Source organism: Pseudonocardia sp. ICBG601 (genome assembly GCF_020496245.1).
The window spans coordinates 1-57,671 of the sequence record NZ_JAHLJA010000004.1 but is presented as its reverse complement, the minus strand read 5'-3'; the positions used below and the strand labels follow the sequence as shown (position 1 = coordinate 57,671).

The following is a 57,671-nucleotide window of genomic DNA, read 5'->3' as shown; positions in this document are numbered from 1 at the left end:
TCACCAGGCGCAGCCCGGTCCGCTGTGCGGCCGTCGCCAGCGTCCGGGAGACCGGTCCGCGGTCGGAGTCGTCGTGCATCTGCTGCAGCGACTCGCGCACCGCGCCGGCGGAGTAGCGGCGCATCTCCGCCTCGTAACCGCCGACGGCGGTGCGCAGGTCCAGGTCGCCGTGGTGCACCCGGACCAGACGTTCTCCGAGCTCACGGGCGTCGCGCAGGGCGGTGTTGGCGCCGGCACCGCGACCGGGGGTCATGGTGTGCGCGGCGTCGCCGAGCAGCGTGACCGGGCCGGGCTCCCAGTGGGGCAGCGGGTCGGAGGTGCGGATGTCGATCCACAACGCCGACGCCGGGTCCGAGCGGCCGAGGAGCGCGCGCCAGCGCGGATCCCAGTCCGTGGTGACCCGTTGCGCCAGGGTTAGCAGAGCGGAGCCGTCCGCGGACACCGGCCGCCCGCCCGGCAGCGCGGTGTGGGAGACGGTGACGCCCCAGGAGACGAAGTCGCCCGTCGGATCCCCGGCCAGGCCGGGCCAGCCGCGTAGCGCCGCGGCGCGGTCCGGGTCGATCCCGGGGCGCGGGACGCGGTCGTCGTCCCAGGGCATCCGCATGACGTGGCTGATCCCCATCGTCCCGGTGCGGTCGAACACCAGGGCCATGCCGTCGGCGCTCGGCAGCAGCGCGGTCGTGGTGGCGTCGAGCGGGGCGCGGCCACCGATCGCCACGAGCCCGGTGGAGGTGAGGCCCGCACCGGGCAGGAACCGCCCGCGGACCCGGGAGTGCGCGCCGTCGGCGCCGACGAGCAGGTCACCGGTGACCGTGTCCCCGTCGCCGGTGTGCGCGACGACCGTGCCGTCGTCGTCCACCTCGTGGCCGACGTACGGGCTGCCCCAGCGCACGGTGTCCTCGATGCCGGTCAGCAGCACCCGGCGCAGCGTGCTGCGGCTGACGTTGAACTCCTCGGCCCCGCCGCCGGGCAGCTCGGCGAAGGGCAGCGACAGCAGCTCGCGGTACTGCTCGGTGCACATCAGCAGCCGGTCGTACGGCGCGGCCGTACTCGCCTCGAACACCGCGTACAGCTCCGCTGGCAGACAGGCCCGCAGGGCGCGGGCGCCGTCGGGGGAGATGCCGACCCGGTAGCCGCGCAGCCCGGCGGGCCCGGGTCGACGTCGCGCTCCAGGACGACGACCTCGGCTCCGGCCCGGTGCAGCAGCTGTGCCAGGCACAGGCCGCCGGTGCCGGCACCGGCGACGATCACTCGGACGGACATGGTGGACCTCCGTGTCGGAGCAGGGCGGATCGCGGCCGGTCGCGGATGCGACGGCCGTGCGTGCGGTGTGGTCGGAGGCGCCGGGCGCCCGGTCAGGGGCGGTCGGGCGAGGCGAGGCCGCTGTGCGAGGTCAGGCGGAGCAGCTCCTCGCGGTTCCAGGTGAGGCGGCCGCCGCGGACGTCGTCGACGAGTGCGGCGACCCAGGAGGTCTCGGCCTCCAGCATCGCGATGGTGTAGTCGAGCTCGACGAGCAGGACCCGCGGCAGCAGGCCCGCCACCGCCTCGTGGCTGGCCCGGGCTCCGGCCAGCCGTCGTCGCAGGGTGTCGAGGCGGCTCTCCACCGCCGCGGCGGCGTCGGCCGGGGTGAGCTGGGGCAGGTGCGCGAGGCCGACGACGAACTCGGGGAACTCCGGCCGCGGTACGGCCAGCATCTCCCGGGTCCACTCCTCGGCTGTCTCGCGGCCCGCGTCGGTGACGGGTACAGGGTGCGCTCCGGGCGGGCGGTCTCCCGCTCGGTGGCGTGCTCGACGATCAGGCCGTCGCGTGCGAGACGGTCGATCGTCTTGTAGAGCTGTGACCGCTGCCCGACGTTGACCACGTCGTCCTTGCCCCGCTCCCGGATGAGCTGCTGCATCCGGTAGGGGTGCATGGGCTCCTCGGTGAGCAGGGACAGCACGGCGAGGGCGAGGCCGGACCGCTGGGTCATGGTGTCGACGATACTAGTGTCGAAGACACTATGGCAAGGATGGGACTCAGCCGGCGGGCCCCAGCACGACGAGCTCGCTGCCGCGCAGCTCGACCAGCAGGGCGCCCTGGGCGGCGAGCAGCACCGGTCCGGCCACCGGGCCGCGGTCCACCGGCAGGGTCCGGGCGACGACGCCGGTGGCCGGGTCGACGTCGGCGATCCCGCCGGGGACGGGCACGAGCAGCCGGTCGCCGTAGCGGGTGCCGGGGCCGAGGGTGCCGGGCAGGCTCCAGCGCGGCTGGAGGCTGCGGGTGTCCAGCGCGACGGTCGCCCGCCGGTCCACCAGTAGCGGTTCCGGTCGTCGGCGGTCGTGCGGGCGACGCCGTCGGCCGGGGCGGCGACCGTCGCACCCGCCTCGACCGGGAACTCCCCGATGCCGCGCCCGCCTCCGTCGTAGAGAGCCAGGCGGGGGACGCCCGGCAGCAGGACGGCGACGCGCTCGGACGACGCGGCGATCACCTGCGCACCGTCGGTCCCGATGACCGACGACGAGTCGAACGCGGGCCGGTCGCCCTCGGTGCGGCTGGGACGCAGCACCGTCAACCGTTCGGAGGGCTCGCCGGGACAGCGCTCCAGGATCACGGCGCGGTCCTCGGCGGCGGCGAAGGACCCGAACGTGCATCCCGACCGCGGCTGCGAGCCGGGCTCCTCCAGCGCGCGCACCGTGCCGTACTCGGCGGTGCGGACCAGGTCGGAGCGGAAGGTCTCGACGTAGTCCTGGCCGGTCGCGAGCACCGGGTCCTGGCCGATCAACCGGGTGCCGGGCCGGGCGTCGAGGGTTCTGGCCGGGCCACGGGCGCCGGAGTCGGGCTGGAGCGTGGAGAGCTCCGAGCAGTACTCGTCGTTGCGGTAGAGCGCGAGCACGCGACCGTCGGCGAACCCGGTGGTGCACAGCGGGAGGTCGCGTTCGTAGCTCCAGCGCTCGGCGCCGGTGCGCGCGTCGCGCCCGGAGACCCGCGACCCCTCGGCGACGACGACGCCGTCCCCGACCGCCAGCGGCACCGGGGTGTCCGGGCTGGCCGCCCGCCACAGCTCGGTGAACCCGGCCGGGACCGGGCCGACCGGTGGTGGCGGGGCGGGGGCGGTCGCGGCCGTCACCGACTCGGTGTGCGCGGCCGGGCTCTGCACCGCGTAGAGCACCGCGACCTCGGCCAGCAGCAGCACGAGCACCGCGGCGACCAGTCGGTCGCCGCGGTGTCGTCGTTCGGCGGGGATGCCCGGGAGCGGGAGCCGGTCCCGCAGGGGGCGGCCGCGCAGCACGCGTGGTGTCAGCTGGCGGCCGCGTCGGCCCGTCGGCGGACTCGCCGCCACCGGGTCCGCGCCGCGACCCGCCGCGACGGCGACGACGGCGCGGCGTGGCCGCCCCGCCCTCGGCCGACGCGCCGGCGTCCGGCCCGTTCTGCGGGGCGCCCTCGGCGGAGCCCGCGCGGCGGCACCCTCGGCGGTGGTCGAGGCGCCCGCCTCGACCGCGACGCCGCCCCGGGTCCGGGAACGGGAGCGGTTGCGCCGCGGACGGCGACCGCCCTCGTCGCCGTCGCCGTTGCGGCCGGCCTCGCGGCTGCCACCGTCACGGCCACCACCGTCGCGACCGCCACCGTCGCGACGGCTGCCGCGCGGCTTGCGGGCGCCCTGGTGGTCGCCGTCGGAGTCGATGTACTCGGCGTCGAGCCCGGCACGGGTGCGCGCGGACAGCGGGAGCCGCCCGGACGCCGTCGTCGGGATGTCGAGGTCGGTGAACAGGTGGTCCGAGGTCGAGTAGGTCTCGACCGGCTCGTCGATGCCCAGCGACAGGTCGTCGGAGATCATCTTCCAGCGCGGGGTCTCGTCCCAGTCCACCAGCGTGACCGCGACGCCCTCGCGTCCGGCGCGGCCGGTGCGGCCGATCCGGTGCACGTAGGTCTTGGCGTCCTCGGGGCACTGGTAGTTGATGACGTGCGTGACGCCGGTGACGTCGATGCCGCGGGCCGCGACGTCGGTCGCGACCAGCACGTCGACCTTCTCCGCGCGGAACGCGCGCAGTGCCTGCTCGCGAGCGCCCTGGCCGAGGTCACCGTGCACCGCCGCGGCGGCGAAGCCGCGCTCGGCGAGGTCGTCGGCGACGCGCTGGGCGGTCCGCTTGGTCCGGGTGAAGATCATGGTGAGGCCGCGGTCCTTGGCCTGCAGGGCCCGGGTGACCAGCTCGACCTTGTCCATCGCGTGCGCGCGGTAAACCAGCTGCTTGGTCCGCTCGTGGATGGAGCCCTGGTCGGCCTCCTCCGCGCGGATGTGCGTCGGGCGGGTCAGGAACGCCCGCGAGAGCTGCACGATCGGGCCCGGCATGGTCGCCGAGAACAGCATCGTGTGCCGCTCCTCGGGGAGCATGCGCAGGATCCGCTCGACGTCGGGCAGGAAGCCCAGGTCGAGCATCTCGTCGGCCTCGTCCAGGACGAGTGCCTTGACCCGGCCGAGGACCAGGTGGCGCTGCTCGGCGAGGTCGAGCAGCCGGCCCGGGGTGCCGACGATGACGTCGACGCCCTTGCGCAGGGCCTCCAGCTGCGGCTCGTAGGCCCGGCCGCCGTAGATGGCGACGACGCGCACGCCCAGGCTTGCCCGCGGCGGCGATATCCCGGGCGACCTGCACGCACAGCTCGCGGGTCGGGACGACGACGAGCGCCTGCGGGACGTCCTTGGTGCGGTCGGCGGCCTCGCCCTCGGCGGTGGCGGCGGGCGCTCACCGGGCGGGGTGATCCGCTGCAGCAGCGGGACGCCGAAGCCCAGCGTCTTGCCGGTGCCGGTGCGGGCCTGGCCGATGACGTCCTCGCCGGCGAGTGCCAGCGGGAGGGTGAGCTCCTGGATCGCGAACGTGCGCACGATGTCGTTCTCCGCGAGCGCGGAGACGATCTCGGGCCGGACGCCGAGCTCGGCGAAGGTCGGGGGGAGCTTCTCGCCGCCGGGGTTGGTCACGCCGAGCGGGGTCTCGCTGGGGGTGATGCCGGTGGGCAGGAAGCCCGGGTCGGCCTCGGGGGTGTCGGTGCTGTCGCTTCGGGACAGTGTGATCGCCTCTCTCCGCGCACAGGAGCCGTGGCGTGGCTCGTCGACCGGCCCCGGGCCGTCGGGACGGTCCGGGCGGGAGAGCAGTCGAGGCGCTGCGCGCACCAGTACGGGTGCGGGTCCCGGTGAGACGTGCTCGGCCGGGTCGGCCGCTCGTCCCGTTACCCGGTCCCCGCGCGGTGGGCGCGTCCCCGTGGAGTCCCATGAGCCCGAAATCCGGTGACGCGCTGACCGCATGGTACCCGCCGCGGCGCCCGAACACGACGGCGCGGCCGTCGCCGGGTGGGGTGAGATGCCTCGCGCCGTGGTCGCGACGGCCGTCGCGGGCCGCCCGGCCGGCCGGTAGGGCCCGGTTAGGGTGGCGTCCATGACCACTGGAGGCGACGCGCCGACGGCCGCGACCGTGGAGCTGCTCGGCGTGCTGGCCTACGGCGAGCTGTCGGCGTTCGACCGGCTCGCCGAGGACGCCCGGGCCGCGCCGACGCTGGCCGGCCGCGCGCAGCTGTCGACGATGGCCGCCGCCGAGATCGGCCACTTCCGCCTCATCGAGGACCACCTGGGCCGCAGCGGGATCGCCGTCGCGGACGCGATGGCGCCGTTCGTCGCGCTGATCGACAGCTACCACGCCTCGACCGCCCCGCGGAGCTGGCTGGAATCGCTGGTCAAGGCCTATCTCGGCGACGGTCTCGGCGCCGACTTCTACCGCGAGGTCGCGGGCTGGGTGGATCCCGGCACCGGTGACCTGGTGCAGCGGGTGCTCGCCGACACCGGGCACTCCGCCTTCGCCGAGCGCGAGGTGCAGGCCGCCTGCGCACCCCCAACCCGGCGCAGCGCGACCGGCTGGCCCTGTGGGGCAGGCGGCTGCTCGGCGAGGCCGTCACCCACGCCCAGCGGGTCGTCGCCGAGCGCGACGAGCTGGCCGAGTTCATCGTGCTCGGCTCGGGAGAGAAGGGCGGCGTGGCCGGACTCATCCGGACGGTGCAGACCGCGCACGGCCGCCGGATGGGCAGGCTCGGACTCTCCTGAGTCCCGGCCCGGTGGTCGGGGTCGCGGCTCGCCGATGCTCCGGCCCGATCTCGACTAGCCTGGCGCGGGCAAGGTGATCAGAAGTGACGGATCGGGAGGACCACCGGTGAAGGTCAAGATCGGCATCGCGGAGACCCCGCGGGAGCTCGTGGTGTCCAGCGACCGCACGCCGGACGAGGTGGCCCAGCTCGTGAGCGGGGCGATGAAGTCCGACGACGGGCTGCTGGACCTCACCGACGACGAGGGCCGTCGCTACGTCGTCCCGGTCGCGCGCATCTCGTACGTGGAGATCGGCCCGTCCGAGGAGCGCCGGGTCGGGTTCGGCCTCAGCGGCTGAGCGCACCCACGGTCGTCCGGGCCCGGTACCCGTCCGCGGGGCCGGGCCCGACGCGTGTCCGGGGGAGGGGGCCGGTCAGTCGGTCTCCGCGGGGGCGGCCCGTCCAGCGCGAACGGCGGCCTGCCGGTGCCGGTGATCCGGAACCGGTCCCAGACGTCCGGCTCGGACAGCGTGCCGACGGCCGTGTGCCCTGGCGTCCGGACCTCTGCGGTGCCGCCGCGGCTGCCAGCAGTGCGGTGAGCCGGGGGTGCGCGGCGACCCGGCCCGACCAGTGCAGCCTGCCGTCGAAGGGCTCGTGCCGGGCGTCGAGGAGCACCTCGACCTCGACCGTCTCCTCGCCCAGCACCAGGGTGGCGGGGCCGCGGTAGCCCTCGTCGTGATCGTGGTCGTGGTCGGCGCTCACCGGTCCTGCACCGACCCCTCGTGCACCTGTGGCTCGGGGACCAGCCGCAGGATGTCGGCGGTCGCGGTGGGGGAGTCGAGCCCGGCGACGCCGGCGATCCCGCCCCAGATCAGCGCGGACAGGTAGTTGGTGAGCGCGTCACGGCTCATCGTCCGGCGCTCCAGCCACCACTCGCCCGCGGTCTGGACCATCCCGATGATCCCGTGCGCCCACGCCTCGGCGCCGCCGGAGTCGCGGCCCTGGGCGCGCAGCCGCTCCCGAACAGCGTGGTCAGCAGGGCGCCGATCTGGCCGCGCACGTCCTGCGCGATCTCGGCGCCCGGCACCGGCTCGGCCGGGTTCGCGACGACGAACCGGTACAGCTGGGGCTCTCCTCGATCATCCCGAGGTAGGCGTCGATGACGGCGGCGACGTGCTCGATCGGCTCGGCGTCGATCGCCAGCACCGGGTAGATCCGCTGCATCAGCATGTCCGCGGCGTGCTCACTGACGGCGCGCTGCAGGTCGGCGCGGTCGGCGAAGTGCCGGTAGAGCACCGGCTTGGTGATGCCGGCCGCGCGGCGATCTGGGCGACCGAGACCCCGGCACCGTGTTCGCGGATCGCGTCGACGGCGGCGGCGACCATCTCGGTCCGCCGTTCCTCCCGTCGGCGGCTGCGCGCATCGGGCTTGACATCCCTCGGCTCCTGGGGCACGTTACCAGTGGTAACTGTTACTGGCGGTAACAGCAAGGGTTCCGGGTGTGGAACCCGCCACCGCAGGCCCCTCGTCAGGAAGGCGCGACCGATGAGCGCTCCCGCCCGGACCGGAAGCAAGGCCCACCTCGCGGACCGCGAGGACACCGCTCGGCGGCTGCTGAAGAGCTCGGTGACGACCTCCTACGACCCCTCGATCGACATCGACTGGGACGCCCCGCTGGTCGAGGTCGGTACGGCATCGTCCCCGAGCGCGTGTCGCTCTACGGCACGCCGCTGTGGGACGGCCTCACCGAGGAGCAGCGGATCACGCTGTCGGTGCACGAGTTCTGCAGCGTCGCCCGGATCGGGCTGTGGTTCGAGATGATCCTCATGCAGATGCTGCTGCGCTACGCCTACGACCGCGACCCCCGTCGCGCGCACATCCAGTACGCGCTGGTCGAGATCGCCGACGAGTGCCGGCACTCGATGACGTTCGCCAAGGCAACCGAGCGCTACGGCGTGCCGGACTACACCCCCCGCCGGCTCACCCATGAGCAGGGCCGGCTGATGAAGACCATCGGCACCGGCCCGGCGATGTTCGCCGGCACCCTGTTCGTCGAGGAGATCCTCGACCAGCTCCAGCGCGAGGGGATGCGGGACGAGCGTGTCCAGCCGCTGTCCCGGATGATCAACAAGATCCACGTGACCGAGGAGGCCCGGCACGTCCGCTACGCCCGGGAGGAGCTCCAGCGGATCATGCCGAGGACCAATCGCGCGGAACGTGTCTGGGCCCGCTACCTCACCGCGCGGATCGCGTTCGTCGTCGCCCGCAACCTCATCCATCCCGAGGTCTACCGCAGCGTCGGGATCGCCCCGGCGGTCGGGCGGAAGGCGGCGCTGGCCAACCCGCACCACCACGAGATGCTGCGCTGGTCCTCGCGCAAGCTCGTGCCGTTCCTGCGCGAGCAGGGGATCGTCGGCGGCCCGACGGAGACCCTGTGGAAGCGCGCCCACCTGATCTGAGGAGGCATCCGCGATGAGCACACGGATCGTCACCCGCGACGGGACCGGCCTGTTCGCCAGGGTCTCGGGTCCGGAGTCGGCACCGGTCACGGTGCTGCTCGCCCACGGCTGGACGCTCGACGAGCGTTGCTGGGCCCCGGTCGCCGACGCCCTCGCCGTCGGCGCGCCCGGTGCTGGCCCCGCCCCGCGGGTGATCCGCTACGACCACCGCGCGCACGGCCGCTCCGACGACACCCCCGACGAGCTCAAGACCCTCGACGTCCTCGCCGACGACATGGCCGAGGTGATCACCCGGCTCGCCCCGAGCGGCCGCTGGTCATCGCGGGGCACTCGATGGGCGGGATGACGGCGATGGCGCTGGCCCAGCGCCACCCCGACCTCGTCGCGTCCCGGGTCGCCGGCGTCGCCCTCGTCGCGACCGCGAGCGGCGGCCTCGGTGCGGCGGCGACGCTGGGGATGACCGGGCTGCCGGCGAAGCTCTTCCTGGCCGGCAAGGACAAGGTGACCGTCAGTCCGCTGTGGACGGAGCGCCGGTCGCTGTCGACCCACCCGACCCTGCTGCGGGCCGGTCTGCAGCCGCTGCTGCTCGGCACCCGGCCGGACCGGCTCGCCGTCCGCGCGACCTGCGAGGCGATCGCCGACTGCCGTCCGACGACGATCTCCGGCTTCACCCCGACCCTCACCACCCACGAGCGCGACGAGGCGCTGGCGGCGTTCTCCTCGCTGCCGGTGGAGATCCTGGTGGGGACCCGGGACCGGCTCACGCCGCCGCGGTTCGCCCGACGGATCCACCGCAGCCTGCCGCGCGCCGAGCTGACCGTGTTCCCCGGTGCCGGACACATGCTCCCGGTCGAGCGGGTCGGCGGGGTCACCGGCCGGATCGCCGCGCTGGTGCGCCGGGCCACGGCGGAGCAGGTGGCCTGAGCCGCCCGCCCCGTCGTCGGCGGTGGGGCGTCAGATCTGGTCGAGGCCCTGCTTCGGGAACCCGGCGATGCCGCGCCACGCCAGCGACGCCATGAGCGCCACCGCCTCGTCGCGCGGGACCCGCTGGTCGGAGTCCAGCCAGAACTGGGCGCCGACCTGGCTCAGCCCGACGAGCCCGACGGCGAGCAGCCGCGCGCGGTCCTGGTCCAGCCCGGCGTCGGCGGTGACCGCGCCGGCGACCGCGTCGATGCAGCGGTCCAGCGCGCTCTCCACCAGCGCCGCGGCCTCCGGGTCCCCCCGCAGGTCGGACTCGAACACCAGGCGGTAGGCCTTGCCCTCGCCGGCGACGAAGTCGAAGTACGCCGCGACGGCGGCCTGCACCCGCTCCTTGTTGTGCTCGGTCCGCTCGATCGCGTTGGAGACCCGCTCGACGAGCTCCTCGGCGTAGGTCGTGAGCAGCGCCTGGTACAGCTCCAGCTTCCGGGGAAGTGCTGGTACAGCACGGGCTTGGAGACACCCGCCCGCTCGGCGATGTCGTCCATCGCGGCGGCGTGGTAGCCCTGGTCGGCGAACACGTCGCGGGCGGCCAGCAGCAGCTGGGCGCGACGCGCGCCGCGGGACAGTCGTGCGCCCCGTGGCGTGGCGGTTCCGGTCATGGGCCCCCTACCTCTCACCGTCGTGGGATAACCCTACTAGCAGGTAACCGCGTTGACGAACGATCCGTGAACGGGTGTCGCCGCAGAAGGGTGTCCAGGTCCAGCGCCTGTTGGCTTGCATGGATGCGGTCTCGTGCTGAGGCGATCAGGACTGCGAGCTCGGCGTCATCGTGCGCGGAGCCGACGTGGGCGACGATCCGGCGGACGCCGTGGCGCTTCTCCACGACCTGCACCGCTGTCGCCCCGGAGGCCGTCTTCACCTTCCGAACGAACGGCACTACCCGAGACTACCGATTAGTGCCCCAGATCCCGATCAAGCAGCCAGCTGACCAGCACCGACGGCTCACGACCCCTGACTACCTGTGCAACTCGGGCCGGACGCCGGTTCCGGACCGGTCGCCGCAGCGCGACACGCCGGAGCGTCACCAGTCGATACGCGCAGTCGCCGAGCGGATGCAGAGGGTCGCCGACATGCGGTGTTGCACACGGTGAGCGTCCTCTATACGCGAAGTGACCGTAGCGGGCGGGACCTGCTGCGGGAGTAGTGCCCGAACTCCGGCCCGGACGATGTACCGTATGGACTACTCCATTCGGCGACGCTTCACCCACATGACGCTGAGGCACGTGGATCAGCGCGCCGAACGGAGGGCACAAAATCGCCCCGACCGTGTCAAGGTGAGAGTGTCACCCGCCGATTCGGAGGGTGAAGAATCACCCGGCTGCAGGAAGCTGCAGGAAGGAATCGTCGTGACGACGGTACTCATCTGCGACGATCGTCGCAGCGTCCGCGAGGGACTGACTCGCGTCATGTCCGCGGTCCCGGGGGTCCAACGCATCGACTGCGTCGCCCACGGGGACGAACTCCTCGCCCGCTACGCCCGCCAGTCCGTCGACGTCGTCCTGGTCGGGACGCAGCGTGCTGTGCCCACCGGGGTGGAGGCCACCCGCCGACTGGTGGCCGCCCACCCGCAGGCCAACGTCATCGTCTTCGGAGCCCCGGACGACGCCGGCAGCATCGCCGCCGCCATCGCCGGTGGGGCGCGCGGTTACCTGCGCTGGGACGCCTCGCGCCCCGAGCTGGTCGCCGCGCTGGCACACACCCTGGCCAGCACCTCGGTGCCGACCCCGCGCGTCCCCACCGACCCGGGGGTCCAGCTCACCGAGCGCGAGCTCCAGGTGCTGCGCGGGATGAGCCAGGGCAAGAGCAACGGCCAGATCGGCCGCGAGCTCTACCTGTCCGAGGACACCGTGAAGACCCACGCACGCCGGCTGTTCCGCAAGCTCGGCGTCCGTGACCGCGCGCAGGCCGTGGCCCACGGCTTCCGACGCGGCCTGGTGTCCTGACCGGGTCCCCACCCGGAACGGCACGACCCCGCACCGCCGAGCGACCGACCCCGAACCGGCCGCTCCACCCCACCCGCGCGCGGGTGGGCATCGTGAGCCGGACCGACCCCCGCGGTCCGGCTCCACGCCCCGGACCCCCGTGTCCGGACCCCACGCACACGGGCCGCTGCCGACCTCGCGGCCCGCACCCGGGACATCGCGCCCGGGTCGTCCGCACCGACCGGCTCCGGCCGGTCCGCCGCCCCGCCGACGGGACGCCGGTCGTGCTCCCCGCGACCGGACCCCGCCGAAGCGCACGACCGGGACGCCCGCCCGGCAGGTGACCGACCCCCGCCGGCGTGTGGCGGTCCCCGCCGGGCACGCGGGCGGCCCCGGGCCGAGGTCGACGACGGATCCGCCGGACGTCGTAACGGCGGCCTCCGATCGGCCCTCGCTCGGCGAGCGGTCGACGGGACGCCGGGAACTGTCACCCGGTGTCCCCGACGTCCCTGGGATCACACGCGTCACCACAGTCCCGCGACCTCGACGACGACCGTCCGGATCCCGCGCCGAACCGGACGCGACCCGCGCCGGGCGGTCCACCGCCGGTGATCGGACGCGGACGATCTTCACTGCGTCCGGTGACCGCATTCTGCGGTGGGTGACGAACCGCTTGCCGACCGTGGTCGCCCCGTGGACGTGTTCCGGACGGGCCCCGCGCAACCCGGAACTGTGCACGATCGTCTGATCTGGCATGGAGCGACTCCCGTCGGCGAGTCCCGCTCGGATACGGTGGATCCGAGCCGATCTCACCTGCGCGAACGCGGGTTGCTTCCACGATCGGATGACACTGCTGGATGCTCGTAACGTCTGGGCGGTTCCCCACGATGAGTGAATCAAGAGACGTTCCCGACGAGTGGATCGAAGCCGCCACGGCCGGCGACCGGTCCGCGGTCGAGCGCGTTCTCGCCATGATTCGGCCCCTCGTCGTGCGCTACTGCCGCGCCCGACTCGGGACCGACCGAGGGTCCGTCTCGGCGGACGACGTCGCCCAGGAGGTCTGCGTGGCCGTGCTCACGGCGTTGCCGGGGTACCGGGTGCAAGGGCGCCCGTTCCTCGCCTTCGTCTACGGCATCGCGTCCCACAAGGTCATCGACGCGCACCGGGCTGCGTCCCGGAACCGCTCCGAACCGATGGCCGACGTGCCGGACCGCATGGAGTCCTCCGACGGCCCCGAGTCCCGGGCCCTGCAGGTGGAACTGTCGCAGGAGATGTCCAAGCTCCTGGAGATCCTTCCGGAGAAGCATCGGGAGATCATCGTGTTGCGCGTGGTCGTGGGACTGTCCGCGGAGGAGACCGCGGCGGCTGTCGGCTCCACTCCGGGCGCCGTCCGCGTCGCCCAGCACCGGGCGCTGGCCCGGCTGAGGAAGATGATGAGTGAGCAGGTGGTCCGGGATGCGTGACCAGGGTCCGCACGGTCCGGGCTTCCCCCCACCCGGTGAGGGCTGGGAGCGACCGCCCGCGCCGGTGACGCGTGGCCGCTTCGGCGAGCCGCGCCCGCCCCGCACCAACGGCCACTCCCACCCGCTCGGTCACCGGGGCCACCCGCTGCCGTTCGACGCGCACACCGTCCCGCAGCCGGTCGTGCGGCGGCACGCCGCCCGCGGCGACGACTGGGACGCCTTCGACGACATCGAGGACGAGGGCCCGGTCGACCTCGTCGAGCTCCAGGCCGACGACGAGCTGATCAACGCCCTGTCCTCCGGGCTCGGCGTGTCCGGGCCCGGCCGGCGCGGCTACGACGTCGACGACCACCTGGCCGCGATGCTCTCGTCGTGGAAGGACGGGGTGGACCGGGACCCGATCCCGCAGCTCGTCGACACCGACGAGGCCGTCCAGATCCTGCAGCCGGCGAAGCCGTCGCGGAAGGTCTCCTTCCTGCGCCCGCTCGTCGCCGCCGCGGCGGTCGCGGCGTGTGCGCTGGCCGTCGTGTCGATCAGCGCGCACGAGGCCCAGCCGGGCGACGCCCTGTGGGGGGTCTCCCGGGTGCTCTACAGCGAGCGCGCCGAGCAGGTGCAGGCGGCGGCCACGCTGCGCGAGGGCATCGAGCGGGTCAACGCCAAGCTCGCCGCCGGGGACACCGTCGGTGCGCAGCAGGAGCTCGCCGCGCTCGGCCCGCTGGTCGACCGCACCGCACCGGACGTGCGCGACGACTTCGAGCAGCAGAACCGCTTCCTGAGCCAGAAGGTCGCCGAGACCCCGCCGGGCACACCGACCGACCCGCGGTCGCCGCTGCGCGACGGGACCCCCGCCCCGCCGCCTCCGGTCACCGAGGGCGACGAGGACACCCCGACGCCGTCCCCGCCGCCTTCGGAGGGGACGACCACCCCGGGTGGTCCGACCTCGCCGGAGGGCACCACCGACCCGTCGGTGCTGAGCGGGCCGGGGGAGACCGCGCCCACCCCGGCGCCGTCGCCGTCGGAGACCTCGCCGACGACGGAGGGCCAGGCGGACCCGACGACCCCGACGACCTCGCCCACGACCCGGCCCACCGCGGCAGGGGAGGGGCAGAGCGACCCGGCGGACGACACCACCCCGCCGTCGTCGACGACGACCGGCGCGGTGAGCAGCAGGCCGAACTGACGCCGAACCGACGCGGTACGGCACCGAGTACGGCGAAGGGCCCCGGAGGATCTCCTCCGGGGCCCTTCGTGTCTGGTGGTGGTCGCGCCGGGCTCAGTCGGCGAGTGTCGCGTCGGCGTACCCGCGGCAGTACTCCCACGTGACGTAGTGCGCCGGGTCCGGGTCGTAGGCCGGCTCGTGCGGCCGCATCCGGCCCTCGTCGAGGAGCTGCTGCAGGCTCGCTCGCAGCAGGTTCCACTCGTGGAAGTGCTGCTCGCCGCAGTCGGCGCAGTCGACGACGATCCCGCGGACGCCGCGGCCCGCCAGCAGTGCCTGGTAGACGGCCAGGTCCGCCAGGTCGGCGAGGATCTCGCCGCGGTCGGTCTCGTTCAACGGGGGTACCTCCGGGTCACCGGAACCCGGCCACGCGCCGTCACCACGGTCGTCGTAGGCCTGCATCGACAGCGCAGGATCATCCGGGTCTCCGGCGAACGGGTCCGGTGGCAGCGCCTCTGGTGACACGGTGTACACGGTACCGGTGCGGGGGGTCGGGGCCCGGCCCACCCCGGGGTGGTGGACGTACGATGGCGGCCTGCGGCGGGAGCCCGCCGTCAGCGTCGACCGCACCGCCTCGACAACACTGCTTCGACCGCAAGAGGAGCCCCGGAGAGATGACGAGCGAGATGGGCGGCCTGCCGGACAAGTTCGCGATGCTCGGGCTGACCTTCGACGACGTGCTGCTGCTGCCCGCCGAGTCGGACGTGATCCCCAGCTCGGCCGACACATCGAGCCAGGTGACCCGCCGGGTGCGGGTCCAGGTGCCGCTGGTGTCGTCCCCGATGGACACGGTCACCGAGTCCCGCATGGCGATCGCGATGGCCCGCGCCGGTGGTCTCGGGGTGCTGCACCGCAACCTCTCGCCGGACGCGCAGGCCGCACAGGTCGAGGTCGTGAAGCGGTCCGAGGCCGGCATGGTGACCGACCCGGTGACCTGCAGCCCGGACGCGACCCTGGCCGACGTCGACGCGTTGTGCGCCAAGTTCCGGATCTCCGGCGTGCCGGTGACCGACGAGACCGGCCGCCTGGTCGGCATCATCACCAACCGCGACATGCGCTACGAGGTCGACACCGACCGGCCCGTGTCGGAGGTCATGACCCGCGCGCCCCTGGTGACGGCCAAGGTCGGCGTCACCGCGGAGGCGGCGCTGGGCCTGCTGCGCCGGCACAAGCTGGAGAAGCTGCCGATCGTCGACGGCGACGACATGCTGCGCGGCCTCATCACGATCAAGGACTTCAACAAGACCGAGCAGTACCCGCTGGCGACCAAGGACCCGGACGGGCGGCTCGTCGTCGCCGCCGCGGTCGGGGTCGGCGACGACGCCTACGCCCGCTCGATGCAGCTCGTCGAGGCCGGTGTGGACGTCCTGATGGTCGACACCGCGCACGGTCACTCCCGTCGGGTGCTGGAGACCGTCGCGAAGCTGCGCGCCGAGGTCGGCGACCACGTCGACGTCGTCGGCGGCAACGTCGCCACCTTCGACGGCGCCAAGGCGCTCGTCGAGGCGGGCGCGGACGCGGTGAAGGTCGGCGTCGGGCCGGGCTCGATCTGCACCACCCGGGTCGTCGCCGGGGTCGGGGCCCCGCAGATCACCGCGATCTACGAGGCCACCCGGGCGTGCGCCCCGGCCGGCGTCCCGGTGATCGGCGACGGCGGCATCCAGTACTCCGGCGACGTCGCCAAGGCGATCGCGGCCGGCGCGTCGACGGTCATGCTGGGCTCGCTGCTGGCCGGCACCGCGGAGTCGCCGGGCGAGGTTGTGCTCGTCGGCGGCAAGCAGTTCAAGACCTACCGCGGCATGGGCTCGCTGGGCGCCATGCAGGGCCGCGCCGGCGCGGCGGGCCGGTCGTACTCGAAGGACCGCTACGCCCAGGACGACGTGCTCAGCGAGGACAAGCTCGTCCCCGAGGGCATCGAGGGCCGGATCCCGTTCCGCGGGCCGCTGTCCTCGGTCGTGCACCAGCTCGGCGGCGGGCTGCGCTCGGGCATGGGCTACGTCGGCGCGCAGACCATCCCGGACCTGCAGCAGGCGCGCCTGGTGCGGATCACCGCGGCCGGTCTCAAGGAGAGCCACCCGCACGACATCACGATGACCGTCGAGGCCCCCAACTACGCCGCGCGGTAGTCACGGGGGCCCCAGCACCGCTCTGAGCAGCGCCGCTTAGGGTGGTGCCCGTGCGTGACCTCGTGGAGATCGGGATGGGCCGGGAGGCCCGTCGTGCCTACGACCTCGACCAGATCGAGATCGTCCCGTCGCGGCGGACCCGCAGCTCGAAGGCCGTCTCGACGGCCTGGCAACTCGACGCCTACCGCTTCGACATCCCGCTGCTGACCCACCCCACCGACGCGGTGGTGTCGCCGGACTCGGCGGTGCGGATCAGCGAGCTCGGCGGTCTGGGGGTGCTGAACGCGGAGGGCCTGTGGGCCCGGCACGCCGACCCGAAGGGCGCCCTGGAGCGCATCGTCGCGGCGGCCACCGGCGACGAGCCGGACTCCGCGGTCGCCCTGCTGCAGGAGCTGCACCAGGCCCCCATCCAGCAGGACCTCATCACCGAGGCGCTGCGCCCGCTGCGCGACAGCTCGCACACCGTCGCGGCGCGGGTCAGCCCGCAGCGCGCCCGCGAGCTCACCCCGGCGCTGCTCGCCGCGGGCGTCGAGATCCTCGTCGTGCAGGGCACGATCGTCTCCGCCGAGCACGTCTCGGACGGCGAGCCGCTGAACCTGAAGGACTTCATCGCCGACCTGGACGTCCCGGTCGTCGCCGGCGGGGTCGGGGACTACCGCACCGCGCTGCACCTGATGCGCACCGGCGCCGCCGGCGTGATCGTCGGGTACGGGCAGGCCACCTCGACCACCACCGACGAGGTGCTGGGGGTCGGCGTCCCGATGGCGACCGCGATCGTCGACGCCGCGGCGGCCCGTCGTGACTACCTCGACGAGACCGGCGGCCGGTACGTGCACGTGATCGCCGACGGTGGCATCGGCACCTCCGGTGACATCGCGCGTGCCGTGGCCTGCGGCGCCGACGCGGTCATGCTCGGCGAGCAGCTCGCCGAGGCCACGGAATCCCCGGCCGGCGGGCTCTACTGGACCTCCTCGGCGGCGCACCCGTCGCTGCCCCGGTCGGAGGTGACCGGGCTCGCCCGGTCCGGCCGGTCCCTGGAACAGGTGCTGTTCGGGCCGACCGACAGCCCGTACGGCACCACGAACCTGTTCGGCGCGCTGCGCCGGGCGATGGCGAAGACCGGCTACTCCGACCTCAAGGAGTTCCAGCGGGTCGGGTTGAACCTGCGGACCTGAGCCGGCGCTCCGAGCCGTAGTTCCGCCGTCCGGCGGGACCACGAGCTGGTGGTCGTCGTCGCCGGTCAGCGCTCGCACTCTTCGTGCTCTGTCACTCAGGGCGAGTCAACACACTCAGGAACTCGTGGTTGACGAAGAGGGTCTCTCGACCGGCCTTGACGTCGTGGAGAAGGCCTGCCTCGACCAGGGCGTGCAGCCAGGTGGAAGCGGTCTGGCGCGATACGTCACACCGGCGTGCGACAGTGCTGATGCGGCAGTAGGGCTGTTCGAACAGCACGGCCAGGAACTGCGCGTCCCGTCCACCCGAGGTAGCAGCGCGAGCTCGCTCGGCGATGTCCTCCTGACACGTGCGGATGGCTCCGATCTTTCGCGTCGTCGACACAGCGGACTCGCGGACGACGTCGAGCATGTAGAGGACCCACTCGATCCAGGCGCCGTCCTCTGTCACGGCTCGCAGGAGTCGGTAGTAGTCGTTCTTGCGGGCGATGATGGCGCGTGAGAGGTAGAGGATCGGGTCGTTCAACAGACCAGCCTCGATGAGCATCAGGATGTTGATGACGCGGCCGGTACGACCGTTGCCGTCGTGGAAGGGGTGGATGGCCTCGAACTGATAGTGGCCCACCGCCATGCGCACCAGTGGATCGAGATCGTCGTCAGCGTGGACGAAGCGTTCCCAATCCGAGAGCTTGTCGCGAATGAGGTCCGCCCCCTCGGGCGGTGCGTACACGACTTGCCGTGTGGCCGGGTTGGCGATGCGCGTGCCGGGCACCGCACGAACGGCCATCTCCCGGCCCTGCAGCTCGGAGCAGATTCGAGCTGCAGTCACAGACGTGAGCGGCCGGTCCCTGATCGACTCGACCCCCGCGAACAGCGCGCTGCGGTAGCGCAGTGCCTCCTTGGTGGCGTGATCTCCCCCACCGGAGTCGACGTGCTTGAACAGCTCATCGGCCGTGGTCACGATGTTCTCGATCTCGGAGCTGGCCTGCGCCTCGAGTAGCGGGACAGCATGGATCAGGATGTTGGGGTTCGGCAGGAACTGGCCGGCCTGGGCGAGTGTCGCCAGCGCTGTTCGGGCTTCGATGGTTGCTTTGAGCACGGGCTTCGGCTCGAGGTCCAGTCCGGCCGGCGGCAGCGGGGGCAGATCGTTGAAGGGAACGTCGGGGCTCCAGGACACGCGTCAACTCCTTCACCTCATCCGTTCCACACGTTAAAAAATTCGGATGAACCTAACACGTTGGCCGGACGTGTCAGGTCTCGTGACACATCCACGCCACGCCTTGCCCGACTGATCCTGGTCGCGTCCCACGGCTCTCGGCCTTCGAGCCGTTCTTCGTGTCGTCGGGGGCGACCGGCCGCTCACTCCTCCCCGAGGTACTCGCGGACCGGGCCGAACAGATCCGGCATCAGCTCGCCCAGCTCGACCGGCGACACCCACCGAACCTCAGCCAGCTCTTCCGGCGCCGCGACCGGCTCGACCTCGCCGACGGGGCGACACGCAACGTAGACCATCAGCCGTCCGGTCCGCGGGTGGCGACGGCGCCCGATCTCAGCGACGACGTCGACCACGAGGCCCGTCTCTTCGGCCGTCTCCCGCACGGCGGCCGCGGCAGGGGTCTCGCCCTGCTCGACCTTTCCGCCTGCGAACACCCACAGCGGGATGCCATCAGTCCGGCGGCCGACCAGGACGCCGTGCGGGCCACGAACCACCGCGACCGCAATCAGCTCCTGATCCACCGGTCGAGTAGATCAGCACCACCACGTGCGGGCGCAGTAGCCGCCGGTCAGCGGTCGTGTCCTCGTCGTCGTTGTCGCAGGCAGCGACGAGGGAGCCGATGACGACAAGCGATGCGAGCAGGGGGAGTGCTGGGTCACCCGGTGACGGCGGCGACGAACTCCACGGCCCGCTCCCGCAGCCCGGCCCGTCGCTCGTCGACGGTCGTGCCGGGGGTGGGCTTGAGCGCGGCCGTGGCCGTCTCCACGCGGACGTGCTCGGCGCAGGCGAGGTCGGCGCAGATGTAGGTGCCGACGGTGTCGCCCTGGCGTCCCTTCGCCCCGCGCCGGGGAGCGGCGAACAGCGCGACCCCGCCGACGGTGTGGGTGGTCCGACACAGCGCGCACATCGCGGCGGACCGGGCGCCGCCGGAGGCTGCGCGCAGGACGACACCGGCCGGGCCGTCGTCGGTCGGGACGAGCAGTACCCCGCGGTCGGGGGCCTTCGGGTCACGCCAGCCGCGGACGTCGTCGAGCCGGTCCGGGTCCAGGTCGCGGACCCACGCGGGCAGGACCAGCCGCGTCGCCTCCCCCTTGGAACAGTTGGTGAGGGCGCGGCGGATCCGGGTCTCGGTCGGGCTGGTCACGGCGGACCACGCTAGGCGCCTCCGGTGACGGCGGTCGAACGGGTTTCGCCGCGGTAGGTTCGGCGGTGACGCCGTCGTCACCCCAGGAGGAGCCCGCCGATGAGCCGCCCCACCGCCGGAGCCGCCATGGGCGGCGGACGTGCCTTCGTCGACGCGACCGGGACCCCGGTGCCGCTGCGCGGGCCGGTCGTGCGGGTGGTCGCGACCGATCCCCGGGTGGGGGAGCTGCTGCTGGAGCTGGGCGCGCAGCTGGTCGGCTGCGCGGGGAGGCTCGACGGCGTCGACCCGGTCGGCGAGGACCGCAGCCCGGAGCCGGAGGCGGTGCGGGCGCTGGGCCCGGACGCGATCGTCACCGGGACGGCCGGGGGCCGGTACGACCTGGCCGACCCGGCCCTGCTCGGGCGGCTGCGCGACATCGCGCCGACCGTCGCGGTCGACCTCGGGCGACGCGCGGCGAGCGCGGCGGACCTGCGGGCGCTGCTCGGGTCGGTGCAGCCGCCGCCGCTGCGGTCGCGCGGACGGCACGAGGAGTGAGGGTCAGCCCGCCAGGACGGCGCGGACCCGGTCGGTGACGGCGGTCAGGTCGTCGCGCACCAGGTTCGCCTGCGTGGTGAACACCGACAGCTGGGACGGGTCCAGCGCGAGCGCCCCGGAGGTCCCCGCGGTGGCGGCGGCGGCGCCGTGGTCGAGCAGCGCGGCCCAGGACCTCTGCGCGGCGGCGTCGGGCACGGCGTCGTAGGCCCGCGCGGCGTCGACGGCGGTCCGCAGCCGTCCGCAGGCGACGGCGAGCGCCACCGCGTCCTGACGGCCCGCGGCGTCGGCGACCCGGGTGAAGCCGTCGCCGATCGCGGTGAGGTGGGTGAGGCCGCCGTTGTCGCGCCACGCCGTCATCGCGACGACCGGGTCCCCAGCCCACAGGCCGGTCCCGGCGGCGGACCCGACCAGCGACGCGGCGACGGTCTGCGGCAGCGGCGGGCCCTGCGGCACCGTCGCGCCGGACGCGGTCACGGTTTGCGGGGTGGGCAGCGGCGAGGTCGCCGACGGGGTCATGATCAGCCCTGCGGCGGCGATCGCCGCGGTGCCGGTGGCGGCGGCGCAGAGGAACACCGGCAGGACCCGGGCCCGGAACGCGCGGGCCCGGGGGACGACCGGTGCCGCGGTCTCCCGGGCCGGCTCCGCGGCACCGGGCTCGTCGACGGGGGCCAGGGTGGGGACCGCGGCGGGGGCCGCGGTGGGCGCGGCGGCCGGACGGGTCTCCTGCTCCGGCGCGGAGCGCTGGGCGGGGACGAGCGGCGCGACGGTCGTGGTGGTGCCGTCGACGGCCGGGTCGGCGGGGGTATCGTCGGTGCCGGGGCGGTGCGAGACGGTGCGGACGGCGGGTGACCTGCGTCGCCCGTTTACCCTGGTCGTGTGCAGACCCCGACCGTCCTCGTCGTGGACTACGGCGCCCAGTACGCGCAGCTCATCGCCCGTCGCGTGCGCGAGGCGGACGTCTACTCCGAGATCGTGCCCGCCTCCCTGCCCGTCGCCGAGATCGTGGCCCGCGAGCCCGCCGCGGTGATCCTCTCCGGGGGACCCGCGAGTGTGTACGCCGAGGGCGCCCCCGCGGTCGACCCGGCGCTGTTCGAGGCGGGCATCCCGGTGTTCGGCATGTGCTACGGCTTCCAGGCGATGGCCCGCGCTCTGGGCGGCGAGGTCGCCCACGACGGCACCCGCGAGTACGGCCGCACCGAGGTCGCGCTCACCGGCACCCCCGGCACGCTGCACGACGGCCTGCCGCGCACGCACCCGGTGTGGATGAGCCACGGGGACTCGGTGACCGCGGCGCCGGCGGGCTTCACCGTCACCGCCTCCACCGACCGGGTCGCGGTCGCCGCGTTCGAGGACACCGAGCGGCGCCTCGCCGGCGTGCAGTACCACCCGGAGGTCGGCCACTCCCCGCACGGCCAGGAGGTGCTCCGTCGGTTCCTGCACGACGTCGCGGGCATCCGCCCGTCCTGGACGACGGCGTCGATCATCGACGACACCGTGGAGGCGATCCGCGCCCAGGTCGGCGACGGTCGCGCGATCTGCGGGCTGTCCGGCGGGGTCGACTCCGCGGTCGCCGCCGCGCTCGTCCAGCGCGCCATCGGTGACCGGCTGACCTGCGTGTTCGTCGACCACGGGCTGATGCGGTCGGGCGAGCGCGAGCAGGTCGAGAAGGACTTCGTCGCCGCCACCGGCGCGACGCTGCACGTGGCCGACGCCGCCGACCGGTTCCTCGACGCGCTCGCCGGGGTCACCGAGCCCGAGCAGAAGCGCAAGATCATCGGCCGGGAGTTCATCCGGGTCTTCGAGGCGGCCACGGCGGAGGTCGTCGCCGACCACCACGTCGGGTTCCTCGTGCAGGGGACGCTGTACCCAGACGTCGTGGAGTCCGGCGGCGGTGACGGCACCGCGGTCATCAAGAGCCACCACAACGTCGGTGGACTGCCCGACGACATCGAGTTCGAGCTCGTCGAGCCGCTGCGCGCGCTGTTCAAGGACGAGGTCCGGATGGTCGGCGCCGAGCTGGGGCTGCCCGAGGTCATCGTCGGACGTCAGCCGTTCCCCGGCCCCGGCCTGGGCATCCGCATCATCGGCGAGGTCACCCGCGACCGGCTGGAGACCCTGCGCGCCGCGGACGCGATCGCCCGCGAGGAGCTGACCGCCGCCGGGCTGGACCGCGAGATCTGGCAGTGCCCGGTGGTGCTGCTGGCCGACGTCCGCAGCGTCGGCGTGCAGGGCGACGGTCGCACGTACGGCCACCCGATCGTCCTGCGTCCGGTGTCCAGCGAGGACGCGATGACCGCGGACTGGACCCGGCTGCCCTACGACGTCGTCGAGCGGATCTCGACCCGGATCACCAACGAGGTGTCCGAGGTCAACCGGGTGGTCGTCGACGTGACGAGCAAGCCCCCGGGCACCATCGAGTGGGAGTGAGCCGGGGCCCGACGTAACAGGGGCGGGGCCGATGTCTCGGCCCCGCCCCGGCCAGCCCGGGCCTGTGCGGTGTCCGACCCCCGTCGGACGCCGCTGCCACGCGGGCGGCAGCGGGTCCGGCGGCGCTCCCCAGCCCGCCGGCTCCCGTGATGACCCTTTAGTCGTCCGATGTGGCCCGGGAGTTACGCACGCTCGCCATCAGGAATGCGATCCCCGCCACAACCGCGGTCCCGGCGAGCATCCAGCGCAGGTCGACGACCTCCCAGGGGGCGATCCCGAGGACCCCGCACACGGCCACCAGCAGCGACAGGATCCCGGCGACGAAGGCGAACGGGTCGGTGCGACGGACGAGCGAGCTATCCACGGGTGACCTCCACGGTTCCCAGCTCGGCCCGCAGGTCGAGCTCCAGCACCCGGCCACCGGGTCCGTCCGGGCCGGGGTCGTTCACGGTCAGGTCCACGTTCTGCCCGGTGCGTGTCGGTCCGTCGACGGTCAGGTCGCCGGTGCCGACCGAGCTGCGGACGCGCAGGTCGGCGTCACGCGGGACCCGGACCTGTACCAGCCCCGCGCCGACCTCGGCCCGGGTGCGGACGGGTCCGGTCGCGCCGGGCGTCGCGGTGAGGTCGAGGCGGGTCAGGTCGAGCTCGACGGCGCCGGTGCCCCGCCGGTACTCCGGGGCGAGTGCGGCCGCGGTCGTCGGGGCCTCGACGGCCTCCCCGATGCCACCGCGCACGGCCCATCCGTCGGGGCCGACGGCGTCGTTGAGCGGGATGGTGGCCGCGGTGACGAGCGCGAGCAGCACCGCGAAGGGCACCAGCCAGCGTCCGGCGCGTCGCAGCGCACCGACGACCAGCCCGATCCCGACGACGGCGAGCGCGGACCCCGGGACGGCCGAGGCCGGCACCGCCCCCGGTGCGGCCAGGGCGAGCCCGCCGACCATCCCGGCGACGACCAGCGACACGGCCAGCGTGATCGGCGTCAGCGACGACCGGGGGGCCGGCGGCGGACCCGGCTCCGGGCCCGGTTCGGGCAGGTCCCAGGCGAACGGGGCAACGCCGAGCGGATCCCAGGCCGGTGGTGCAGCCACCGCCACGGTGGGGGCGTGCGGGTCCGCGACCCACGGCACCACGGGTGTGGGCGCCGCGGCGGCCTCCCGGGCCCCGGGCCGGTTCCCCCGGGTCACGTGCAGCGTGACGAGCAGCGCGATGGTGACGGCGGCGGGGATCACCCGGTCGCTGGACAGCACCAGCGGGACGGCCAGCAGCGCGGCCATGACCAGCAGCGCCACCGACAGCGCGGAGGACGGTCCGTTGCGCGGCGGGACGGGGCTGCCGGGCGGCCCGGCGTCCGGCAGGACCGCGCAGCCCGCCAGGTAGAGCGGGATTCCGGGGCCGACGATCGCCGCGACGACGAACCCCACCCGGACCAGCGTCGGGTCGATCTCGTAGCGGCGCGCGATCGCGGCGGAGACCCCGGCGAGCTTGCGGTCGTCGCGCGGACGCAGGGGCCGGGAGTCCCACATGTCGCGCAGGGTGTTCCGGGCCGTCGTTGCCGCCGACGGTGGTCGGCCGCTCCCGGGCAGCTGCGTCTCGTTCATGGCGTCGAGCCTGCCGTCCGGGCGGGCCCCGGCGTCTCGGGGACAACCCCGAGACGACCCCGGTCCCGATCCGGAGGGGATCCGGCGGGGGTCGTGTGACGATGGTGTCGTGAACAGCTCGGATCCCTCGACCGGCGCCGCAGCGTCGTCGGCGGACGCACGGCCCTCTGCGGAGCCCTCTGCGGAGCCCTCTGGGGATGCACGGTCGTCGGCGGATGCGCCGACGGTGCCGGTCTCCGATGGCGCTGCGCCCGCGCAGCCCGCGTCCCCGCGGCCGGGCGGCCCGGTGCCGCCGAGCCCCGGAGCGCGCGTCCCGCTGGCCCGGCGCCGCTCCGGGCGGATGGTCGGCGGCGTCGCGGGTGGGGTGGCCGACCACCTCGGCGTCGACGTCCGGTGGATCCGGGCGGCTTTCGTCGCCCTGAGCCTGCTGGGCTGGGCGGGCGTACTGGCCTACGGCCTGCTGTGGGTGTTCCTGCGGCAGGAGGCCGACATCGTCGAGCGGACCCTGACCCGGTCCGAACGGCTGCAGGCCGCCGGGTTGCTGACGCTGGGTCTGGGGTTGTCGCTGGTCGCGGTGACCTCGGGCTCGGCGGTGCTCGGCTGGATCGCCGGCCCGTTGGGACTGGCGACGGTCGGCGCGGCCGTCGTGTGGCGGGAGGCCGACGAGGCGCAGCGACGGCAGTGGGCGCGCGACGCCCGCAGCCGTGTCGGGGCCGGCCGTGCGGCGCTGGCTCGCACCCTGCTCGGCGCCGCGCTGGTCCTGACCGGGCTGGCGGTGTTCCTGCTCGGGAACCTGGACCTGGGCCAGGTGCGGTTCGGGATCCTCGCGGCGCTGGCGACGCTGCTGGGTGTCGCGGTCCTCACCGTCCCCTGGTGGGTGCGGCTGGTGCGCGACCTCGGTGAGGAGCGGCGGGCCCGCGCGGTCGCCGCCGAGCGCGCCGAGATCGCCGCGCACCTGCACGACTCGGTGCTGCAGACCCTGGCCCTGATCCAGCGGCAGTCCGGCGACCCGCGCGAGGTGCAGCGGCTGGCCCGCGGCCAGGAACGGGAGCTGCGCGCCTGGCTCTACGGGCCCGGTGGGCGTGCCCGCGGCGGCAGCGGCAGCCCGGACGCGGCGGAGACGCTGCTGTCGGTGGCGATCACGCGCGTCGCGGGGGAGGTCGAGGACACCTACGCGGTGACCGTCGGCCCGGTGCTGGTCGGCGACGCCGAGCTCGACGACGACCTGCGTGCCCTGGTGCTGGCGGCGCGTGAGGCAATGGTGAACGCGGCGAAGCACTCGGGCACGTCCGAGGTCGACGTCTACGTGGAGGTCGAGCCCGCCTCGGCCGAGGGGCCGGGCGCCGCGGAGGTGTTCGTGCGCGACCGCGGCACCGGTTTCGACCCGGACGAGGTCTCCGACGACCGGCACGGCCTCGCGGACTCGGTGCACGCCCGGATGCGCCGCCCCGGCGGTACGGTCCGGATCCGCACCGGGGCCGGCGAGGGCACGGAGGTGCGGCTGTCGATGCCGCTGAGGGAGAAGGAGACGGCATGACCACCGCCGACGACGTGCAGGACACCCCGGTTGGTCCGGACGACACCGGTATCCGGGTCTACCTGGTCGACGACCACGCGTTGTTCCGCTCCGGCGTGCGCGCCGAGCTGGAGCGCGGCGACGGGCGCAGCCCGGTGCTCGAGGTGGTCGGCGAGGCGGGCTCCGTCGACGAGGCGGTGGCCGGCGTCGGGCACCTCGCGCCGGACGTGGTGCTGCTCGACGTGCACATGCCCGGCGGCGGGGGCGCGGAGATCCTGCGTCGGGCGCGGTCGGCGGGCACCGAGTCGGTGTTCCTGGCACTGTCGGTGTCCGACGCCGCCGAGGACGTCATCTCGGTGATCCGGTCCGGCGCCCGCGGCTACGTCACCAAGACGATCTCGGGCCGGGACCTCGCCGACGCCGTGCGGCGCGTGCGGGCCGGCGACGCGGTGTTCTCGCCACGTCTGGCCGGGTTCGTGCTGGACGCGTTCTCCGACCGCCCGGGCGCGGCACCGCCGGTGGACCCGGAGGTCGACCAGCTGACCAAGCGGGAGCGGGACGTGCTGCGGCTGCTGGCCCGCGGCTACGCCTACAAGGAGATCGCGAAGGAGCTGTTCATCTCGGTGAAGACGGTGGAGACCCACGTGTCGAGCGTGCTGCGCAAGACCCAGACGTCGAACCGGCACGAGCTGTCCCGCTGGGCTTCCGACAGGAGGCTCGTGTAGGTCGCGCAGCGACCGGAGCGTGCCGGAAGGAGCATCGGCACCGACAGGAGGCTCGTGTAGGTCGCGCAGCGACCGGAGCGAGCCGGAAGGAGCATCGGCTCCGACCGTCGGCTGGCCTGACACGGCACGTGTGCGCCGGCACCGACACGGCCCCGGCCTCCGCGTGTGCGGGGGCCGGGGCCGTCGTCGTGGTGGGTGGGAGGGCGTCAGCCGCCCAGCAGCCCGCCGGCGCCCTTCGTGACACCGCCGAGCACCCCGCCGACCGGCTCGGTCACGCCGGACAGGGCGCTCCCGACCGGCTCGGTCACCGTGCTGACCGCCTGCCCCACGGGCTTCGTGACGGCCTGCAGCGGCTGGGTGGCCTCGTCGGACGAGGAACCGGTGTCGGGCTTCTTGGCCGAGGTGTCGAGGAGCCCGGTGACCGGCTCGGCGGCCTTCAGGATCGGCCCGGTGAGCGGCTTGGTGCTGTCGAGCACGGGCTCGGTGACCGGCGACAGCGCGCCGAGCACCGGCGTCGTCACCGGTTCGAGGGTGTCGGTGAGGGGCCGGGTGACCGGCTTGACCGCGTCCGTCACCGGGCGGACGGCCTCGGTGACCGGGGACACGGCGCCGCCGACGGCCCTGCCGACCGGTGCCGCGGTCTGCGCGACCGGGGCGACGACGCCGCCGACGGCGTTGCCGACCGGGCGGACGTTCTCGGTGACGTCCTGGAGCGGGCCGGTGCTGGTCCCGCCGCGCGACGGCGGGGTGCCCGTCACGGGCTCGAGCAGGTTGCCGGCGGGGGCCCGGTTGGGGTTGTTGATCGGCGCGACGATCGGCGCGAGCGGCGAGCCCGTGCCGCCGGCACCGCGCGGCCCCGGGACCGTCGGCGACGACGGGGACCCGGTGCCCGGGTTGCCGGTCGAGGGCGTGCGGGGCGCGGGGACCGCGGCGGCGGGCCCGGCGGCGGTGCCCGGGGTACGGCCGGCCGCGACCGCCTGCACCGGCTGCTGCGGGCCGAAGGCGACGGCCATCCAGTCGGTGGCACCGGGGGCGGGTGCGTCCGGCAGCGGCGAGCTCAGCGCCACGTTCGCCGGGAGGTACTGGGCGGGCAGCGTGTCCGGGGTGCCCGCGGTGGGCAGGCCGAAGCCGGGGAACAGGCCGTCGGCGGCGGCGCGCGCGTCGGAGTTCTCGGTGCCGACGCCGTTGTAGAGGGCGGCGCCGAGCACGGAGCCCGCGGCGAGCAGCGCTCCGGCGACCACACCGGCGCGCCGACGCCCGGACACCTGACGGCCGGTCCAGCCGTCGGCGACGGCCGCGGAGCGGGGCTGCGGGAGGTCGATGTCCGGCCAGCCGCCCGGGGCGCCCGCGGCGGCGATGTCACCGGCCGAGGCGGCGTCGGCGGAGGCACCCTCGGCCACCGGGGGACGCCCTTCCCGGCGCAGCAGGTCGCCGACGGACAGGACGGGCCCGGTGAGCGGGCCCGCTCCGTCGGAAGAGGCGCGGGAAGCGCGCGAGTGGCGCGCCAGTAGCTCGGCGACGCTCACCACGTCGCGGGGGCCGGTGGCGCCGGGGGCGCCGGGAGCGGGGCTCCGGCAGGTGTGTCGGTCACGGCCGCACGTCCTCCTTCGGGTCATTTCGACCTGGGAAGATGTACCGGAAGGAGCGCTTGATTCCCAAGTGATCACCCTCCGCTCGTCGCAGGTAACCCTTTCGGGTGGTTCCCGTTCATCGGCCGTATTCGACCGCTCGGCCTGCTCGTTGCCTCGGAAGGCAACCCCTGCGCAAGGGTGACCTGACCTGAACCCCAGGTGGGGCGCTCGCCGGCGTGTCGCGCTGTGCACTGTGCGTGAATCGCCGAACGGTCGTCACCTCTACCCGGTCGCCGGACGCGACCGGGTGTCGCGCCAGGGGTCAGCGGCCGCCGAGGCGTCCACGGCCCAGCCGCAGGAGCATCATCGCCAGCTCGCGCCCCTCGGGTCCGAGGTCGGCGAACCGGTCGAGCACCGCCATCTCGCGGCTGTAGACGATCCGCGGTCCGCCCGCGGCCATGCGGGCGGCGCCGATGCGCTTCGACACCTCGGTGCGGCGCAGGATCGCGTCGAGGATCTCGGCGTCGAGCCGGTCGATCTCCCGGCGCAGCTGCTCGATCTCGGGGTCGGCTCCGGTGCGCACCTCGGTGCTCGTGCCGGAGCGGGGCTGCGGGATCGGTCACGGTCATGGTCTCCTCGTCTCGGTCACGGGCCGTCGGGACCGAGGACGTACGAACGCCCCGGGTCCGTCGGACTCCGGGGCGTGCGGGTGGCGTCTGGGCTCAGACGGGCGGCGCAGCGGGAACCGGGGTCCGGTACCCGTAGCGAAATCGCCCGTCGTGTGCCACGCGGTGAGTGTAGACCACCCGGCGCACCGGGGCGCCGTGATTCCTGGGGACCGGCGACGCCGGAGCGGGGTGTGTCGGACCCCCGGCGTACCGTGTTCGACACGATGAGTGCGCTGTTCGAACTCCCCGGGACGGGCCCTTCCGCCGCTGCCGAGCCGACGACGGCCCAGGGCCGCCGCCTGCTGGAAGGCCTCAACGACCGTCAGCGGGAGGCCGTGACCCATGCGGGTTCGCCGCTGCTGATCGTCGCCGGCGCGGGGTCGGGCAAGACCCGGGTGCTCACCCACCGGATCGGCTGGCTGCTCGCCGAGCGCGGGGTGCATCCCGGCGAGATCATGGCGATCACCTTCACCAACAAGGCCGCGGCCGAGATGAAGGAGCGCGTCGACGCCCTCGTCGGGCGGCGGTCCGGGCCGATGTGGGTGTCCACCTTCCACTCCATGTGCGTGCGGATCCTGCGCCGCGAGGCCAAGCACCTCGGCGTGCGCAGCGCCTTCTCCGTCTACGACGCCGACGACACCCGTCGCCTCGTCGGCATCGTCGGGCGCGACCTGGAGCTGGACCCGAAGAAGTTCGCCCCGCGGGCACTGGCCGCCCAGATCTCCAACCTGAAGAACGAGCTGGTCTCGCCGGACGAGGCCGCCGAGCGCGCCGCCACCGACCACGAGCGGCGCATCGCCGAGGTCTACGGCGTCTACCAGTCGCGGCTGCGCCAGGCGAACGCCTTCGACTTCGACGACCTGATCATGGAGACGGTCTCGCTGCTGGACCGGCTGCCCGCCGTCGCCGAGTACTACCGGCGCCGCTTCCGGCACGTGATGGTCGACGAGTACCAGGACACCAACCACGCGCAGTACGAGCTGGTCCGCCAGCTCGTCGCCCCGGCCACGGCGAACGGGCGGCCCGGCGAGCTGTGCGTCGTCGGGGACTCGGACCAGTCGATCTACGCCTTCCGCGGCGCGAACATCCGCAACATCATCGAGTTCGAGCAGGACTTCCCCGACGCGCGGACCATCCTGCTGGAGCAGAACTACCGCTCCACCCAGACCATCCTGTCCGCGGCGAACGCGGTGATCGCCCGCAAACCCGGAGCGCCGGGACAAGCGGCTGTGTGGTCGGACTCGGGCGACGGTGAGCGCGTCGTCGGCTACGTCGCGGACAACGAGCACGACGAGGCGTCGTTCGTCGCCCGGGAGATCGACCGGCTCGTCGACACCGGCGAGTACCGCAACTCCGACATCGCGGTCTTCTACCGGACCAACAACAGTCCCGTGTCTTCGAGGACGTGTTCCTGCGGGTCGGGCTGCCCTACAAGGTCGTCGGCGGGGTGCGGTTCTACGAGCGCCGCGAGATCCGCGACGCGCTGGCCTACCTGCGGGTGCTGTCCAACCCGGAGGACACGGTCAGCCTGCGCCGCATCCTCAACGTGCCCAAGCGCGGCATCGGGGACCGGGCCGAGGCCGTCGTCGCCGAGTACGCCGAGCGCGAGCGCACCTCGTTCGCCCGCGCGCTGCGCACCGCCGCCGAGGAGCCGCAGCGGCTCCCCGCGCTGGCGACCCGCTCGCAGAAGAACATCGCCGGGTTCGTGCGCATGCTCGACGAGCTGCGCGAGCTCGTCGACCGCGGCGACGACACCGCCGAGGTGCTCGAGGCCGTCTACGCGCGGACCGGTTACCTGGAGGAGCTGCAGGCGTCGGAGGACCCCCAGGACGGCACCCGATGGACAACCTCGCCGAGCTCGTCACGGTGGCGCGGGAGTTCGCGGGGGACGCCGCGGTCGCCGACCTCGCGTCGGACGGAGGGGGCGCGATCGGGTCCGGCGCGGCACCAGAGGGCGTGGCACCCGACGGCGCGGCACCCGAGGGCGAGACCGACACCTACGACGACACCCCCGACGGTGTCCCGGAGCCCGGCTCGCTGGCCGCGTTCCTGGAGCGGGTCGCACTCGTCGCGGATGCGGACTCCATCCCCGACGACGACTCCGGCGTGGTCACGATGATGACCCTGCACACGGCGAAGGGTCTGGAGTTCCCGGTGGTCTTCCTGACCGGCTGGGAGGACGGGATCTTCCCGCACCTGCGCACCCTCGGTGATCCCAAGGAGCTCGCCGAGGAGCGCCGGCTGGCCTACGTCGGGATCACCACCCGCGCGGAGAAGCGGCTCTACCTGTCCCGGGCGATCGTGCGGTCCGCGTTCGGGCAGCCCAGCACCAACCCGGCGTCGCGCTTCCTCGACGAGGTGCCCCCCTCGCTGCTCGACTGGCGGCGCAGCGAGGAACAGCTCGCCGCGCAGCGCCCGTCGGCGCCGGTCGGGCGGTTCGGGTTCGGGTTCGGGAAGCGTCCGCAGGCGACCGACCGCGGGAGCTGGAAGGTCCCGGAGCGGTCGCTGAACAACCAGACGCTGAACCTCGACGTCGGGGACCGGGTCAACCACGACAAGTACGGCCTGGGCACGGTCGTCGCGGCCGACGGCATCGGCCCGCGCGCGACGGTGACGATCGACTTCGGCTCGGGCGGGACGGTCCGGCTGATGCTGATCGGTGGCGTCCCGATGCAGAAGCTGTAGACCTCAGTCGTCAGTCCTCAGTCGTCGTCGCGGTCCTGCACCGCGGCCTCGGCCGGGGTCAGGACCTTCACCGACCCGAACGCCCCGACGACGTGCACGTCCACCGTCCGGTCGCCGGGCGCGGCGCACGCCGTCGGGCACTCGGTCGAGCCGAACACGGTGAACCCGGAGACGTCCGCCCGGGTTCCCTCGGGCACGAGGACCGTCGTCGAGCCGAACACCGTCACCCCGCCCACCCGGTCGCCGGCCTCGGCCCCGACGGTGCGGGACCCGAACACGGTCAGTCCCTCGGTGATCGGCACGACCTGCGCCAGTCCCCAGACCGCGGCGACGGCCACCGCGGCCGCGGCGAGGATCCCGCCGGCGCGTCGCCCGGCGGCCGCGGCGAACTCCCCGGCCGGTGCCCGGAGGGCCCCGGTCGGCGCCCGTTCGACGGCGGCGTGGGCGTCCCGGCGGTGTCGGCCGGAGGTCGCGGGTCAACGGCTCCAGGTCGGCGCGGGTGCGGGCCGCCCAGGCCGTGGCCGAGCGCTCCTCGTACTCGGGCAGGGACAGCCGTCCCTCGCTGTGCGCGCGCTGCAGCCGGGCGTCCACTGCCCGCCGCTCGTCGTCCCCCACCCGGTACCCCGCCTCGTCCCCCACCCGGCCATTCTGACCCGTCCGGGCGGGTCGGGGGAGCGGTGCCCGGCGATCAGGCGTCGCGCGAGCCCGTCGCGGCGGTGACGTCGAGACCGCGCGCGGCCAGCCACAGCAGCGGGTCGATCTTGGTGCCGTCCGGCTCCCACACCTCGAGGTGCAGGTGCGGGCCGGTGGACTGGCCGCGGTTGCCGACCTCGGCGATCTCGTCGCCGGCCTTGACCTGCTGGCCCTCCTGCACGAACGACCGGTTGATGTGGCCGTAGACGGTGCTTGTGCCGTCGGGGTGCTTGAGCACCACCCACATCCCGAAGCCGCTGGCGGACCGGACTTCTCCACGCGACCCGTCGGTGAGGGCGAAGATCGGGGTGCCGATCGGGGCGGCGAGGTCGATGCCCTTGTGCTGCACGCCCCAGCGGGCGCCGAAGCCGGAGGTGAACCGGCCCGCCGTCGGCAGGACGAACGCCTCGCCGTCGTACAAGACGGCTTTCGGAGCGCCGTGCGACATCGCGGTCGTCACGGCCCGCTCCAGCTTGGCGGCCTCGCGGCCCATCCGGGCGGCCTTCGTCAGGTTGGCGACGTCGACCTTCGAGGTGGCGTCGAGGTCGGGCAGCGACGCGGCCTGCGCGCTGAGCTGCTCCCCGCCGATCGCGGAGGTGTCCAGCGGGGCGGTCGTGTCGGCCGGGCGGGTGTCGCCGGACACCGGCAGCATCGCCGACGCGGCGAGCCGGGCGTAGGACTCCTCGACCGAGGCCTCACCGCCCCAGCCGGGCACCCCGAGGGCCCCGGCGACCGTCTGACCGGCCGCGACCAGCGCACCACCGGCCGCCGCGGCGACGGTCACCCGGGTGCGCGAGACCACCGGCGGGGGAGCCGGGAGCGCCGGGAGCCGGTGACCGGCCGGCGGCACAGGGGGGAGCGTGCCGGGCCGGGCCTCCGGTCGCGTGGCGCCGCTGGGGGAGCGGTGGCGCGACAAGACTGCCCTTCTGGTGGTCAAGGGCGCCGCGGGCCGTTCGGCGGTGATCGTCGGAGTGGGGGCTCCGTCGGGGGATGGTGTCGTTCGGGGCGACACCCGATCACCGTGACCGGTCCGTGACGTGGACAACGCGACGGTAACCCGGGCCTCGCCGAGCGGCAACGGCGGGCCATCGCGCCGTTGCGGACGGTCGTGGATCATCGGCGACCGGTCGGGCGGTCATCGACGCGACGGCGAACGGAGGAGCCCCGTTCCCCCGCGCGGACCGGTCCCTCAGGCGCCTTGCGCCGCGTGCCGTCCGACCAGTCGCAGCGACCCGCGCAGCCTCCGGTCGCGCACCCGGTCGTGCTCGCGGCGCTCCGCCTCGCCGCGGGCCAGCGTGCTCGCCACGAAGTGCACGGTGCGCCGGTCCACCGGCAGGGCGAGGTGGCCGACGTCGTCGAGCTCCAGCTCGGTGACGTCGAGGTCGGGGTGGCGCAGCCGGGAGTTCCGCTGCGGGACGATGATCTCGTCCATCCGTGACCAGACCACCAGGAACCGGGTCCGGCAGCCGGGGGCCGGTTCGTCCAGCTCACGCAGGATCGGCGAGCCGGGGCGGAGCTGGCGGCACAGCGGGAGCGGCGCGAGCCGGGCCAGGTTGCTGCCCGCGTGCGGGCTGCCGAGCGTCGCCAGGGTGTCGACGACGGCGTCGCCCCCCATCCGCTGCACGTAGTAGCGGGCGATCACGCCGCCGAGGGAGTGCCCGACGATGTGCACCCGGTCCGACCCGGTGGCCTCGCGCAGTCGTTCGACGTGGCCGCGCAGCTCGTGCGCCGCGGTGCGGACGTCGTCGGTGAGCAGGCTGTAGTTGATGGCGTGCACGACGCCGAAGCCGCGCCGGCGCAGCTCGTGGGCGAACACGGTGAACACCGAGCGGTTGTCCATGATCCCGTGCACCAGCAGGATCGGCGTCCCGGCCGCGGCGGGGTCGGCGACGACCAGGCTCCGCTTGACCGGCGGCAGGCTGTCGGTGCGCCAGTGGCCCTGCGGGCGGACGGTCTCCTCGGCCAGTCCGATCGGGTACAGCGCGAGGTGCGCGGCCAGCCAGGCGCCCTCCAGCGCCAGCCCGCGCAGGCCCGCACGCGAGGTGAAGGTCCGCGCGGCGTAGCCCGCCGCCTGCGCGAGATCGGACGTCGCGGCCGTCACTGTCGACAGCGCCCCGTCGGCGATCGCGTGCAGGCGAGCGCCTCCGGGTAGCGACGTCGCCATACTCGAAAGGTAAGGCAGGTCACAGGATTCCGCTGTCCCGCGGAGCGATCCGTGGTCCCGATCACTCGGACGGTCCATCTGAATCGAGCACTGCGCCGACAGGGTGACTGCGGTCACCGGCCCAGGTCAGGACCGGTGCGCGCGGCGTGGCTAGGCTCCCCGACGCAGCATCACCGACGTCCGCGACCGCTGCCGCCCGCCACCTGTGCGGGGCGCGCCCGGAGAACGAGCCGGGGACGCGCCGGTCGCGGCGAGAGCGAAGTGGAGCGGGAGAGCCGAGTGGACCTCTACGAGTACCAGGCGAAGGACCTCTTCGCCGCGCACGGAGTCCCGGTGCTGCCGGGCCGGACCGTGGACAACGCCGCCGACGCGGCGGCCGCGGCGGCCGAGCTGGGCACCGCCGTCGTGGTCAAGGCGCAGGTCAAGACCGGTGGTCGGGGCAAGGCCGGCGGCGTGAAGCTGGCGCAGAACGCCGACGAGGCCAAGGAGAAGGCCGAGGCCATCCTGGGCCTCGACATCAAGGGCCACACCGTGCACCAGGTCCTGGTCACCGAGGCCAGCGACATCGCCGAGGAGTACTACTTCTCCTTCCTGCTGGACCGGTCCAACCGCACCTTCCTGGCCATGTGCTCGGCCGAGGGCGGCATGGAGATCGAGCAGCTGGCCGTCGAGCGGCCGGACGCGCTGGCCCGGATCGCGATCGACCCGATCGCCGGCGTCGACAAGGCCAAGGCCGACGAGATCGTCGCCGCGGGCAAGATCCCGGCCGCCGTCGCCGACGAGGCCGCGAACGTCATCGTGAAGCTCTGGGAGACCTTCGTCTCCGAGGACGCGACGCTGGTCGAGGTCAACCCGCTGGTCCGCGACCCGCAGGACAAGGTGATCGCCCTCGACGGCAAGGTCACCCTCGACGCCAACGCCGACTTCCGGCACCCGCGCACGCCGAGTTGGTCGACGAGCGCACCGAGAACCCGCTCGAGGCGAAGGCCAAGGCCAAGGGCCTCAACTACGTCAAGCTCGACGGCGGCCAGGTCGGCATCATCGGCAACGGCGCGGGGCTCGTCATGAGCACCCTCGACGTCGTCGCCTACGCCGGCGAGGCGCACGGCGGGGTCAAGCCCGCCAACTTCCTCGACATCGGCGGCGGCGCCTCGGCGCAGGTCATGGCCGACGGCCTGGACGTCATCCTGGGCGACGACGAGGTCAAGAGCGTCTTCGTCAACGTCTTCGGCGGCATCACCGCGTGCGACGCGGTGGCCAACGGCATCGTCGAGGCCCTCAAGATCCTGGGCGACGAGGCCACCAAGCCGCTGGTCGTCCGCCTGGACGGCAACAACGTCGAGGAGGGTCGTCAGATCCTCGCCGACGCGAACCACCCGCTCGTCACCGTGGTGGGCACGATGGACGACGCGGCCGCCAAGGCCGCCGAGCTCGCGAACGCTGGAGCCTGAGACATGTCGATCTTCCTCAACGAGAACAGCAAGGTCATCGTCCAGGGCATCACCGGTGGCGAGGGCACCAAGCACGCCACCAAGATGCTCGGCGCCGGGACGAACATCGTCGGCGGTGTGAACGCCCGCAAGGCCGGCACCACGCACACGGTCGGCGGCAAGGACGTCACCGTGTACGGCACGGTCGAGGAGGCGATCAAGGAGACCGGCGCCGACGTGTCGGTCATCTTCGTCCCGCCGAAGTTCGCCAAGGACGCGGTCATCGAGGCCATCGACGCCGAGATCCCGCTCGCGGTCGTCATCACCGAGGGCATCCCGGTGCACGACTCGGCGTACTTCTGGGCGCACGCGGTCGCCACGGGCAACAAGACCCGGATCATCGGCCCGAACTGCCCCGGCATCATCTCGCCCGGCAAGTCCAACGCGGGCATCATCCCGGCGAACATCGCCGGTTCCGGCAAGATCGGCCTGGTGTCGAAGTCCGGCACGCTGACCTACCAGATGATGTACGAGCTGCGTGAGTTCGGCTTCTCCACCGCCATCGGCATCGGCGGCGACCCGGTCATCGGCACCACCCACATCGACGCCCTCGAGGCGTTCGAGGCGGACCCCGAGACCGAGGCCATCGTGATGATCGGTGAGATCGGTGGCGACGCCGAGGAGCGCGCCGCGGACTTCATCAAGGCCAACGTCACCAAGCCGGTCGTCGGCTACGTCGCGGGCTTCACCGCCCCCGAGGGCAAGACGATGGGCCACGCCGGCGCGATCGTGTCCGGCTCGGCCGGCACCGCGCAGGCGAAGAAGGAGGCTCTCGAGGCCGCCGGCGTGAAGGTCGGCAAGACGCCGTCCGAGACCGCCGCCCTGATGAAGGAGATCCTCTCCGCCTGATCGGAGCGCTCTCCGTGCACGTCCGACGCGCGGGCCCCGGGAACTCCTCCCGGTGCCCGCGCGTCGTGCTGTGTGCACCCCCGTGCGCCTCACCCGGTCGTGTCGGGGGCATCGGCTAGCGTGCGGTGCAGCGAGTCCGTCCGTCACACGGGAGTGGTCGTCATGTCGAGCAACGAGCCAGGGGCCGCCCCGGCTCCCGAGCAGGCCCCGCCTGCTCCGACGGTGCGGATCGCCGTGCTGGCGGGGGCCGTGCTGGCCCTGCTGGCGCTGGTCCTGACCTTCTTCGACGTCACCACCGGGCTGTTCCCGGTCGCGATGGTCGTCGCCGGTGGTGTCGCGGGTGCGCTCACCCTGCTGCCCGGCACCGGCCGCACCCTGGTCGCGGGCGTGGTCCTGTCGACGACGGGTGCGCTGACGATGCTGCTGGTCCTGGCCGGTACCGGCACCGCGGCGATCGGCGGCACGCTGGGCTGGGTCGTGTTCGTGGTCGCCCTGCTCGCCGCCGCCGCACTGCTCTACGCCCAGCTCCTCCTGTCCGGCGTGGTCGCCGCTCCCGCCCCGCGGGCACAGCGCCCGTCGCACGTCGGGCAGCCCGGCTGGGGCCCCGGCCAGGTCCCGCCGGGCCAGCAGGCGCCCTGGATGCCGCAGCAGCCCTACGGCGTGGGCCAGCCGGGAGCCGCGGCGCCGTACGGCGCGGCCTCCGGTGCTGCGCCCTACGCGGCGGACCCCTACGCCGCGGGCCAGTACGGCGCGAGTCCCTACGGGGCCCCGTCCGGCGCCGCTCCGTACGCCCCGGGGCAGCCCGGTGGGGTGCAGTACGGCGCAGGACAGCCCGGCGCAGGGCAGCACGGTGGGGGCCAGCACGGCGTGGGACAGCACGGCGCCGCGCAGCAGGGGCCGGCCAGTACGGCGCCGGTCAGTACGGACCGGGTCAGTACGGCGCCGCCCCCTACGGCGCCTCCGGCGCGGTGCCCGCGGCGTCGCAGCCCGCCGGCGGGCAGTACCCGGGCCAGCCCGGGGCCCACGGCGCGCCGGAGGCGCCCGGGGTGCAGGACCGGACCGGCGACGACGCGGGCCGGCACGCGGTCGGCGGCGGACGCGGCCCGCAGGCCGACGCGGCACCGCACACGCCGTCCGGCGGGGGCGGCGCCTTCTCCGGGGTGTCCTACGGCGATCGCGCCGCCGCGGTGACCGGCACGCCGGGATCCGAGCAGGCCCCGCCCGCGACCACCCCCCACACGGCGGGCGCGGACCAGGCGGGCGAGGACACGGGCGTCACCCGCCCCTCCGCGATCCCCGGCTCCACCCCGGCCGCCGGCGAGCAGACCGAGGATCCCGGGGCCCCGGCCACCGGCGACGCCGAGGCCCCCCGCACCTTCCGGCCCGGCGGTGACGGCTCCGCCTGACCTGTCGGGACCGTGGGCCCCGGCACGTCACGGCGTGCCTGCCCCTCCCGCGCCGGGTTCGCTGCGACGCTGACCGGGTGAGCACCACCCCGCCCCGTCCCGCCCGCGGTCGCCCGGCCTCCCGGGCCCGGTCCACCGGGCCCGCACCCGAGCGGTCCCGCGGTGGGCGCGCGACCGCCGTCGCGGAGCGGGAGCGGGGGCACCGCCGCCCCGTCCGGACCCCGACGCGCGGCACCGGGACCGGCACCGGGCTGGACCGGCTGCGGATCCTCCTCGTCGCCACGATGGGCGCCGTCCTCGCCGGGTACACGATGCTCGTCCCGGTGGCGGCGCTGCTGACCGGCACCGGCGGCGTCGAGGTCACCGCGGACGGGGCACTCGCCACCGCCGTCCCGCTGTGGCTGGCCGCGCACCTCATCCCGGTCGCCGTGGACGGGCGTCCGTTCGGGGTGCTGCCGCTGCTGCCGACGCTGGTGGTCGTCGCGCTGGTCGCCTTCTGCTCGCGCTGGGCGGTGCTCCGGCTGGGCGGGCGGGTCCGGCACGACGCCGGCGCCGTCGTCGCCTCCCAGGCCGGGGCCGCCGCCGCGGTCGCCGTGCTCGCCGGGGCGCTGCTGCCGCGGGACATGGCCGTGACCGCGCCCTGGGCCTCGATGATCGGGGCCGGGCTGGTGGCCGGGACGGCCGCCGGGATCGGCGTCGTCCACGCGTGCGGGGCCCCGGCCGCGTGGCAGCGGGTGCTGGCCGGATGGCCCGGCGCGGCACTCGCCGGGGCCCGGGTCGCGGCCGCCGGGCTGCTGCTGGTCGCCGCCCTCGTCCTGACCGTGGCGCTGCTCGCGAGCGCCTCGGACGTCGCCGACACCGCCGAGCGCATCGCCCCCGGGGCCTGGGCGGGCTTCGGGGTGCTGGTGCTGAGCGTGGGGTACCTGCCGAACGCCCTGGTCGGGGCGCTGTCCTGGGCGCTGGGCGCGGGGTGTCGGTCGGCATCGCCCGGTCGGGTCCGTTCGGCGCCGAGCCGGGGCCGCTGCCGCCGTTCCCGCCCGTGGCGGTCCTGCCCGTCACCACCGTCCCGACGGCCGCGGTGCTGGTCGTGCTGCTGCCCGTCGTCGCGGGGGTGCTCGGCGGGATCGCCTGCCGCCGGGCCCTGGGTGAGGACGCGCCGGTCGTGGAGCGGGTCGCGGCCCCGGCGACGGCGGCGGTGGTCGTCGCGGTCGGAGCGGCGGTCCCGGCGGCGCTCGCGGGCGGTGCGCTCGCGGGCGGGCCCTACGACCCGGTGTCGTTCCACCCGTGGGCGGTCCTCGGCTGCGCGTTGCTGCTGGTCGGGATCCCGGCCGTGCTGACCTGCGCCGGTACCGAGCTCGCCCGGCACGTCCCGATGGGCGGCACCGACCGGCCGCGGACCGCGGTCGACCGGGCCCGGGCCGCCCGGGACCGCCGTCGCACCCCGACGGTGGCGGAGCTGGTCGAACGCCGTCGCACCGCCGGGGCACCCGTCCGCCGGGCCGACGCCACGTGGGACGACGACGGAGAGCTCGGCGACGTCCATCCCCACCGCCACGCCGTCTCCGACGAGGAGCCCGACGGAGCCGGGCGCACGGCCTCCCGCCGCGGCGCCGCGGACGAGGGCGCCAGCGACCGGGGCCGCGACTGCGGCGACCACGTGGCCGACCGGGCCGACCGGGACGACAGGGCCGACTGACCCGTCGCGGCCCACGACCAGGGCCGGGTGACCCGGGCCACCGCACCGGGCGCCGTCGCCGTCGGAGGGCGCGTCTACCCTGGCCAGGGGCCGTGGAGCGGCCCGGACCGGCGAGGAAGGGACACGGTGGGCGCGCAGGAGCGGCACGAGGCGCTGCGGGTCGTCGTCCTCGTCTCCGGGAGCGGGACCCTGCTGCAGGCACTGCTCGACGCCGCGGACACTGCGGACGCCGGGTTCGCCGTCGTCGCCGTCGGGGCCGACCGCCCGGGTGCCGCCGGGCTCGACCGGGCCCGTGCCGCCGGGCGTCCCCACCTTCGTCGAACGGGTCGCCGACCACGCCGACCGCGACGCCTGGAACACCGCGCTCGCCGCGGCCGTCCTCGCGCACCGGCCGGGCCTCGTCGTCGGGGCGGGGTTCATGAAGCTCGTCTCCCCGGCCTTCCTGGACGCGCTCGGATGCCCGATGCTGAACACGCACCCGGCCCTGCTGCCGGCGTTCCCCGGCGCGCACGCCGTCCGGGACGCGCTGGCCGCCGGGGTGCCCGTCACCGGCGCGACCGTGCACGAGGTCGACGCCGGGCTCGACACCGGACCGGTGCTCGCACAGGCGGAGGTCCCCGTGCTCCCGGGCGACGACGAGACCTCCCTGCACGAGCGCATCAAGACCGAGGAACGACGGCTGCTGGTCGCGACCGTGCGACGGTTCGCCACCGCCGCCCAACCCCACGAGGTGAACAGTGAGTGAGCGCAGGCCGGTACGCCGGGCCCTGATCAGCGTCTACGACAAGGCCGGTCTCCTCGACCTGGCCACCGGGCTGCACGCCGCCGGGGTGGAGATCGTCTCGACCGGCTCCACCGCCCAGCGGATCGCCGACGCCGGCGTCCCGGTCACCCCCGTCGAGGAGGTCACCGGGTTCCCCGAGTGCCTCGACGGCCGGGTCAAGACCCTGCACCCGCGGGTGCACGCCGGGCTGCTCGCCGACACCCGCAAGCCCGAGCACCTCGCCCAGCTCGAGCAGCTGAACATCGCGCCGTTCGACCTGCTGGTGTCGAACCTCTACCCGTTCCGCGAGACCGTCGCGTCCGGCGCGAGCCGCGACGAGGCCGTCGAGCAGATCGACATCGGCGGCCCGGCGATGGTGCGGGCCTCGGCGAAGAACCACGAGAGCGTCGCGGTCGTCGTCGACCCGTCGCGCTACGCCTGGGTGCTCGAGCAGGTCGGCGCGGGCGGGTTCGTCGTGGAGGACCGTCGCAGGCTCGCCGCCGACGCCTTCCGGCACACCGCCGCCTACGACGTCTCGGTCGCGACCTGGATGGGCGAGCAGTTCCCCACCGGCGACGACGAGGCCTCCGCCGAGTGGGTCGGCGCCACCTGGACCCGCGAGCGCCCGCTGCGCTACGGCGAGAACCCGCACCAGTCCGCCGCGCTCTACACCGACGGCACCGGCTCCGGCCTCGCCGGCGCCGAGCAGCTGCACGGCAAGGAGATGTCCTACAACAACTACGTCGACGCCGACGCCGCCTGGCGCGCCGCGCACGACCACGGGGACCGCCCGACGGTCGCGGTGATCAAGCACGCCAACCCGTGCGGGATCGCGGTCGGCGCCGACGTCGCCGAGGCCCACCGCAAGGCGCACGCCACCGACCCGGTGTCGGCGTTCGGCGGGGTCATCGCCGTCAACGGCGAGGTCTCGGTCGCGATGGCCGAACAGGTCGCCGAGATCTTCACCGAGGTCGTCGTGGCCCCCGGCTACGCCGACGGCGCGCTGGAGGTGCTGGCGCGCAAGAAGAACGTCCGCGTGCTCCGCATCCCCGACGGCGCCGCCCGCACCGGCACCGAGCTGCGCCCGATCTCCGGCGGGCTGCTGGTGCAGCAGCGCGACCTCGTCGACGCCGACGGCGACGACCCGGCCGCCTGGAAGCTCGTCACCGGCGACGCCGTGGCCCCCGAGGTGCTCGACGACCTCGCGTTCGCCTGGCGCGCCTGCCGCGCGGTGAAGTCCAACGCGATCCTGCTCGCCCACGACGGCGCCGCGGTCGGCGTCGGCATGGGCCAGGTCAACCGGGTCGACGCGGCGAAGCTCGCCGTGACCCGGGCCGGGGACCGGGCCCGCGGCGCGGTCGCCGCCTCCGACGCGTTCTTCCCCTTCCCCGACGGGCTGGAGGTGCTGCTCGACGCCGGTGTCGCCGCCGTCGTGCAGCCCGGCGGCTCGGTCCGGGACGAGGAGGTCGTCGCGGCCTGCGCCAAGGCGGGCGTGCCGATGTACCTGACCGGGACACGGCACTTCGCCCACTGACCCGCTGCTGACCCACCGATCCACCCGACGGCCCGGGACCGCCTCGTGCGGCCCGGGCCGTCGGCGTTCGGAGCAGCTCGGAGGGTCTTCCGGCCGAGAATGTCAGGGGTGCGTGCGACGGTCCTCCCGTCGTCGTCGCCACCCCCCACCCGGGGGATGCGGAGCGGCGGCACGGGCCCTATGATTCGAACATCAGTTCGATCACGCGTCGCCTTCCCCGCGGCGCGCCGGGCGAGGTCGCGGCCGTTCGGCCGTGGCGCGGTGTGTGGCGGGGAGGTACTGCGGTGCGCGTCGGTGCGGGCGAGGGGCCGGTCGTCGTCGGGGGAGCGGCGGCGGTCGGCCGGGTGATCGGCGGTGCCGGTGGGGGAGCCGGCGCCGACGTCGGGGCCGACACCGGTCCGGAGGGGTCCGGGCCGGTGGTCGGAGCCGGGTCCCGTGTCCCCGGGGGCGGGCGGGAGCCGCTGCCCGGGGCGCGGGGCCCGGCCGGGGGGCCGGGGTCCTCGGCAGGCTCCGCCGCCGAGCGGCTCGCCCGGGCCCGGCACGTCCTGCACCGGACGGAGACCCGGGCGGGCCTGGAGCGGTCCCGGTCGGGGCCCGGGGGCCCTGCCCGGAGCCGGAGGCCCCGGCCCGCAGGGTCGGGACGGTCGAGCCGCGTCCGGTGGGCGAGGCGGACCTGCTGCCGGTGCCGGGGCCGCTGGCCGGTCTGCTGCCCGGTGGGGGTCTGCGGCGGGGATCCACCGTGGCGGTGGGCGTGGGATCCGGTGCGGGGTCGCTGCTGTTCGCGCTGCTCGCCGCCGCGTCCGCGGAGGGCGCGTGGGCGGGTGTGGTCGGCCGCCTCGGCCTCGGCGCGACGGCCGCGGCGGAGGCGGGCGTGCGGCTGGACCGGCTGGCGCTGGTCCCCGACCCCGGTGCGGACCTGGTCGGGGTGACCGCGGCGCTGCTGGACGGGCTGGACCTCGTGGTCGTGGCCGGGCCGGAGCGGGCCGGGCTGCGGGCCGGGGACCGGCAGCGGCTCGCCGCGCGGACCCGGCAGCGGGGCGCGGTGCTGCTGGCGCTCGGCGGGTGGCCGGGGGCCGACCTGCGGCTGCACTGCACCCGTCCGCGCTGGGAGGGCGTCGGCCGCGGGACGGGGCGGCTGCGGTCCCGGCGGGTCGAGGTCCGGGCGGAGGGGCGCGGGATCGGCCCGGCCGGCCGGGGGGTGGAGGTGCTCCTCCCCGGGCCCGGCGGGACGGTCGCCCCGGCCCCGGTGACGCCCTCGGTCCCGGTGGCGCCGTCGGTGCCCGCGATCGCCTCGGTGCCGTCGGTCCCCGTGGGCCACGCGTCCGCGGTGGGCGAGGCCCCGGTTGCGCGCCCCGTGGCCCGGGCGGCGGGATGAGCACGTCCGGTACGACGGAGGCGGGCGGCGTGACGGGTGCGGTCGGCAGGGCGGACGCGGGCCCCGGTGGGAGAGCGGGCGGCAGCGCGAGCGTGCGCGGCGGAGCGGGCACGGGCGGCGGTGGGCGGGCGGAGCCCGACCCGCGGGTGCTGGCGGTCTGGTCCCCGGACTGGCCGGTCACCGCGGCCGCCCGCGCCGCGCACGTCCCGGCGGACCGGCCGGCCGCGGTCCTGCACGCCAACCGGGTCCTGGCCTGCTCGGCGACGGCCCGCCGGCCCGGCGTCCGCCGGGGCCTGCGGCGTCGGGAGGCGCAGGCCCGGTGCCCGGAGCTCGTGGTGCTCGCCCCCGACCCGGGGCGCGACGCCCGGCTGTTCGAGCCGGTCGTCGCCGCGGTGGAGGCGCTCGCCCCCGGCGTCGAGGTGGTGCGGCCGGGGCTGCTGGTGCTGCCCGCGCGCGGTCCGGTCGGCTGGTTCGGCGGGGAGCGCGCCGCGGTGGAGCGGCTGATCGACCAGGTCGCGCTGCACGCCGGGACCGAGTGCCAGATCGGCGTCGCGGACGGGATGTTCGCCGCCGAGCTCGCCGCCCGCCGGGGGCGTGGGGTGCCACCGGGGCGGTCGGCGGAGTTCCTCGCACCGCTGGAGGTCGCCGAGCTGGACCGGGACCCCGACGTCGACCGGGCTGCGCTGGTGGACCTGCTGCGCAGGCTGGGGCTGCGCTCGCTGGGGGCGTTCGCGTCGCTGTCGGAGGCCGACGTGGCCTCGCGCTTCGGCGCCGACGCGGTGGCCGCGCACCGGCTCGCCCGCGGGCGCGACCCCCGCCCGCCCGCCCGCCGGGTCCCGCCGGAGGAGCTGGCCGCGGCGGTCGAGCTGGATCCACCGGTGGACCGGGTCGACGCGGCCGCCTTCGCCGCGCGGGCGCTCGCGACCCGGCTGCACACCGCGCTCGCCGGTCACGGCCTGGCCTGCACCCGGCTGGGGGTGCACGCACGCACCGAGAGCGGGGAGGAGCTGCTGCGGGTCTGGCGGTGCGCCGAGCCGCTGACCCCGTCCGGGACGGTCGACCGGGTGCGCTGGCAGCTCGACTCGTGGCTCGGGCGCGGCGGCTCCGGGACGCTGGTCGCGCTGCGGCTCACCCCGGAGGACACCGTGGTCGCCGGGGCGCTGCAGCGCGGGTTGTGGGGCGACGTCGGCGAGGGCGACGAGCGGGCCGGGCGGGCCCTGGTCCGGGTGCAGGCGCTGCTCGGGCCGGAGGCGGTGTTCACCGCGGTCCCGACGGGTGGCCGCGACCCGGGCGAGCGGGTGCGGCTGGTGCGGTGGGGCGACGAACGGGTCGTCGAGGACACCGCGGAGCCCGTCCGCCCGGGGCCCGCGGTCCCCGCGGCGGACGGTGTCGGGGGACCCGTCGGGGGCGCCGGGCAGGAGGACCCCGCGGGGGCGGCCCTCGTCCCGGGGCGGGTGACGGTGGCCCGCCCGGGCGCCGCGGCACCCGGGACGGTGCTGCCCGGGACGGCGGCCGGGTCGAGCAGCGCCCGGCCACGGTCAGCGGCGGGCCCGGCGGTGACGGCGCCCGCTGGTCGCGGAGCCGGGGAGCGCACCACCGCCCCGGCCGGGTCGGCAGGCCCAGTCGCCGGTCCGGGCGGTGGGCGGGCAGGGACCGAGCACCACCGCCGCGCCCCCGGCCGTCGTCCCCCTGCCGACCCCCCGGCGACCTGGCCCGGCCGGCTCCCGGCACCGTCGCCGGCGACGGTGCCCCCGGACCCGGTCCCGGTCCGGTTGCTCGCCGCGGACGGCACCGAGGTGCACCCGGCCGCGCCGGACCTGCTCGACGGCGTCCCGCACCGGGTCGCGGGCGGTGACCCGGACCGGGAGGTCACCGGCTGGGCCGGACCCTGGCCGGTGCACACCCGCTGGTGGGCCCCCGACGGCCCGGGCCCGCGGTCCGGCTGCAGGTCGTGCTCGCCGACGGCGCGGCCCTGCTGCTCGTGCACCGCAGCGGCCGCTGGGAGGTGACCGGTGTCTACGACTGAGCCACCGGCCGACGGCGGGCACCGCAGGCAGCACCGTCGTGCCGACAGCGCTGCCCACGCGGCCGGAGCGGGGCCCGTCACGGCAGGGTCAGCGCTGCGGGACCCCGGTGAGGTCGACCGCGAACCGGCCGATCGCCGAGGCCATCGCCGTCACGTTCCGGTCCAACGCGGTCCGGTCGATGTTGGTCAGCCGGTCGCAGGGTGTGTGGTAGCAGGGGTCGTAGGACTGCCCCGCCGTGCCGCCCCACTTCTGCGCCTGCTCCGGGGTCTTCCGCTCCTCGGCGCCGGTGAACAGGCCACCGGCCGGGATGCCGGCCTCGATGAACGGGCCGTAGTCCGAGCGCCCGTCGAACGCTGTGCCCTCGGGGCCGTTCACGCCCGCCCCGACCAGCGCCTCGGTCAGGACGCGCTCCGCGGTGTCGGAACCGGGCGGGCCGGCCTCGCCGCCGAGGCCGTCGGAGTTGTCGCCGTCGTAGACGAGGTAGCCGGGGTTCGGCGAGCCGACCATGTCGAAGTTGAGGTACAGCGCGATCCGCGCGCGGTCGGCCTCGGACAGGCCCTCGACGTACTTCGTGGCGCCGACCAGGCCGATCTCCTCGGCGCCCCACCACGCGAAGCGCACCTTCTGACCGACCGGCGGGGAACCGCCGAGCTTCTGCGCGACCTCGAGCAGGGCGGCGCTGCCGCTGCGTTGTCGTTGATCCCGGCGCCCTCGGGGACGCTGTCGAGGTGGGCCCCGGCGACCACGACCCTGGCCGGGTCACCGGTGGTGGTCTCGGCGATCACGTTCCGCGAGGTCTGCTGCCGGATCGTGGTGTCGAGCACGAGCGAGGCCTGCTGGCCGTCGCGCAGGGCGGCCCCGGCGGACTTCGTCACGGACGCCGTCGGGACGACCCCCGGGGTGTCGCCGAGAGTGGCGGGCAGGGCCGCGTCCTCGGTGTTGATGACGATCACCGCCGCCGCACCCGCTGCCCCCGCGAGCCGGGACTTCTGCCCGAACTCGCAGGTCCCGCGCTCGACGACGGCGATGGCCCCGGCCGGCATGCCGGTGTAGTCGGCCGCCTCGCAGCCCGGTGTCGGGTCCTGCGGGGTGCGCGGGCGCAGCGACAGCGGCGCGGTCAGCCCGCCGGGCGGGGTGGCGGGGGAGAAACCGAGCACCTCGGTCGTCACGGGGGCGCCGGCCACGGTCAGCCGCGCGTCGCCCGCGGAGAAGGTCCGCACCTCGAACGACGGCGTCGACACCGTGAACCCGCTCGCGCGCAGCGTCCCGACGACGTGGTCGACGGCCGCGTCGTACCCGGGGGTGCCCACGGCGCGGTTGCCGGCGTTCGCGTCGGCGAGCTTCTCGAACTGCTGCAGGTGGGCGTAGGCGCCGTCGCCGCCGACCGCGGCCGCGAGCCGCTGCGGGAGGCCGGGATCGCCCTGTGCGGCGGCCTGACCCCCGCCGCCGGCAGCGCCGATCGTCGCGGAGCCCGGTGCCGCGGGGGACGTCCGCGCAGGCCGCGAGCGCGACGACGGCCACCCCGGCCGCCGCGACCCTGACCAGCCGGTTCCCCAGCCGCGGCCGGTACCGGCCCCCCGTCGTGCTCGCCCGTCCCATGGAGCCACCCCTGTCGTCCGGCCCGGTGCCGGGCCTCGTCCGCGCCGGGTGTCCGGCGCTGCTCGGTGCGTGCGCGGCACCGGTCGGGTGCCGCGGCGTCGGACCAGCATCCGTCATCGGGCGTGGTCGTGCGGTGAACCGACGATCACGACATGGCGTCACGAACACGACGGTACGGCCCGGCGCGACCCGGGCCGCGGTGATCCTCGGTCGATCCACACCGGGGTCTCAGTCGTTCCACAGGTTCGGCTGGTGGACTCGGAGATGTCGGCGGGGCGGTCCACGAACCACCTGCCGGCACCGGATGGGTACGTCCGGGTGGCCCGCGGGCCGGCGCTGGGGAGCGGCCGTGGCCGCGCCGGAGCCGGACCCGGATCCGCCGTGCGGGGCCGACCGGCGCTGGGGAGCAGCCGGCCGGCCCGCACGGCGACGCCCGTCCGCGGAACCCGGCACTCGACGTTCGAACTCATGTTCGAGTACCGTGCACGGATGGGCTGGCAGAACCCGGACGTCCCCTGGGCGGAGCTGGAGAGCGCGCTGTCGGGTCGGCCCGTGCGCGACGGCGCGAGCCTGCGCGGCGGTCCGGAGGCCGACGGCGGGGACGCCCCCGCCTGGTCCGTCCACCGCGACCCCTACGAGCCGCCCGAGGGCCTGCGCCCGGCAGGGCCCGGCGTCGTGCCGTACGCGGAGCTGCACTGTCATTCGCACTTCAGCTTCCTCGACGGTGCGAGCGCTCCGGAGGAGCTGGTCGAACGCGCCGCCGAGCTGGGGCTGGAGGCGGTCGCACTCACCGACCACGACGGCATGTACGGGGTCGTGCGGTTCGCCGAGGCGGCCCGCGCGCTCGGGGTGCGCACGGTGTTCGGAGCCGAGCTGAGCACCGGGCTGACCGCGCCGCAGAACGGCGTCGCCGACCCCGAGGGCGAGCACCTGCTGCTGCTGGCCCGCGGCCCCGACGGGTACCGCGCGCTGTGCCGCACCATCTCCACCGCGCAGATGCGGGGCGGGGAGAAGGGCCGGCCGGTCTACGACCCGGACGAGGTCGTCGCCGACACCGCGGGGAAGGTCGTCGTACTCACCGGCTGCCGCAAGGGCGCGGTGCGCGCGGGCCCTGGACCGCTCGGGCCCGGCGGCCGCCGCGGCGGAGCTGGACCGGCTGGTCGCGTGCTTCGGTGCGGAGAACGTGCGGGTCGAGCTGACCGTGTACGGCGAGCCCGGCGACACCGAGCGCAACGACGCGCTGGCCGCGCTGGCCGAGCGGGCCGAGGTCGCGACGGTGGCGACGACCGGTGCGCACTACGCCACCCCCGACCGGGCCCCGCTGGCCGCGACCGTCGCCGCGGTCCGGGCCCGGCGCAGCCTCGACGAGATCGACCCCTGGCTGCCCGCGCCGGGCACCGCGCACCTGCGGTCCGGGCAGGAGATGGCCCTGCGGTTCGACGAGCGCCACCCCGGCGCGGTGGAACGCGCGGCGGAGCTGGGCCGGGAGCTGGCGTTCGAGCTGCACCTGGTGGCGCCGGACCTGCCGCCGTTCGACGTCCCGGCCGGGCACACCGAGACGACGTGGCTGCGGGTGCTGACCGAACGCGGCCGGGTGGAGCGTTATGGCAGCTATGACGAGAACCCGTTCGCGGCGTACACCGTGCAGCGCGAGCTGGAGATCATCGAGGCGAAGAACTTCCCCGGCTACTTCCTGATCGTCCACGGCATCGTCGACTTCTGCCGCCGGTCGGACATCTTCTGCCAGGGCCGGGGCTCGGCCACGAACTCGGCGGTCTGCTACGCGCTGGGCATCACCAACGTCGACGCCGTCCGGCACGGGCTGCTGTTCGAGCGGTTCCTGTCCCCGGAGCGCGATGGCTACCCCGACATCGACCTCGACATCGAGTCCGGTCGCCGCGAGGAGGCGATCCAGTACGTCTACCGCCGCTACGGCCGGCTGTTCGCCGCACAGGTCGCGAACGTCATCACCTACCGGCCGCGGTCGGCGATCCGGGACACCGCCCGCGCGCTCGGGTTCTCACCCGGCCAGCAGGACGCCTGGAGCAGACGCGTCGAACGCTGGCACGCCCTGGAGGCGAGCGAGCTCCCGCAGGAGATGCCGCCGCTGCTGCTGGACCTCGCCGGGCAGCTGCTGGGCGCGCCCCGGCACCTGGGCATCCACTCCGGCGGCATGGTCATCTGCGACCGGCCGGTGTCCGAGGTCGTGCCGGTGGAGTGGGCGCGGATGGCCGACCGGACCGTCGTGCAGTGGGACAAGGAGGACTGCGCCGCGGCCGGGCTGGTGAAGTTCGACCTGCTCGGGCTGGGCATGCTCACCGCGCTGCACCTGATGGTGGACCTGGTCGAGACCGTCACCGGCGAGCGGATCGAGCTGCACGAGATCGGCGAGTCCGACCCGGAGGTCTACGCGATGCTGTCGCGCGCCGACTCGGTCGGGGTGTTCCAGGTGGAGTCCCGCGCCCAGATGGCCACCCTGCCGCGGCTGCGCCCACGCAAGTTCTACGACCTGGTCGTCGAGGTCGCGCTGATCCGGCCCGGCCCGATCCAGGGTGGCTCGGTGCACCCCTACATCCGGCGGCGCAACGAGCTCGAGACCTGGGAGCACGATCATCCGCTGCTCGAGCCCGCGTTGGACAAGACGCTGGGCATCCCGCTGTTCCAGGAGCAGATGATGCAGATCGCCGTCGACGTCGCGGGGTTCACCGCGGCCGAGGCCGACGAGCTGCGCCGGGCGATGGGGTCCAAGCGGTCCACCGAGCGGATGGAGCGGCTGCGGGAGCGGTTCTACGACGGGATGGCCGCGAACGGGATCACCGGCGAGCTCGCCGAACGGATCTTCGCCAAGATGCTGGCCTTCGCGAACTTCGGGTTCCCGGAGAGCCACTCGATCAGCTTCGCCGCGCTCGTCTACTACTCGGCGTGGTTCAAGCTCTACCACCCGGCGGCGTTCTGTGCGGGCCTGCTCAACGCCCAGCCGATGGGCTTCTACTCGCCGCAGTCGCTGGTGGCCGACGCCCGCAGGCACGGCGTGCGGGTGCACCGGCCGGACGTGAATGCCGGCGGGCCGACGCCGTCCTCGAGCCCGACGACGACAGCACCGGTGGCCAGGCGGTCCGGCTGGGTCTGGCGGGCGTCCGCACCGTCGGTGCGGACCTCGCCGGGGTCATCGACGCCGAGCGCGACGCGGGCGGGCCGTTCGCGGACCTGCCCGACCTGGCCCGCCGGGTCCGGCTGACCGGCCCGCAGGCCGAGGCGCTGGCGACGGCCGGCGCGTTCGGCTGCTTCGGCGTGGAGCGGCGGGAGGCGCTGTGGGCGGCGGGCGTCGTCGCGGGGGTGCGGCCCGAGCACCTGCCGGGCACCGCCGTCGGGTTCGACGCGCCGGCGCTGCCGGGGATGACCGAGGCGGAACTGACCGTCTCCGACGTCTGGGCCACCGGCGTCTCCCCGGACAGCCACCCGGTGCAGCACCTGCGCGCGGACCTCGACGCGCTCGGTGCGGTCCGGATCGACCGGCTCGACGAGGTGGGCCGCCGCGCCGGCCCGGACACCCCGGCCCGGGTGCTGGTCGGGGGACTGGTCACCCACCGCCAGCGCCCGGCGACGGCGGGCGGGGTGACGTTCGTGAACCTCGAGGACGAGTCCGGGATGCTGAACGTGACCTGCTCGGAGGGACTGTGGGCGCGCTACCGGTCGGTGGCGCTGGGGAGTGCCGCGCTGCTGGTCCGGGGCCGGCTCGAACGCAGCCCGGAGGGCGTGCTGAACCTGCTGGCCGACCGACTGCAGCGGATGCCGCTGGCGGTGAAGGTGGCGTCCCGGGACTTCCGCTGACCGTCCTGCCCGCGGCCGACACCGGGTCCGGGCACACCGCGGGCCCCGCCGGAGGAACCGGCGGGGCCCGCGGGCAGGCCGCGACGGGGTCAGGACCTGACGAGCGGTCCGCCCATCGACATCGCGCGTCCGCCCAGGGTCTGGCCGAACGCGTCGAACAGGATGTAGGCGAACACGAGGCAGAACGCGAACGTCGCGATCCCGGCGATCGGGAACAGGCTCGCGTTGCCCGCGGTCACGCCGATGTAGGCCAGTACGAAGGTGATGTCGACGAGCACGAAGCCGATCGTGAACATCAGCGGCAGCCGCAGCGTCGCCAGTGTCAGCAGGACGAACACCAGGGTGAAGGAGAGCAGGTAGGTCGACTGGATCGATCCGACCTGCTCGGTGGACAGCGCCTGCCCGGTCCCGGCGTCGACGATCCAGCCGTTGTTCAGCGCCATGAGCAGCACGCCGAAGCTGGTCCAGAACGCGGAGAAGACGGCGAAGATCGCGGCGGTGACGCTGTCCCCGACGCGCAGCGCGGCCATGGCCGACAGCAACAGGAACAGACCCGCCGAGAAGGTCAGGATCGGGATCATGCCGCCGGGCAGCGCGGTGGTGTCCAGGTAGCCCACGAACCACAGGCCCAGCGTGATGCCGGACGGCAGGAAGCAGATGAGGCCCATCAGGGCCGGGTTGCCTGCCGGGGCGGCTGCTGCCGGGGCGGGCGGGGCAGCAGCCGGTGCCGGTCGCCACGTCGAGGACGCTGGTGACCCCGCGCCTGCGGAGTTGCTCGACGAAGAACTTCCCCTCGCTGGCGTAGCGGGCCCGCCAGTCGATCAGTTCGTCCCACTTGTCGACGAACGTCTGCACGTACTCCTGCCGGTAGTGGGTGGACTCGCGGACCTCGGTCGGCGCGTCGCCGAACTCCTGGTCTGCCGTCATGTGGCGCGCCTCCTCGGCGCTCGGGTGCTGGACGGCCCGACCGTAGGTGCCCCCGCGGCCCCTGTCCGCTCACCGAGGGTGATCCTGGATCGGCCGGCCGCGTTGTGCTATGCGCAACTCGGCCGGTCATCCGGGGTCTCACCGGACGGCGGCGGCCGGGCCGGGACAGGGCCGGGCCGCGCGCGGGCCCACCAGTGACGTCATACGGCCGTCACACGCCGTCGGTCCGGTGGGGACGCGGAGTCACCGAGGCCCGGCCACGACGGGCCGCGCCCGGGGCGGCGCCCATCCACTCACCCCGGGTGATGAGTGACTCCGGTCACGCCATGGATTCGAGTTCATCCGTCCGGCGCAACGGCGCCGCCCCACAGGGAGCTCAGCGCGCGCCGCCGTTCGCCGCGGCCGAGCCCCCGCAGGTCCGCCGTGCCCCGGTCGGTGACGACCACGTCGACGTCGTGCGACGGCGTGGTGACCGGCCCGCCGAGCCGCTCGACCAGCGTCGGGCGGCCGCGGTGCGCCGACGGCAACGCGATCACCGACAGGCCCGGCCCGCGGGCCGCGGCGGCCGCGAAGTCCGGGTGCCCGCCGATCATCCCGGCCGCCGACCCCGCGACGCCCTCGACGTTGACCTGGCCGTCGAGGTCGATCTCCAGGGCGGTGTTCAGCGCGACCAGCGGCCCCGGGGTCGAGGTCAGCCGGGAGACGTCGTGGGTGTACTCGATCGGGCGCACGGTCGCCCGCCCGGCCCGGCCCAGCCGGTCGGCCCAGTCGTGCAGCCGGGGGCTGCCGTAGAGGGCCGTCGAGGTCGGGGTGCCGCGCAGCAGCCCGCGCTCGTCGAGGTCGACGACCGGGTCGGCGAGCAGCCCGGAGTCCACCGCGACCGGTACGTCCAGGGCCGCGACCAGCGCCGCGGCCAGCCGGCCCGGCCCGAACTGGATCCGTGCCCCGGCCGGGACCAGCGCGGCGACCGCGGCCGCGACGGCCCGGTCGGCCTCGGTCGGGGCCGGGGTGCCGACGGTGTGTGGCGCCCCGATCGGTCCGTCGACCTCGCCGAGCACGGCCACCCCGCGTAGCGGCGGTCCGGTGTCGGCGTGCGGGGCCGAGGCCGACACCAGCGCGGCGACCGGGACACCGACCTCGGCCAGGCCGCGCATCCAGGACACCTCGGCGCCGAACCGCAGGTCACCGGCGTCGTCGCGGACGACGGTGGCGAGCAGCAGGTCCGGCCGCAGCGGACCGGCGAGCAGGGCCGGAACCGCGGAGAGGCCGGGCGGGCACCCGGTGGGCGTGCCCGGCCTCGATCAACACCCGCGCCCCCGGCCCGCCGACGACGGTGCGGATGTCGGCGAACGCGTCCGGGTCGAGATCCGGGGCCGGGCCGGGCACCCAGCCCAGCACGAGCCGCACACCCCCGGCCCGGGCCGCCACACGCGACAGCGGACGGGCGAGCGCGTAGGGGAGCCCACAGCCGTCGGCCCAGCGCCACCAGCGGAGGACAGACCGCGTTCGAGGTACCGGTTCAGACGACGCTCATGCGCCCATCCGACCACAGGGCTAGCGTTGGCGGGCATGGGGACCGACCCAGGACAGCGGTGAGTTCGTACGGGAGGCGCTCGGGGGTGGCCGAGCGGACACGGCGCCGACGGGTCGTCGCCGTGGCCGGTGGAGGGGGCCGCTACCGCCTCGTCGGTGCGCGCGCCTGCCCGTGGGCGAACCGGGTGATCATCACCCGGCGGCTGCTCGGGCTGGAGGGCGCGATCTCGCTGGGCATCGCGGGCCCGTTGCACGACGAGCGCAGCTGGCGCTTCCATCTCGACCCCGGGAACGTCGACCCGGTGCTCGGGATCGAGTACCTGCGCGAGGCCTACGAGAAGGCCGTTCCCGGCTACGCCGAGGGCGCGTCACCGTCCCCGCGATGGTCGAGGTGGCCTCGGGCAAGGTCGTCACCAACGAATACGCGCTGCTGGAGCGGGACCTGTCCACCGAGTGGCGGGAGTTCCACCGCGACGGCGCACACGGACCTGTGGACCGACCCGGAGGCGATCGAGCAGATCGGGAAGGGGATCTTCCACGACGTCAACAACGGCGTCTACAAGTGCGGGTTCGCCTCGTCCCAGCGCGCCTACGACCGCGCCTACGACGCCCTCTGGTCGCGGATGGACGAGCTGTCCGATCACCTGTCGACGCGCCGCTACCTGGTCGGGGACTCGATCACCCAGGCCGACATCCGGCTGTGGGTGACCCTGGTCCGCTTCGACGCCGCCTACCACGGCCACTTCAAGGCCAACCGGCACAAGCTGACCGAGCTGCCGGTGCTGTGGGCCTACGCCCGGGACCTGTTTCCCCCGCCCGGCTTCGGCGACACCATCGACTTCGAGCAGGTCAAGCAGCACTACTACGGCGTGCACGCGTCGGTGAACCCGACCGGGATCGTCCCGAAGGGGCCCGACCTCGCGCTGGACGACCCCACACGGCCGCGAGGAGCTGGGGGGCGCCCGTTCGGCGACGGCACCCCGCCCGGTCCGCCGCCGGAGTCCGAGCGAGTCCCCGCGATCGGCTGACCGCGGCGTCGGAGTCCCCGCCGTGGCGACGGCGGGGCGTCCGGGCACCGGCGGGGAGGACCCGGCCGCGTGCGGTCCGGGGGAGCCGGTGGCGGCGGCGCGGCGGGCGCCCGGACCGGCGAGGGCCTGTCACGATGGTCGCGATGCGAGTGCCTGGACGACCCCACCCCGTGATCCGGCAGCGACGTCGTCGCAGCACCGGAACTGCTCACCGCCGCCGTCGTGGGCGCGCTGACGGCGGGGCTCGTCGCCGTCGCCGGGCCGCAGCTCACCGCGAACAGCACCGGCGTCCCACAGCCGGACGCCGGTCCGGATGCGGCTCGGGCACAGCCGGCGCCGGACCCGGACACCTGCGCCCCGATGGTGGCGGCGCTGTCCCCCCGCGACCGGCTCGCCCAGCGTCTGATGGTCGGGGTGGACGCGGCCGACCCGGCCGGCGCACACCGCGATCGTGCGGGACTCGCAGGTCGGCGGGGGTGTTCCTCGGCGGCAACGCGACCGCGCTGCTGCAGGACGGCCGGCTCGCGGCGCTGCAGGAGGCGTCCCGCACGCCGCTGGCCGTCGCCGTCGACGAGGAGGCGGCGGCCGGGTCCAGCGCATCGACGAGCTCGACGGCGACGACGTCCCCCAGCGCCCGGCAGATGGCCGCGTCCGACAGCCCGAGCAGGTCACCGAGATCGCCCGCGAGCGTGCCGAACAGCTGAAGGCCCGCGGCGTGACCTGGAACCTCGCGCCGTCGGTGGACGTCTCCGACCAGCCGCGCACCGCCGTCATCGGGGACCGGTCGTTCTCCGACGACCCGGCCACCGTGACCCGCTACGCCGCGGCCTGGGTGCAGGGCCAGGAGGCCGGCGGGGTGTTCGGCGTCCTCAAGCACTTCCCCGGCCACGGGCACAGCTCCGGTGACTCGCACAAGGGTCGGTGAGCACCCCGCCGCTGGAGGAGCTGCGCGCCGGTGACCTGCGGCCCTACGCCGACCTCGTCGGACCGGGGAAGCCGCTCGACGGGCGGGTCGGGGTCATGCTCGGCCACCTCGACGTCCCCGGCCTGACCACCGACGTGCCCACCAGCATCGCCCCGGCCGCCTACCGGCTGCTGCGCGAGAACTACCGGTTCGACGGTCTCGCCATGACCGACGACCTCGGTGCGATGAAGGCGATCACCGACCGCTTCGGGCTGGCCGAGGCCACCACCCGGGCCCTGACCGCGGGCGCGGACATGGCGCTGTTCTCCAACGTCACCCCGGTCGCACCGCTGCTCGACGCCGCGGAGAAGGCGCTGGCCGACGGGCGGATCACGGCGCAGGACAACGACACCGCCGTCGCGCGGGTACTGGCGGCCAAGGGCCTCTGCCACCGCGGCTGACCCGGGTACGCACGAGGGCCCCGCACGACTCTGTGCGAGGCCCTCGGCCGGGGAGAACGACGGTCAGGACGCCATGTCCAGCCCGCCGTTCACACTGATCACCGAGCCGGTCACGTACCCGGCGCGGTCGTCGACGAGGAACTGCACGGCCCGGGCGATCTCGTCGGCCTGGCCGAGACGGCCGACCGGGATCTTCGAGACGATCTTCTCGAGCGCCTTCTCCGGCACCGCGGCGACCATCTCGGTCTCGATGAAGCCGGGTGCGACGCAGTTGACCGTGACGCCCTTCTTCGCGACCTCCTGGGCGAGGGACTTGGAGAAGCCGATCAGGCCCGCCTTGGAGGAGGCGTAGTTCGCCTGCCCGATCGAACCGATCTGGCCGATCACCGAGGAGATGTTCACGATCCGGCCGAACTCGTTGCCGGTCATGTGCTCCAGCACGGCCTTGGTCATGTAGAACGCGCCGGACAGGTTGATCCGCAGCACGGCGTGCCAATCGTCGACGGTCAGCTTGCGGACGGTCTTGTCGACGGTGATGCCGGCGTTGTTGATCAGGTAGTCGACGCGGCCCTTCTGCTCCAGCACCTCGGACACGACCCGCTGGCAGTCCTCGGGCGAGCCGACGTTGCCCTGGTGCACCGAGATCGACGCGCCTCGGCCTCCAGCTTGCCCTTCAGCTCGTCGGCGGCCTTGGAGTTGGACGAGTACCCGGCGGCCACGTGCACGCCGGTGCGGGCCAGCGCGGTGGTGATCGCCGCACCGATCCCGCGCGCCCCCCCGGTCACGATGGCGACGCGCTGCTCCGGGTTGGTGTCGGTGATCGCGGTCATGCGGTTCCTCCAAGGGTGTCGAGTGTGCGCTTCATGCCCCGCTGGACCGCATCGGCCAGGTAGGGCCGGAGCTGGTCGGGGCTGACGATCCGGTGCACCGAGCCGACGGACCGCGCCCGCTCGATGGAGTGCTTGGTGTCGAACTCCTCCGCGACCTGGCCGAGCTTCTCGGAGCGGACGTCCGGCCGGAGCGTGGCGAGGTCTCCGCGCAGCCGGGCCGCCGTCGCCTCGTCCCCGTCGGTGACGGCCCGGGTGATCCGGGCCTCCAGGTCGGTGATCCGCCTCGTCCTTGGCGGTGCGGTCGTTGACCTCGCCGGCGAACACGACGGCGCGCCGCCGCGGGCGCCCCGCCGAGCACGGAGGCGTAGGAGCCGGTGATCGCGGCGACCTCCATGTTGTCGTTCAGCGTTCCGGAGAACACCACGAACGCGCCGCCGTGGTAGGGGAGACCACGCAGAACACGATCGGGCCGTCGAAGTTGACGATGGCCCGGCCGATCTCGGCGCCGTTCTCCAGCTGCAGGCCGCGCAGCGACTCCGGCGAGCCGTCGAACCCGGACAGGTTCGCCAGCACGACCAGCGGCCGGTTGCCCGACGCGGCGTTGATGGCCCGCGCGCACTTGCGCGACGAGCGTGGGAACAGCGTCCCGGCGGTGAACTGGGGACGGCCCGTCGACCGGGCGCGGCCCGCGCCGCGGCAGCGGCCGCGACTCGATGCCGATCATCGCGATCGGCTGGCCGCCGAGGTGGGCGTCGAGCGCGACGACCGACTCGGCGTCGTGCATGTCGGCCCAGCGCTCCGACGTCGGGTGGTCGGCGTCGGCGACGCCGCGCAGCACCGAGCGGATGTCGAACGGCTTCTTGCGCTCCCGGTTGGTCTCCGGCGCCAGATCTCGCCGAGCGTGGTGAACTCGCAGTTCGGCCCGGAGTGCGGGCGGTCGTGACGTCGCGGGAGACCGGGTCGGTGGTCGGGCGGGCCGCGGGAACCGCTCGCCCGGCTGGGTCCAGGTGTGGGCGTAGTGCGCCAGCAGCCACGCCGACGGCGCCGCTCAGGTCCCGGCGCCCAGTACTGCGCCTGCCCGTTCGGGCCCATGATC

40 protein-coding genes and 16 pseudogenes (1 of these 56 running past the window's edge) are annotated in these 57,671 nt (G+C 74.7%); 30 read left to right on the top strand and 26 right to left on the bottom strand.

The window, feature by feature from the left end:
• Positions 1-116: the 3' portion of a PD-(D/E)XK nuclease family protein gene (locus tag KPL57_RS69305; protein WP_308252774.1), read on the top strand. Its footprint begins 1,618 nt before the window's first position; the window shows 116 of its 1,734 coding nt (coding positions 1,619-1,734); its start codon lies beyond the left edge, outside the window; it ends in the stop codon at positions 114-116.
• A gap of 38 nt (positions 117-154) precedes the next feature.
• On the opposite strand, the pseudogene KPL57_RS69300 reads toward KPL57_RS69305, so the two are convergent.
• The 3 genes and pseudogenes from KPL57_RS69300 to KPL57_RS65880 form a co-directional block, all read right to left on the bottom strand.
• Positions 155-253 (bottom strand): annotated as a pseudogene (locus KPL57_RS69300) (hypothetical protein); the annotation flags it as partial.
• 767 nt (positions 254-1,020) lie between these two features.
• A complete protein-coding gene (locus KPL57_RS05020; protein ID WP_226350698.1) occupies positions 1,021-1,263 on the bottom strand; it encodes an NAD(P)/FAD-dependent oxidoreductase in 243 nt (80 codons plus the stop codon).
• Between the two features lie 130 nt (positions 1,264-1,393).
• The gene (locus KPL57_RS65880) at positions 1,394-4,951 is read right to left on the bottom strand and encodes a DEAD/DEAH box helicase (RefSeq protein WP_308252773.1); all 3,558 of its coding nucleotides are present in this window, start codon (positions 4,949-4,951) and stop codon (positions 1,394-1,396) included.
• Between the two features lie 454 nt (positions 4,952-5,405).
• Here KPL57_RS65880 and KPL57_RS05005 point away from each other — a divergent pair.
• Both KPL57_RS05005 and KPL57_RS05000 read left to right on the top strand, forming a co-directional pair.
• A pseudogene (locus tag KPL57_RS05005) lies at positions 5,406-6,064 on the top strand (ferritin-like fold-containing protein).
• 106 nt (positions 6,065-6,170) lie between these two features.
• Entirely contained in the window at positions 6,171-6,401 is a 231-nt protein-coding gene (locus KPL57_RS05000; RefSeq protein ID WP_020625913.1) for a DUF3107 domain-containing protein, read from the top strand.
• On the opposite strand, the pseudogene KPL57_RS69295 reads toward KPL57_RS05000, so the two are convergent.
• From KPL57_RS69295 to KPL57_RS04985, 3 genes and pseudogenes are all read right to left on the bottom strand, one after another.
• A pseudogene (locus KPL57_RS69295) lies at positions 6,317-6,717 on the bottom strand (DUF4873 domain-containing protein). The gene KPL57_RS05000 and the pseudogene KPL57_RS69295 overlap by 85 nt on opposite strands.
• Positions 6,718-6,800: 83 nt before the next feature.
• A complete protein-coding gene (locus KPL57_RS71725; RefSeq protein ID WP_374203665.1) occupies positions 6,801-7,055 on the bottom strand; it encodes a hypothetical protein in 255 nt (84 codons plus the stop codon).
• Positions 7,056-7,074: 19 nt separating this feature from the next.
• Positions 7,075-7,338 (bottom strand): hypothetical protein, encoded by a 264-nt coding sequence (locus KPL57_RS04985; protein WP_226350697.1) that lies wholly within the window; start codon positions 7,336-7,338, stop codon positions 7,075-7,077.
• A gap of 249 nt (positions 7,339-7,587) precedes the next feature.
• Between KPL57_RS04985 and KPL57_RS04980 the strand changes: the two are divergent.
• The 3 genes and pseudogenes from KPL57_RS04980 to KPL57_RS04970 all read left to right on the top strand — a co-directional run bounded on the left by KPL57_RS04980 (position 7,588) and on the right by KPL57_RS04970 (position 9,425).
• Positions 7,588-8,501: pseudogene (locus KPL57_RS04980) on the top strand (diiron oxygenase).
• A 13-nt stretch (positions 8,502-8,514) separates the two neighbouring features.
• Positions 8,515-8,847, top strand: a complete 333-nt coding sequence (locus tag KPL57_RS04975; RefSeq protein WP_226350696.1) for an alpha/beta fold hydrolase — start codon at positions 8,515-8,517, stop codon at positions 8,845-8,847.
• The gene (locus tag KPL57_RS04970; RefSeq protein WP_308252772.1) at positions 8,835-9,425 is read left to right on the top strand and encodes an alpha/beta hydrolase; all 591 of its coding nucleotides are present in this window, start codon (positions 8,835-8,837) and stop codon (positions 9,423-9,425) included. Before KPL57_RS04975 ends, KPL57_RS04970 begins: the two co-directional genes overlap by 13 nt.
• Positions 9,426-9,455: 30 nt before the next feature.
• On the opposite strand, the pseudogene KPL57_RS04965 reads toward KPL57_RS04970, so the two are convergent.
• Positions 9,456-10,081, bottom strand: a pseudogene (locus tag KPL57_RS04965) (TetR/AcrR family transcriptional regulator).
• Between the two features lie 747 nt (positions 10,082-10,828).
• Between KPL57_RS04965 and KPL57_RS04960 the strand changes: the two are divergent.
• The 3 genes from KPL57_RS04960 to KPL57_RS04950 all read left to right on the top strand — a co-directional run bounded on the left by KPL57_RS04960 (position 10,829) and on the right by KPL57_RS04950 (position 14,047).
• Positions 10,829-11,425: a response regulator transcription factor gene (locus KPL57_RS04960; protein WP_010225624.1), complete on the top strand. Its 597-nt coding sequence runs from the start codon at positions 10,829-10,831 to the stop codon at positions 11,423-11,425.
• A gap of 866 nt (positions 11,426-12,291) precedes the next feature.
• Positions 12,292-12,867, top strand: a complete 576-nt coding sequence (locus KPL57_RS04955) for a sigma-70 family RNA polymerase sigma factor (RefSeq protein WP_226350717.1) — start codon at positions 12,292-12,294, stop codon at positions 12,865-12,867.
• Complete coding sequence (locus KPL57_RS04950; protein ID WP_075333885.1) at positions 12,860-14,047, top strand: anti-sigma-D factor RsdA; 1,188 nt, start codon at positions 12,860-12,862, stop codon at positions 14,045-14,047. Before KPL57_RS04955 ends, KPL57_RS04950 begins: the two co-directional genes overlap by 8 nt.
• A 93-nt stretch (positions 14,048-14,140) precedes the next feature.
• Here the strand turns inward: KPL57_RS04950 and KPL57_RS04945 are convergent, their stop codons facing one another.
• On the bottom strand, positions 14,141-14,548 hold the full coding sequence (locus KPL57_RS04945) for a DUF5319 domain-containing protein (RefSeq protein ID WP_043276535.1): 408 nt from the start codon (positions 14,546-14,548) through the stop codon (positions 14,141-14,143).
• Positions 14,549-14,697: 149 nt separating this feature from the next.
• Between KPL57_RS04945 and guaB the strand changes: the two genes are divergently transcribed.
• Together guaB and KPL57_RS04935 are read left to right on the top strand one after the other, a co-directional pair.
• Positions 14,698-16,209: an IMP dehydrogenase gene (gene guaB / locus KPL57_RS04940; RefSeq protein ID WP_020622332.1), complete on the top strand. Its 1,512-nt coding sequence runs from the start codon at positions 14,698-14,700 to the stop codon at positions 16,207-16,209.
• Positions 16,210-16,259: 50 nt separating this feature from the next.
• The gene (locus KPL57_RS04935; protein WP_226350695.1) at positions 16,260-17,384 is read left to right on the top strand and encodes a GuaB3 family IMP dehydrogenase-related protein; all 1,125 of its coding nucleotides are present in this window, start codon (positions 16,260-16,262) and stop codon (positions 17,382-17,384) included.
• 91 nt (positions 17,385-17,475) lie between these two features.
• Here the strand turns inward: KPL57_RS04935 and KPL57_RS04930 are convergent, their stop codons facing one another.
• The 3 genes from KPL57_RS04930 to KPL57_RS04920 form a co-directional block, all read right to left on the bottom strand.
• Positions 17,476-18,558, bottom strand: coding sequence for a Fic family protein (locus KPL57_RS04930; RefSeq protein WP_226350694.1), 1,083 nt, complete (start codon positions 18,556-18,558; stop codon positions 17,476-17,478).
• A gap of 182 nt (positions 18,559-18,740) precedes the next feature.
• Positions 18,741-19,118, bottom strand: a complete 378-nt coding sequence (locus tag KPL57_RS04925) for an NUDIX hydrolase (RefSeq protein WP_226350693.1) — start codon at positions 19,116-19,118, stop codon at positions 18,741-18,743.
• A 134-nt stretch (positions 19,119-19,252) separates the two neighbouring features.
• Positions 19,253-19,741, bottom strand: coding sequence for an FBP domain-containing protein (locus KPL57_RS04920; RefSeq protein WP_075333883.1), 489 nt, complete (start codon positions 19,739-19,741; stop codon positions 19,253-19,255).
• 99 nt (positions 19,742-19,840) lie between these two features.
• Here KPL57_RS04920 and KPL57_RS04915 point away from each other — a divergent pair, with 99 nt between their 5' ends.
• Positions 19,841-20,275: a hypothetical protein gene (locus tag KPL57_RS04915; RefSeq protein WP_226350692.1), complete on the top strand. Its 435-nt coding sequence runs from the start codon at positions 19,841-19,843 to the stop codon at positions 20,273-20,275.
• A gap of 3 nt (positions 20,276-20,278) precedes the next feature.
• Here the strand turns inward: KPL57_RS04915 and KPL57_RS04910 are convergent, their stop codons facing one another.
• Positions 20,279-20,848: a hypothetical protein gene (locus KPL57_RS04910; protein ID WP_226350691.1), complete on the bottom strand. Its 570-nt coding sequence runs from the start codon at positions 20,846-20,848 to the stop codon at positions 20,279-20,281.
• Positions 20,849-21,151: 303 nt separating this feature from the next.
• Here KPL57_RS04910 and guaA point away from each other — a divergent pair, with 303 nt between their 5' ends.
• Complete coding sequence (guaA, locus tag KPL57_RS04905) at positions 21,152-22,702, top strand: glutamine-hydrolyzing GMP synthase (RefSeq protein WP_226350690.1); 1,551 nt, start codon at positions 21,152-21,154, stop codon at positions 22,700-22,702.
• 157 nt (positions 22,703-22,859) lie between these two features.
• Here guaA and KPL57_RS04900 read toward each other — a convergent pair whose 3' ends face one another.
• Complete coding sequence (locus KPL57_RS04900; RefSeq protein WP_226350689.1) at positions 22,860-23,066, bottom strand: hypothetical protein; 207 nt, start codon at positions 23,064-23,066, stop codon at positions 22,860-22,862.
• Entirely contained in the window at positions 23,059-24,300 is a 1,242-nt protein-coding gene (locus KPL57_RS04895) for a PspC domain-containing protein (RefSeq protein WP_226350688.1), read from the bottom strand. Before KPL57_RS04895 ends, KPL57_RS04900 begins: the two co-directional genes overlap by 8 nt.
• 226 nt (positions 24,301-24,526) lie before the next feature.
• Here KPL57_RS04895 and KPL57_RS04890 point away from each other — a divergent pair, with 226 nt between their 5' ends.
• On the top strand, positions 24,527-25,837 hold the full coding sequence (locus KPL57_RS04890; protein ID WP_374203662.1) for a PspC domain-containing protein: 1,311 nt from the start codon (positions 24,527-24,529) through the stop codon (positions 25,835-25,837).
• Complete coding sequence (locus tag KPL57_RS04885) at positions 25,834-26,541, top strand: response regulator transcription factor (RefSeq protein WP_226350687.1); 708 nt, start codon at positions 25,834-25,836, stop codon at positions 26,539-26,541. The genes KPL57_RS04890 and KPL57_RS04885 overlap by 4 nt, the downstream gene beginning before the upstream one ends.
• Before the next feature lie 206 nt (positions 26,542-26,747).
• On the opposite strand, the gene KPL57_RS04880 is transcribed toward KPL57_RS04885, so the two are convergent.
• Together KPL57_RS04880 and KPL57_RS04875 are read right to left on the bottom strand one after the other, a co-directional pair.
• Positions 26,748-28,067 (bottom strand): hypothetical protein, encoded by a 1,320-nt coding sequence (locus KPL57_RS04880; protein WP_226350686.1) that lies wholly within the window; start codon positions 28,065-28,067, stop codon positions 26,748-26,750.
• 367 nt (positions 28,068-28,434) lie between these two features.
• Positions 28,435-28,695, bottom strand: coding sequence for a chorismate mutase (locus KPL57_RS04875; RefSeq protein ID WP_149663792.1), 261 nt, complete (start codon positions 28,693-28,695; stop codon positions 28,435-28,437).
• Between the two features lie 309 nt (positions 28,696-29,004).
• Here KPL57_RS04875 and KPL57_RS04870 point away from each other — a divergent pair.
• Positions 29,005-31,465, top strand: a pseudogene (locus KPL57_RS04870) (UvrD-helicase domain-containing protein).
• Between the two features lie 17 nt (positions 31,466-31,482).
• On the opposite strand, the gene KPL57_RS69290 reads toward KPL57_RS04870, so the two are convergent.
• From KPL57_RS69290 to KPL57_RS04850, 4 genes and pseudogenes are all read right to left on the bottom strand, one after another.
• A complete protein-coding gene (locus tag KPL57_RS69290; protein ID WP_226350723.1) occupies positions 31,483-31,803 on the bottom strand; it encodes a hypothetical protein in 321 nt (106 codons plus the stop codon).
• A 139-nt stretch (positions 31,804-31,942) separates the two neighbouring features.
• A pseudogene (locus KPL57_RS69285) lies at positions 31,943-32,080 on the bottom strand (DUF1707 domain-containing protein); the annotation flags it as partial.
• 73 nt (positions 32,081-32,153) lie between these two features.
• Positions 32,154-33,008, bottom strand: a complete 855-nt coding sequence (locus tag KPL57_RS04855) for a M23 family metallopeptidase (protein WP_226350685.1) — start codon at positions 33,006-33,008, stop codon at positions 32,154-32,156.
• 339 nt (positions 33,009-33,347) lie between these two features.
• On the bottom strand, positions 33,348-34,322 hold the full coding sequence (locus KPL57_RS04850) for a triacylglycerol lipase (RefSeq protein ID WP_020623376.1): 975 nt from the start codon (positions 34,320-34,322) through the stop codon (positions 33,348-33,350).
• Positions 34,323-34,601: 279 nt separating this feature from the next.
• Here KPL57_RS04850 and sucC point away from each other — a divergent pair.
• The 9 genes and pseudogenes from sucC to KPL57_RS04805 all read left to right on the top strand — a co-directional run bounded on the left by sucC (position 34,602) and on the right by KPL57_RS04805 (position 45,444).
• Positions 34,602-35,773 (top strand): annotated as a pseudogene (gene sucC, locus KPL57_RS04845) (ADP-forming succinate--CoA ligase subunit beta).
• Between the two features lie 3 nt (positions 35,774-35,776).
• Positions 35,777-36,661 (top strand): succinate--CoA ligase subunit alpha, encoded by an 885-nt coding sequence (gene sucD / locus KPL57_RS04840; RefSeq protein WP_226350684.1) that lies wholly within the window; start codon positions 35,777-35,779, stop codon positions 36,659-36,661.
• Positions 36,662-36,823: 162 nt separating this feature from the next.
• Complete coding sequence (locus KPL57_RS04835; RefSeq protein ID WP_226350683.1) at positions 36,824-37,852, top strand: DUF5336 domain-containing protein; 1,029 nt, start codon at positions 36,824-36,826, stop codon at positions 37,850-37,852.
• The gene (locus tag KPL57_RS04830) at positions 37,822-38,067 is read left to right on the top strand and encodes a hypothetical protein (protein ID WP_226350682.1); all 246 of its coding nucleotides are present in this window, start codon (positions 37,822-37,824) and stop codon (positions 38,065-38,067) included. The genes KPL57_RS04835 and KPL57_RS04830 overlap by 31 nt, the downstream gene beginning before the upstream one ends.
• 284 nt (positions 38,068-38,351) lie before the next feature.
• Positions 38,352-39,763: pseudogene (locus KPL57_RS71720) on the top strand (DUF6350 family protein).
• A 153-nt stretch (positions 39,764-39,916) separates the two neighbouring features.
• Positions 39,917-40,508, top strand: a pseudogene (gene purN / locus KPL57_RS04820) (phosphoribosylglycinamide formyltransferase).
• Positions 40,501-42,060: a bifunctional phosphoribosylaminoimidazolecarboxamide formyltransferase/IMP cyclohydrolase gene (gene purH, locus KPL57_RS04815; RefSeq protein WP_226350681.1), complete on the top strand. Its 1,560-nt coding sequence runs from the start codon at positions 40,501-40,503 to the stop codon at positions 42,058-42,060. Before purN ends, purH begins: the two are co-directional and overlap by 8 nt.
• Before the next feature lie 658 nt (positions 42,061-42,718).
• The gene (locus tag KPL57_RS04810; protein ID WP_226350680.1) at positions 42,719-43,435 is read left to right on the top strand and encodes a hypothetical protein; all 717 of its coding nucleotides are present in this window, start codon (positions 42,719-42,721) and stop codon (positions 43,433-43,435) included.
• A 146-nt stretch (positions 43,436-43,581) separates the two neighbouring features.
• Entirely contained in the window at positions 43,582-45,444 is a 1,863-nt protein-coding gene (locus tag KPL57_RS04805) for a DNA polymerase Y family protein (protein ID WP_374203664.1), read from the top strand.
• 105 nt (positions 45,445-45,549) lie between these two features.
• Here KPL57_RS04805 and KPL57_RS04800 read toward each other — a convergent pair.
• Positions 45,550-47,171: pseudogene (locus tag KPL57_RS04800) on the bottom strand (M28 family metallopeptidase).
• A 379-nt stretch (positions 47,172-47,550) separates the two neighbouring features.
• On the opposite strand from KPL57_RS04800, the pseudogene KPL57_RS04795 reads away from it, so the two are divergent.
• Positions 47,551-50,892 (top strand): annotated as a pseudogene (locus KPL57_RS04795) (error-prone DNA polymerase).
• 89 nt (positions 50,893-50,981) lie between these two features.
• On the opposite strand, the pseudogene KPL57_RS04790 reads toward KPL57_RS04795, so the two are convergent.
• The 3 genes and pseudogenes from KPL57_RS04790 to KPL57_RS04775 all read right to left on the bottom strand — a co-directional run.
• Positions 50,982-51,587: pseudogene (locus KPL57_RS04790) on the bottom strand (GPR1/FUN34/YaaH family transporter); the annotation flags it as partial.
• 570 nt (positions 51,588-52,157) lie between these two features.
• Complete coding sequence (locus KPL57_RS04780; RefSeq protein ID WP_226350679.1) at positions 52,158-52,973, bottom strand: acetyl-CoA hydrolase/transferase C-terminal domain-containing protein; 816 nt, start codon at positions 52,971-52,973, stop codon at positions 52,158-52,160.
• 28 nt (positions 52,974-53,001) lie between these two features.
• A complete protein-coding gene (locus KPL57_RS04775) occupies positions 53,002-53,247 on the bottom strand; it encodes a hypothetical protein (RefSeq protein ID WP_226350678.1) in 246 nt (81 codons plus the stop codon).
• A gap of 210 nt (positions 53,248-53,457) precedes the next feature.
• Between KPL57_RS04775 and KPL57_RS04770 the strand changes: the two are divergent.
• The 4 genes and pseudogenes from KPL57_RS04770 to KPL57_RS65855 all read left to right on the top strand — a co-directional run.
• A pseudogene (locus KPL57_RS04770) lies at positions 53,458-54,380 on the top strand (glutathione S-transferase C-terminal domain-containing protein); the annotation flags it as partial.
• Positions 54,381-54,856: 476 nt separating this feature from the next.
• The gene (locus KPL57_RS04765) at positions 54,857-55,084 is read left to right on the top strand and encodes a hypothetical protein (protein ID WP_226350722.1); all 228 of its coding nucleotides are present in this window, start codon (positions 54,857-54,859) and stop codon (positions 55,082-55,084) included.
• On the top strand, positions 54,979-55,305 hold the full coding sequence (locus KPL57_RS65860; protein ID WP_308252775.1) for a glycoside hydrolase family 3 N-terminal domain-containing protein: 327 nt from the start codon (positions 54,979-54,981) through the stop codon (positions 55,303-55,305). Before KPL57_RS04765 ends, KPL57_RS65860 begins: the two co-directional genes overlap by 106 nt.
• Entirely contained in the window at positions 55,302-55,745 is a 444-nt protein-coding gene (locus tag KPL57_RS65855) for a glycoside hydrolase family 3 N-terminal domain-containing protein (RefSeq protein ID WP_308252770.1), read from the top strand. Before KPL57_RS65860 ends, KPL57_RS65855 begins: the two co-directional genes overlap by 4 nt.
• Positions 55,746-55,808: 63 nt before the next feature.
• Here KPL57_RS65855 and KPL57_RS04755 read toward each other — a convergent pair.
• Positions 55,809-56,575 (bottom strand): annotated as a pseudogene (locus KPL57_RS04755) (beta-ketoacyl-ACP reductase).
• Positions 56,572-57,671: pseudogene (locus KPL57_RS04750) on the bottom strand (carboxyl transferase domain-containing protein); the annotation flags it as partial. The pseudogenes KPL57_RS04755 and KPL57_RS04750, both read right to left, overlap by 4 nt.

Excerpts from the sequence above, each read along its gene's own strand:
- KPL57_RS04895 (WP_226350688.1), bottom strand. The coding sequence starts at position 24,300 with ATGAACGAGACGCAGCTGCCCGGGAGCGGCCGACCACCGTCGGCGGCA.
- sucD (WP_226350684.1), top strand. The coding sequence starts at position 35,777 with ATGTCGATCTTCCTCAACGAGAACAGCAAGGTCATCGTCCAGGGCATC.
- KPL57_RS04850 (WP_020623376.1), bottom strand. The coding sequence starts at position 34,322 with ATGGCGACGTCGCTACCCGGAGGCGCTCGCCTGCACGCGATCGCCGAC.
- guaB (WP_020622332.1), top strand. The coding sequence starts at position 14,698 with ATGACGAGCGAGATGGGCGGCCTGCCGGACAAGTTCGCGATGCTCGGG.
- KPL57_RS04970 (WP_308252772.1), top strand. The coding sequence starts at position 8,835 with ATGGGCGGGATGACGGCGATGGCGCTGGCCCAGCGCCACCCCGACCTC.
- KPL57_RS04955 (WP_226350717.1), top strand. The coding sequence starts at position 12,292 with ATGAGTGAATCAAGAGACGTTCCCGACGAGTGGATCGAAGCCGCCACG.
- KPL57_RS05020 (WP_226350698.1), bottom strand. The coding sequence starts at position 1,263 with ATGTCCGTCCGAGTGATCGTCGCCGGTGCCGGCACCGGCGGCCTGTGC.
- KPL57_RS04835 (WP_226350683.1), top strand. The coding sequence starts at position 36,824 with ATGTCGAGCAACGAGCCAGGGGCCGCCCCGGCTCCCGAGCAGGCCCCG.
- KPL57_RS04780 (WP_226350679.1), bottom strand. The coding sequence starts at position 52,973 with ATGCGCGGCCTGGCCGAGGTCGGTGTCCCGGTCGCCGCGCTGGTGTCG.
- KPL57_RS04915 (WP_226350692.1), top strand. The coding sequence starts at position 19,841 with ATGAGCCGCCCCACCGCCGGAGCCGCCATGGGCGGCGGACGTGCCTTC.
- KPL57_RS04885 (WP_226350687.1), top strand. The coding sequence starts at position 25,834 with ATGACCACCGCCGACGACGTGCAGGACACCCCGGTTGGTCCGGACGAC.
- KPL57_RS04975 (WP_226350696.1), top strand. The coding sequence starts at position 8,515 with ATGAGCACACGGATCGTCACCCGCGACGGGACCGGCCTGTTCGCCAGG.
- KPL57_RS04950 (WP_075333885.1), top strand. The coding sequence starts at position 12,860 with ATGCGTGACCAGGGTCCGCACGGTCCGGGCTTCCCCCCACCCGGTGAG.